This window comes from Streptomyces sp. NPDC006925 (genome assembly GCF_042869575.1).
Taxonomy (GTDB): domain Bacteria; phylum Actinomycetota; class Actinomycetes; order Streptomycetales; family Streptomycetaceae; genus Streptomyces.
The window spans coordinates 118,460-174,934 of the sequence record NZ_JBIAGB010000003.1 but is presented as its reverse complement, the minus strand read 5'-3'; the positions used below and the strand labels follow the sequence as shown (position 1 = coordinate 174,934).

Annotated in this window: 49 protein-coding genes and 1 pseudogene (2 of these 50 only partly in view); 32 read left to right on the top strand and 18 right to left on the bottom strand. The window is 73.4% G+C overall.

Going from position 1 to position 56,475, the window contains the following annotated elements; all coding sequences use genetic code 11:
* Positions 1-213: the 3' end of a lytic polysaccharide monooxygenase auxiliary activity family 9 protein gene (locus ACFYNS_RS05930; RefSeq protein WP_388601061.1), read on the top strand. It extends 303 nt beyond the left edge of the window; the window shows 213 of its 516 coding nt (coding positions 304-516); the start codon falls outside the window, past its left edge; the stop codon is at positions 211-213.
* A gap of 135 nt (positions 214-348) precedes the next feature.
* Here the strand turns inward: ACFYNS_RS05930 and ACFYNS_RS05925 are convergent, their stop codons facing one another.
* Together ACFYNS_RS05925 and ACFYNS_RS05920 are read right to left on the bottom strand one after the other, a co-directional pair.
* The gene (locus ACFYNS_RS05925) at positions 349-1,533 is read right to left on the bottom strand and encodes an amidohydrolase family protein (RefSeq protein WP_360298551.1); all 1,185 of its coding nucleotides are present in this window, start codon (positions 1,531-1,533) and stop codon (positions 349-351) included.
* Entirely contained in the window at positions 1,534-2,847 is a 1,314-nt protein-coding gene (locus tag ACFYNS_RS05920) for a glutamine synthetase family protein (RefSeq protein ID WP_360298576.1), read from the bottom strand.
* 434 nt (positions 2,848-3,281) lie between these two features.
* Here ACFYNS_RS05920 and ACFYNS_RS05915 point away from each other — a divergent pair, with 434 nt between their 5' ends.
* Positions 3,282-4,253: a helix-turn-helix transcriptional regulator gene (locus ACFYNS_RS05915; RefSeq protein WP_360298554.1), complete on the top strand. Its 972-nt coding sequence runs from the start codon at positions 3,282-3,284 to the stop codon at positions 4,251-4,253.
* 96 nt (positions 4,254-4,349) lie between these two features.
* On the opposite strand, the gene ACFYNS_RS05910 is transcribed toward ACFYNS_RS05915, so the two are convergent.
* On the bottom strand, positions 4,350-5,582 hold the full coding sequence (locus ACFYNS_RS05910) for an acetyl-CoA C-acetyltransferase (protein ID WP_360298557.1): 1,233 nt from the start codon (positions 5,580-5,582) through the stop codon (positions 4,350-4,352).
* 76 nt (positions 5,583-5,658) lie between these two features.
* Entirely contained in the window at positions 5,659-6,576 is a 918-nt protein-coding gene (locus ACFYNS_RS05905; protein ID WP_360298560.1) for a LysR family transcriptional regulator, read from the bottom strand.
* 195 nt (positions 6,577-6,771) lie between these two features.
* Between ACFYNS_RS05905 and ACFYNS_RS05900 the strand changes: the two genes are divergently transcribed.
* Complete coding sequence (locus tag ACFYNS_RS05900; protein WP_360298563.1) at positions 6,772-8,256, top strand: 3-hydroxyacyl-CoA dehydrogenase; 1,485 nt, start codon at positions 6,772-6,774, stop codon at positions 8,254-8,256.
* A 97-nt stretch (positions 8,257-8,353) separates the two neighbouring features.
* The gene (locus tag ACFYNS_RS05895; protein WP_360298566.1) at positions 8,354-9,541 is read left to right on the top strand and encodes an acyl-CoA dehydrogenase family protein; all 1,188 of its coding nucleotides are present in this window, start codon (positions 8,354-8,356) and stop codon (positions 9,539-9,541) included.
* Between the two features lie 123 nt (positions 9,542-9,664).
* On the opposite strand, the gene ACFYNS_RS05890 is transcribed toward ACFYNS_RS05895, so the two are convergent.
* The gene (locus ACFYNS_RS05890) at positions 9,665-11,611 is read right to left on the bottom strand and encodes an AMP-binding protein (protein WP_360298569.1); all 1,947 of its coding nucleotides are present in this window, start codon (positions 11,609-11,611) and stop codon (positions 9,665-9,667) included.
* Positions 11,612-12,067: 456 nt separating this feature from the next.
* Between ACFYNS_RS05890 and ACFYNS_RS05885 the strand changes: the two genes are divergently transcribed.
* Positions 12,068-12,742, top strand: coding sequence for a hypothetical protein (locus ACFYNS_RS05885; RefSeq protein ID WP_360298571.1), 675 nt, complete (start codon positions 12,068-12,070; stop codon positions 12,740-12,742).
* A gap of 45 nt (positions 12,743-12,787) precedes the next feature.
* Here ACFYNS_RS05885 and ACFYNS_RS05880 read toward each other — a convergent pair whose 3' ends face one another.
* A complete protein-coding gene (locus ACFYNS_RS05880) occupies positions 12,788-14,143 on the bottom strand; it encodes a PucR family transcriptional regulator (RefSeq protein WP_388601055.1) in 1,356 nt (451 codons plus the stop codon).
* 584 nt (positions 14,144-14,727) lie between these two features.
* Between ACFYNS_RS05880 and ACFYNS_RS05875 the strand changes: the two genes are divergently transcribed.
* From ACFYNS_RS05875 to ACFYNS_RS05800, 16 genes are all read left to right on the top strand, one after another.
* Positions 14,728-15,345, top strand: a complete 618-nt coding sequence (locus tag ACFYNS_RS05875; RefSeq protein ID WP_388601053.1) for a hypothetical protein — start codon at positions 14,728-14,730, stop codon at positions 15,343-15,345.
* Positions 15,346-15,408: 63 nt separating this feature from the next.
* On the top strand, positions 15,409-16,950 hold the full coding sequence (locus ACFYNS_RS05870; RefSeq protein ID WP_360301292.1) for a DUF6801 domain-containing protein: 1,542 nt from the start codon (positions 15,409-15,411) through the stop codon (positions 16,948-16,950).
* Positions 16,951-16,987: 37 nt separating this feature from the next.
* Positions 16,988-18,085: an ATP-binding cassette domain-containing protein gene (locus ACFYNS_RS05865; RefSeq protein WP_360301289.1), complete on the top strand. Its 1,098-nt coding sequence runs from the start codon at positions 16,988-16,990 to the stop codon at positions 18,083-18,085.
* Positions 18,082-18,936 (top strand): MlaE family ABC transporter permease, encoded by an 855-nt coding sequence (locus ACFYNS_RS05860; protein WP_388601050.1) that lies wholly within the window; start codon positions 18,082-18,084, stop codon positions 18,934-18,936. Before ACFYNS_RS05865 ends, ACFYNS_RS05860 begins: the two co-directional genes overlap by 4 nt.
* A gap of 3 nt (positions 18,937-18,939) precedes the next feature.
* A complete protein-coding gene (locus ACFYNS_RS05855; protein ID WP_360301283.1) occupies positions 18,940-19,761 on the top strand; it encodes an ABC transporter permease in 822 nt (273 codons plus the stop codon).
* Positions 19,758-21,026, top strand: coding sequence for an MCE family protein (locus ACFYNS_RS05850; RefSeq protein WP_360301280.1), 1,269 nt, complete (start codon positions 19,758-19,760; stop codon positions 21,024-21,026). Before ACFYNS_RS05855 ends, ACFYNS_RS05850 begins: the two co-directional genes overlap by 4 nt.
* Complete coding sequence (locus ACFYNS_RS05845) at positions 21,023-22,054, top strand: MCE family protein (RefSeq protein WP_360301277.1); 1,032 nt, start codon at positions 21,023-21,025, stop codon at positions 22,052-22,054. The genes ACFYNS_RS05850 and ACFYNS_RS05845 overlap by 4 nt, the downstream gene beginning before the upstream one ends.
* A complete protein-coding gene (locus ACFYNS_RS05840) occupies positions 22,051-23,097 on the top strand; it encodes an MCE family protein (RefSeq protein WP_360301275.1) in 1,047 nt (348 codons plus the stop codon). The genes ACFYNS_RS05845 and ACFYNS_RS05840 overlap by 4 nt, the downstream gene beginning before the upstream one ends.
* Entirely contained in the window at positions 23,097-24,263 is a 1,167-nt protein-coding gene (locus tag ACFYNS_RS05835) for an MCE family protein (RefSeq protein WP_388601047.1), read from the top strand. The genes ACFYNS_RS05840 and ACFYNS_RS05835 overlap by 1 nt, the downstream gene beginning before the upstream one ends.
* Complete coding sequence (locus ACFYNS_RS05830; protein WP_388601044.1) at positions 24,260-25,447, top strand: MCE family protein; 1,188 nt, start codon at positions 24,260-24,262, stop codon at positions 25,445-25,447. Before ACFYNS_RS05835 ends, ACFYNS_RS05830 begins: the two co-directional genes overlap by 4 nt.
* On the top strand, positions 25,447-26,679 hold the full coding sequence (locus ACFYNS_RS05825; RefSeq protein WP_388601041.1) for an MCE family protein: 1,233 nt from the start codon (positions 25,447-25,449) through the stop codon (positions 26,677-26,679). Before ACFYNS_RS05830 ends, ACFYNS_RS05825 begins: the two co-directional genes overlap by 1 nt.
* The gene (locus ACFYNS_RS05820) at positions 26,676-27,494 is read left to right on the top strand and encodes a hypothetical protein (protein ID WP_388601040.1); all 819 of its coding nucleotides are present in this window, start codon (positions 26,676-26,678) and stop codon (positions 27,492-27,494) included. The genes ACFYNS_RS05825 and ACFYNS_RS05820 overlap by 4 nt, the downstream gene beginning before the upstream one ends.
* A gap of 1 nt (position 27,495) precedes the next feature.
* Positions 27,496-28,086, top strand: a complete 591-nt coding sequence (locus ACFYNS_RS05815; protein ID WP_388601037.1) for a hypothetical protein — start codon at positions 27,496-27,498, stop codon at positions 28,084-28,086.
* A gap of 66 nt (positions 28,087-28,152) precedes the next feature.
* On the top strand, positions 28,153-28,737 hold the full coding sequence (locus ACFYNS_RS05810) for a hypothetical protein (RefSeq protein WP_360303699.1): 585 nt from the start codon (positions 28,153-28,155) through the stop codon (positions 28,735-28,737).
* A 21-nt stretch (positions 28,738-28,758) separates the two neighbouring features.
* Positions 28,759-29,982: a hypothetical protein gene (locus ACFYNS_RS05805; protein WP_388601033.1), complete on the top strand. Its 1,224-nt coding sequence runs from the start codon at positions 28,759-28,761 to the stop codon at positions 29,980-29,982.
* A gap of 72 nt (positions 29,983-30,054) precedes the next feature.
* Positions 30,055-31,317 carry a lytic transglycosylase domain-containing protein gene (locus ACFYNS_RS05800; RefSeq protein ID WP_388601031.1) on the top strand — a complete coding sequence of 421 codons (1,263 nt, stop codon included), beginning with the start codon at positions 30,055-30,057 and terminating at the stop codon, positions 31,315-31,317.
* A gap of 290 nt (positions 31,318-31,607) precedes the next feature.
* Here ACFYNS_RS05800 and ACFYNS_RS05795 read toward each other — a convergent pair whose 3' ends face one another.
* Positions 31,608-32,669 (bottom strand): cation diffusion facilitator family transporter, encoded by a 1,062-nt coding sequence (locus ACFYNS_RS05795; RefSeq protein ID WP_388601028.1) that lies wholly within the window; start codon positions 32,667-32,669, stop codon positions 31,608-31,610.
* A gap of 344 nt (positions 32,670-33,013) precedes the next feature.
* Between ACFYNS_RS05795 and ACFYNS_RS05790 the strand changes: the two genes are divergently transcribed.
* Positions 33,014-35,614, top strand: a complete 2,601-nt coding sequence (locus tag ACFYNS_RS05790) for a glycoside hydrolase family 3 C-terminal domain-containing protein (RefSeq protein ID WP_360303332.1) — start codon at positions 33,014-33,016, stop codon at positions 35,612-35,614.
* Positions 35,615-35,617: 3 nt separating this feature from the next.
* Here ACFYNS_RS05790 and ACFYNS_RS05785 read toward each other — a convergent pair whose 3' ends face one another.
* Positions 35,618-36,523, bottom strand: coding sequence for a helix-turn-helix domain-containing protein (locus ACFYNS_RS05785; RefSeq protein WP_388601026.1), 906 nt, complete (start codon positions 36,521-36,523; stop codon positions 35,618-35,620).
* A 156-nt stretch (positions 36,524-36,679) separates the two neighbouring features.
* Between ACFYNS_RS05785 and ACFYNS_RS05780 the strand changes: the two genes are divergently transcribed.
* Positions 36,680-37,330, top strand: a complete 651-nt coding sequence (locus ACFYNS_RS05780) for an NAD(P)H-binding protein (RefSeq protein ID WP_360303128.1) — start codon at positions 36,680-36,682, stop codon at positions 37,328-37,330.
* A 352-nt stretch (positions 37,331-37,682) separates the two neighbouring features.
* Here ACFYNS_RS05780 and ACFYNS_RS05775 read toward each other — a convergent pair.
* Positions 37,683-37,925: pseudogene (locus tag ACFYNS_RS05775) on the bottom strand (type B 50S ribosomal protein L31); the annotation flags it as partial.
* A 210-nt stretch (positions 37,926-38,135) separates the two neighbouring features.
* On the opposite strand from ACFYNS_RS05775, the gene ACFYNS_RS05770 reads away from it, so the two are divergent.
* Positions 38,136-39,269, top strand: coding sequence for a hypothetical protein (locus tag ACFYNS_RS05770; protein WP_360303126.1), 1,134 nt, complete (start codon positions 38,136-38,138; stop codon positions 39,267-39,269).
* 148 nt (positions 39,270-39,417) lie between these two features.
* Positions 39,418-40,548, top strand: a complete 1,131-nt coding sequence (locus tag ACFYNS_RS05765) for an MFS transporter (RefSeq protein WP_388601428.1) — start codon at positions 39,418-39,420, stop codon at positions 40,546-40,548.
* A 69-nt stretch (positions 40,549-40,617) separates the two neighbouring features.
* On the opposite strand, the gene ACFYNS_RS05760 is transcribed toward ACFYNS_RS05765, so the two are convergent.
* Positions 40,618-41,370, bottom strand: a complete 753-nt coding sequence (locus ACFYNS_RS05760) for an SDR family NAD(P)-dependent oxidoreductase (RefSeq protein ID WP_360303132.1) — start codon at positions 41,368-41,370, stop codon at positions 40,618-40,620.
* Between the two features lie 234 nt (positions 41,371-41,604).
* Between ACFYNS_RS05760 and ACFYNS_RS05755 the strand changes: the two genes are divergently transcribed.
* Positions 41,605-42,153 carry a DoxX family membrane protein gene (locus tag ACFYNS_RS05755; RefSeq protein WP_388601022.1) on the top strand — a complete coding sequence of 183 codons (549 nt, stop codon included), beginning with the start codon at positions 41,605-41,607 and terminating at the stop codon, positions 42,151-42,153.
* Positions 42,154-42,202: 49 nt separating this feature from the next.
* Here the strand turns inward: ACFYNS_RS05755 and ACFYNS_RS05750 are convergent, their stop codons facing one another.
* The 3 genes from ACFYNS_RS05750 to ACFYNS_RS05740 all read right to left on the bottom strand — a co-directional run bounded on the left by ACFYNS_RS05750 (position 42,203) and on the right by ACFYNS_RS05740 (position 45,001).
* Complete coding sequence (locus ACFYNS_RS05750; protein WP_388601019.1) at positions 42,203-42,610, bottom strand: hypothetical protein; 408 nt, start codon at positions 42,608-42,610, stop codon at positions 42,203-42,205.
* Between the two features lie 241 nt (positions 42,611-42,851).
* Entirely contained in the window at positions 42,852-44,243 is a 1,392-nt protein-coding gene (locus ACFYNS_RS05745; protein ID WP_388601018.1) for a 6-phospho-beta-glucosidase, read from the bottom strand.
* A gap of 5 nt (positions 44,244-44,248) precedes the next feature.
* Positions 44,249-45,001, bottom strand: coding sequence for a DeoR/GlpR family DNA-binding transcription regulator (locus ACFYNS_RS05740; protein ID WP_360294765.1), 753 nt, complete (start codon positions 44,999-45,001; stop codon positions 44,249-44,251).
* A 141-nt stretch (positions 45,002-45,142) separates the two neighbouring features.
* Between ACFYNS_RS05740 and ACFYNS_RS05735 the strand changes: the two genes are divergently transcribed.
* From ACFYNS_RS05735 to ACFYNS_RS05715, 5 genes are all read left to right on the top strand, one after another.
* Positions 45,143-46,249, top strand: a complete 1,107-nt coding sequence (locus ACFYNS_RS05735) for a PfkB family carbohydrate kinase (RefSeq protein ID WP_388601016.1) — start codon at positions 45,143-45,145, stop codon at positions 46,247-46,249.
* A gap of 62 nt (positions 46,250-46,311) precedes the next feature.
* The gene (locus ACFYNS_RS05730) at positions 46,312-47,760 is read left to right on the top strand and encodes an ABC transporter substrate-binding protein (RefSeq protein ID WP_388601014.1); all 1,449 of its coding nucleotides are present in this window, start codon (positions 46,312-46,314) and stop codon (positions 47,758-47,760) included.
* Positions 47,757-48,710, top strand: coding sequence for a carbohydrate ABC transporter permease (locus tag ACFYNS_RS05725; RefSeq protein ID WP_388601011.1), 954 nt, complete (start codon positions 47,757-47,759; stop codon positions 48,708-48,710). The genes ACFYNS_RS05730 and ACFYNS_RS05725 overlap by 4 nt, the downstream gene beginning before the upstream one ends.
* The gene (locus tag ACFYNS_RS05720) at positions 48,707-49,531 is read left to right on the top strand and encodes a carbohydrate ABC transporter permease (RefSeq protein WP_360294777.1); all 825 of its coding nucleotides are present in this window, start codon (positions 48,707-48,709) and stop codon (positions 49,529-49,531) included. The genes ACFYNS_RS05725 and ACFYNS_RS05720 overlap by 4 nt, the downstream gene beginning before the upstream one ends.
* 304 nt (positions 49,532-49,835) lie before the next feature.
* Complete coding sequence (locus tag ACFYNS_RS05715) at positions 49,836-50,441, top strand: hypothetical protein (RefSeq protein ID WP_360294780.1); 606 nt, start codon at positions 49,836-49,838, stop codon at positions 50,439-50,441.
* A 198-nt stretch (positions 50,442-50,639) separates the two neighbouring features.
* On the opposite strand, the gene ACFYNS_RS05710 is transcribed toward ACFYNS_RS05715, so the two are convergent.
* From ACFYNS_RS05710 to ACFYNS_RS05690, 5 genes are read right to left on the bottom strand one after another with little or no spacing between them, the layout of a single operon-like run.
* Positions 50,640-52,199: a sodium:solute symporter family protein gene (locus tag ACFYNS_RS05710; RefSeq protein ID WP_360294783.1), complete on the bottom strand. Its 1,560-nt coding sequence runs from the start codon at positions 52,197-52,199 to the stop codon at positions 50,640-50,642.
* Complete coding sequence (locus ACFYNS_RS05705) at positions 52,196-52,498, bottom strand: DUF3311 domain-containing protein (protein WP_360294786.1); 303 nt, start codon at positions 52,496-52,498, stop codon at positions 52,196-52,198. The genes ACFYNS_RS05710 and ACFYNS_RS05705 overlap by 4 nt, the downstream gene beginning before the upstream one ends.
* Before the next feature lie 42 nt (positions 52,499-52,540).
* Positions 52,541-53,356, bottom strand: coding sequence for an SDR family oxidoreductase (locus ACFYNS_RS05700; protein WP_360294789.1), 816 nt, complete (start codon positions 53,354-53,356; stop codon positions 52,541-52,543).
* On the bottom strand, positions 53,353-54,804 hold the full coding sequence (locus ACFYNS_RS05695; protein WP_360294792.1) for an aldehyde dehydrogenase family protein: 1,452 nt from the start codon (positions 54,802-54,804) through the stop codon (positions 53,353-53,355). Before ACFYNS_RS05695 ends, ACFYNS_RS05700 begins: the two co-directional genes overlap by 4 nt.
* Complete coding sequence (locus ACFYNS_RS05690; RefSeq protein ID WP_388601007.1) at positions 54,801-56,051, bottom strand: M20 family metallopeptidase; 1,251 nt, start codon at positions 56,049-56,051, stop codon at positions 54,801-54,803. The genes ACFYNS_RS05695 and ACFYNS_RS05690 overlap by 4 nt, the downstream gene beginning before the upstream one ends.
* Before the next feature lie 209 nt (positions 56,052-56,260).
* Between ACFYNS_RS05690 and ACFYNS_RS05685 the strand changes: the two genes are divergently transcribed.
* Positions 56,261-56,475 carry the 5' portion of a FadR/GntR family transcriptional regulator gene (locus ACFYNS_RS05685; protein ID WP_360294798.1) on the top strand. Its footprint extends 586 nt past the window's final position, so only the first 215 of its 801 coding nucleotides appear in the window; its start codon is at positions 56,261-56,263; its stop codon lies beyond the right edge, outside the window.

Here is a 56,475-nt window from a genome sequence, read left to right as displayed (position 1 = left end):
CTGACCGCGGCGCACCGCACGACCACCTGGCAGTACTTCATCGAGGGCCGGCAGATCGCCGAGTTCGACCAGGGCGGGGAGCAGCCACCCTCCCGGCTCTCGCACGACGTCGACTTCGGCGGGTTCTCCGGCAGGCAGACCGTGCTGGCGGTCTGGAACGTCGCCGACACCGCCAACGCGTTCTACGCCTGCGTCGACGTGAACATCGGCTGAGCAGTGTCCACCGGGAGCCTCCCGCCGCCGCTCCGCGGCCGTGGGAGGCTCCTCGGCTCTTCCCCGGTCCCGTACCGGCCGGTGCGCCCGCGGCCCTTCCCGGCGGGGCGCGAAGGGCCGCGCCGCGCCGGCCGCTCACAGGCCGTAGAGCCGCCGGGCGGTACCACCGGCGACCATGAGGGTCACCCGTTCCGCGTCGGAAGGCGACCACGCGCCCCGGCGCACCCACTCCCGCGTCAGCTCCGTCATCGCCTCGCGGAAGAGCCGGGCGCCGACCAGGAAGAGCTCCGGGACGCCGTAGGCGTCGGTGGAGAAGAGGAGCTTGCCGAACGGGGTGAGTTCCAGCAGCTGGGCCAGCACCTCGCGGGCACGGGTCCCGGTATGGCTCAACGCGAGCCCGAAGTCGGCGTACACATGCGGGAAGACGGCCGCCAGATAGCCGGCGCCGCGCTGGTAGGGGTAGCAGTGCAACAGGACCAGCGGGGCGCCGTAGGGGGCCACCGCGCGGATGAAGTCGGTCAACAGCAGCGGGTCGCAGCGGTCCAGGCGCAGGTCCGGATCGCCGAAGCCGGTGTGCAGTTGCAGTGGCAGCCCCGTTCGCACGGCGGACCACAGCAGGTGCCGCTCCAGGACGGGGTCGGAGAGCCGGCCGCCGGGCACCCGGGAGGCCAGCCACCGGTCGGCCGCCGCGTAGATCTCCGAGGTGCCGGGTGGAGCGGGCGCCAGCTCCAGCCCGCAGCGGTAGGCGACCACGGACTTGAAGCCCCGGGCCGTGCGGGAGGATTCGCGGACCGCGTCGGAGACCTCCGCCAGGAAGCTGTGGGTGTCGCGCGCGGCGTCGGCGGCCCGCTCGGCCAGCCGCTCGAGCCGGACGATCTCATGGGCCTCGGCGGCCGCGGACTCGGCCAGCTCGCCCGGCGTCAGCAGATGGCCGGGCAGCCCGGTGTCGACGAGGAAGGCGGCGATCCCGCTGGCCCGCAGCATGCGGCCGGTCACCTCCGCGGTGCCCAGCTCGGCGCGCCGCGCGAGATACCTCTCGGGCGGGCAGTGCGGCTCGAGGCCGAGCACGGGAGCGCACCAGCGCCGTACCGCGAAGCCGAGCTGGGTGTCGAAGTAGCTGAACGGGATGCCGGCCTCCTGCGGGGAAGAGCCGGGCCGGGGCGTGCCGCGGGGTGCGGGATGGGCCTCCGTCAGCCAGTCCTCGAACGCTTCCGGTTCGGGTCCGCTTCGCAGCACTCCGTGGCAGTGCTGGTCGACCAGCGCCGGGAACGCCGGGAGGATCCCGGGTTCGGGTTCCGGGGACGCCGAAGGGACGGCCATTCAGTACCTCCCCCGGGTCGCGGCGGCGATCTCCCGCTCGCTCGCCCCCTCGAACAGCGCGATCTCACCCGCCCGTACCGCGCGGACGGCGTCGAAGAGCGGCTCGCCCAGGGCTTCGCGCAGCACCTCGGACCGCTGGAACTGCTCCAGTGCGGCGGTCAGCGAGCCCGGCAGTCCGGGCTGGTCGCCGCGCAGCGCCGGGTCCCCGGAGACGGGCGCGGGCAGCCGGGTGCTCCGGCCGCCGTCCGCCAGGTCGGCCAGGCCCGCCAGCCCCGCCGCCAGGACGCCGCCCACCAGCAGATACGGGTTGGCCGCCGCGTCCACGCACTTGAGCTCCGCGTTGGCGCCGTCCGGCGCGGCGGCCCGGCCCGCGACGAACCGGAGCGCCGCCTCCCGGTTCTCCAGGCCCCAACACCGGAAGGCACCCGCCCAGCGGGACGGGCGCAGCCGCAGATAGCTGGCGGGGGAGGGGGCGCCGAGCGCGAGCAGCGCGGGCAGCTCGCGCAGCACCCCGGCCAGGAACGCCTCGCACTCCCGCGTCATGCCGAACGGCCCCTCGCCGCCCGCGCACAGGTTGCGCCCGTCCCGCCAGAGGCTCAGATGCAGATGCCCGCCGTTGCCCACCCCGGCCGGATCCACGACAGGGGCGAACGAGGCCGTCAGCCCGTGCCGCAGCGAGACCGCCCGCACCGTCTCCCGGACCAGCACCGCCAGATCGGCAGCGCCCACCGGGTCCGACGGCGCGACCGAGACCTCGAACTGGCCCGCCGCGTACTCGGGATGGATCTGCAGCACCTCCACGCCCTGCGCGGACAGCGCCGCCAGGACGTCGCGCAGATAGTCCGCGTTCTCCACCAGCCGTGCCATGCCGTAGGCGGGACCGGTCGTCGGGTACGCGGGCTCGCTCTCCGCGTCCGGCAGCGGGCCGCGCACCGCCACCCACTCGGTCTCGAACCCCATCCGCAGCTCGATGCCGTGCTCGGCCCGGGCACGCGCGGCCATCCGGCGGGCGAAGCCGCGCTGGCAGGCCGCGTAGGGCGCCCCGTCCTGCTCGTGGCGGTCGACCGGGGCCCACGCCCAGCCGGGCTGGGCGAAGAGCACCGTGAGCCGGTCCAGGTCCGGCACCAGGCGCAGATCCCCGTCGGGGCCGCCGATGTACTCGCTCGAGGTCATCGAGTCGTCGACGAGGTAGACGTCGAAGCACGGGGACATGCCGACGCCGGTACCGGTCGCCTGCGCCAGCTTGTCCGCGGGTACGGCCTTGACCCGGGTGAGGCCCGCGTTGTCCACCCAGGTGAGCGCGGTGCCGTGCACTCCGGCGTGGGCGAGTCGGGCGGCTGCGGCGCGGGCCCGCTCCTGCCTTGGGTCGGGTTCCTGCCGCCGGCCCGCGGGCCGCGCCGCGTCCGCTGTCGTCCCCGCTGCCGCCTCGGATACCGGCGTCCGCCGTGTCGTTCCCATGCCCGCAGCGTTTACTCTCCCTCGGCGATCAGAGCAAGGCGCCGTGCGCCGGGCCACCGGATCGGCCGCCGCTCGTTCGGGGCCGCACCGGACCCCGCCCGCTTCCGCTTCGGTTCCGCTTCGAAACGGGGCGGGCGGCGCCGCGGGATGTGCCAAGGGCAAGAAGCCTTGACACGGTGTGCCTGACTGCGCGGCTAGTTGGGCAGGTACCCCCATGAGGCCACATCGGAGCGGGGAGGGAAACTTGGAAGGTGGCGAGACCCATGCGGCTACGGTACGGGAGCAGCGGTATGCGCATCACTGACGTCACTGGCGGTGAAGCGGCCGCCAGAGACGCCGTGTCGGACGAGGCGACGGAAGGAGGCGGAGCGTCCCCGGCAGTGCCCCGGCTGGTGCTGGGCACCAGGCTGCGGAGGCTGCGGGAGGCGCAGTACATATCCCGGCGGGAGGCCGCGGAGGCGATCCGGGTCACCCATCAGCGGATCCGCGACCTGGAGCAGGGCCGCACCGGCTGCGCGCTGCGCGACATCGCGGACCTGCTGACGATCTACGGCGTCTGCGACGAGAGCGAGCGCGCGGTACTGACCGCGCTCGCCGAGCAGGCCAACACCCCCGGCTGGTGGCAGTCCTTCCAGGGCGTCGTCCCGCACTGGCTGCACACCTACCTGGGGCTGGAGCAGGCGGCCAGCGTGATCCGTACCTACGAGGTGCAGTTCGTGCCCGGTCTCCTCCAGACCAGCCGCTACGCACGCGCCGTCGTCGAACTGATCCACGACGAGGAGCCCGAGGCGGGCATCCAGCGTCGGGTGGACCTGCGGATGCGCCGCCAGCAGATCCTCTACGGCCCGCGGGCCCCGCACGTGTGGGCCGTCATCGACGAGGCCGCGCTGCGCCGCCCGGTCGGTGGAGCGGCCACGATGCGCGCCCAACTGCGGCACCTGTGCGCGATGAGCGAACTGCCGCACGTCACGGTGCAGATCATGCCCTTCAGCGCGGGCGGGCACGCGGCGGCCGGCGGCCCGGTCACGCTGCTGCGACTGCCCGAGAGCGAGCTGCCCGACATCGTGTACCTGGAGCAGCTGCACAGCGCCCGCTATCTCGAGGACGACGTCGACATCGAGGCGTACCGCCGCGTCACCGACCGCCTGGTGACCTGCTCGATGCCGCCGTCCGAGACCCGCGACATGCTCCGGCGGATCGCCGACGAACTGCCCGACGAGGAGCCCGCCGAGCCGCTCACGGAGCGCTTCTCCCGCGGCTAGGCCGTCTCTTCACGGGGCGGCTGCCCGTCGTCCCCCGGCATCTGGCACGCGCACCCGCCGTCGCCGTCCGGGAGCGGGCCGCCTCCGCGAGGCCGCTCAGCCCGCGTCCGGTACGCGTTCGAAGACCGCGGCGAGCCCCTGGCCGCCGCCGATGCACATCGTCTCCAGGCCGTAGCGGGCGCCGCCGCGCCGCATCTCGTGCGCCAGGGTCGTCAGGACGCGTGCGCCCGTGGCACCCACCGGGTGGCCCAGCGAGATGCCCGAGCCGTTCACGTTGATCCGCCCTTCGTGGTCGCGCTCGGTCAGGCCGAGTGCGCGGGTGCAGGCCAGAACCTGCGCCGCGAACGCCTCGTTCAGCTCGATCAGATCGATGGCGGCCAGATCGAGCCGGGCCTTGGCGAGCGCCTCCCGGGTGGCTCCGACGGGCCCCAGGCCCATCGTCTCGGCCGGCACCCCGGCGCGGGCGAAGGAGACCAGCCGGACCAGGGGCCGCAGCCCCAGCCGTTCGGCGGTCTCCGCGGCGGTGACCAGGCAGGCCGCCGCCGCGTCGTTCTGCCCGCTGGCGTTGCCCGCCGTCACCGTCGCCGCCGGATCCTCCGCGAGCCGCACCGGCCGCAGCGCGGCGAGTTGGTCGGCGGTGGTCTCGGGACGGGGGTGCTCGTCGGTGCCGACCACGGTCTCGCCCTTGCGGGTGCGCACGGTCACCGGCACCGTCTCATCCGCGAACCTGCCCTGGGCCAGGGCCGCTGCGGCGCGCTGCTGGGAGCGGAGCGCCAGCGCGTCCTGGTCCGCCCGGCTGACGTCGAACTCGCGGCGCAGGTTCTCGGCCGTCTCGATCATGCCGCCGGGCACCGGGTGGTGCGCACCGCCCGCCGTGACCCGGCCGCGGGCCAGGGAGTCGTGCAGGGTCAGGCCCGGCCCTTTGATCCCCCAACGGCCCTCGTGGGTGTAGTGGGGCGCGGCGCTCATCACCTCGGCGCCGCCCGCGATCACGACCTGGCTGAACCCGGCCCGGATCTGCATCGCGGCGTCCAGCACCGCCTGCAGGCCCGAGCCGCAGCGCCGGTCGATCTGGGTGCCGGTCACCGAGGCGGGCAGCCCCGCGTCGAGCGCGGCGACCCGTCCCAGCGCCGGCGCCTCCGAACTGGGGTAGGCCTGCCCGAGGATCACCTCGTCGATCCGCTCCGGGGCGATACCGGTACGCGAGACGATCTCCGAGATCAGCAGCGCGGCCAGCGACTGGGGCCGCTGCCCGGCCAGTGCCCCGCCGAACCGGCCGATCGGGGTGCGCAGGGGTTCGCAGATGACGATGTCGGTGCGCTCGGACATGCGGTGGCCTTTCCAGGAGCGGTCCGGTCGAAGGGCGGGCGGGTGCCGGCTCGGGCGCCGGCGTCGGTCACGGCGGTCACCCAGGTCCCGCTGCGGGATCCCGCGGTGGGGCGGGCAGCACCTCGCGGGCCACCTCCAGCACGCTGCGCAGGGCCGGGGAGGGGTTGTCCGCACGCCAGGCGAGCGCCGAGCGGAGCACCACCGGCGGTCCGTCGAGCGGGCGGTAGACCAGTCCCGTCTGCTGGATGTGGGTGCAGGAGGTGAGCGTGAGGGTGACCCCGACGCCCATCGCCACCAGCGCGAGGAGCGTCCAGGAGTCCGGGGCCTCCTGGACGACGCGGGGTATGTGGCCCGCTCGCTCACAGGTCCGGAACGTCGCGTCGCGGAGGCTGGAGCCGGTGTCGGCGGGGAAGCTGACGAACGGTTCCCCGGCCAGCTCCGCGACGTCGACCCGCTCCCGGCGGGCCAGGGGGTGGTCCGAGGCGAGGGCGCACACCAGTTCCTCCTCGGCGATCACCCGGGTCTCCACGCCGGGCCGGTCCACGGGCAGCCGTACGAAGCCGAGGTCGAGGGAGCCCTCGGCGACCCGGGCGAGGGCCCGGTTCGCGTAGTTCTGCCCCTGCATCACCAGCTCGATACCGGGGTGCGCGGTGCGGACGCCGCGGGTGAGCAGGGGCAGTGCCGTGTGGCTGGACGCGCCCGCGAACCCCACGCTCACCCGGCCGTGTTCACCGCGTCCGGCGGCCCGGGCGGCCCGGGTGGCGGCTTCCAGCTCGGCCAGTACCCCGCGGACCGGGTCCAGGAAGGACTCGCCCGCGCCGGTCAGCCGCACCGACCGGGTGCTGCGCTCGAACAGCTGCACTCCGAGTTCCCGCTCCAACTGGCGGATCTGCTGGCTCAGCGGCGGCTGGGCCATGTGCAGCCGCTTGGCGGCCCGGCCGAAGTGCAGTTCCTCGGCCACGGCCACGAACGCGGCGAGGTACCGCAGTTCCACGGCGGGCTCACCTCCGGGAGTGCCTGCGGGAGTTCCGGGATGCGGCGCCGGAGAGCCCGCCGGGCGGGGTCGGGCCGACCCCGGGAAGGGGTCACTGATCTGTTGCTCGTCTTAAAAAGACTCTAATTTGGTATTGGACTCAGATCAATGGTCGCTGACAGCGTAGGCCCCACGGGGTGCGCAGAGGGAGCGTTCATGCGGATCAGGATTGTGGGAGCCGGCACCATGGGGCGCGGCATCGCCCAGTGGGCCGTCACGGCCGGCCACACCGTCGAACTGGCCGACGCGCGGCCCGAGGCGGTGCCGGAGGCGGTGTCCTTCGTCCGCGCCATGCTGGAGCGAGCCGCCGAGAAGGGGCGGATGGGCCGCGCGGACGCCGACCGCGCCGCAGCCGCCATGGTCGGACTGGAGTCGCCGTACGCCGCGGGCAGCGCCGAGGCTCCGGGGCTGGTGATCGAGGCGGTGCTGGAGGACCTCGACACCAAGGCCGAGCTGTTCACCGGCCTGGAGCGGGCGCTGCCCGCCTCGACGGTCTTCGCGACCAACACCTCCTCGCTCTCCGTCACCCGGATCGGTGCGCGGCTCGGCGACCCGGGCCGGCTGGCCGGGCTGCACTTCTTCAACCCGGTCCCGCTGATGCGGCTCGTCGAGGTGGTGCCCGGGGCCGCCACCCGGGAGGACGTGCCGGAGTTCCTCGCGGCACTGGTCGCCGAGTCCGGGCACCACCCGGTGACCGTGGCCGACACCCCGGGCTTCCTGGTCAACCATGCCGGGCGCGGGCTGGTGACCGAGGCGTTCGCGCTGCTGGAGGAGTCCGTCGCGGGCCATCCGGCGATCGACCGCATCGCCCGCGACGTGCTCGGGCTGCGGATGGGCCCGTTCGAACTCATGGACCTGACGGGGCTGGACGTCACCGCCTCGGTGATGGACACCGTCTGGGACGGCTTCCGGCACGCCGACCGGCTGCGGCCCTCCTACCTGCCGGCCAACCGGGTCGCGGCCGGGCTCCACGGGCGCAAGTCCGCGCGGGGCTTCTACTCCTACGGGGAGGGCGAGCCGGGGCCCGGGCTGCCCGAGCCCCGGCTCGAGGGCGGCGACCCCGCGCGGGCCGTACGGCTGGTCGGGGACGGGCTCGCCGGGTTGGGCACGCCGCGGGAGCCCGCCGCCGACGCCCTGGTGCTGGTGCCGACCTGGGGCACCTCGGTGTCGGCCGCGGTCGCCGCCGACGGACTGCCCGCCGAGCGGACCCTGGGCGTCGACCCGCTCTCGCTGGGCACTTCCCGCCGGGTGCTGGCCGTGACGCCCGCGACCGACAGCGAGGCGGTACGGGACGCGGTGGCCGTACTGGCCCGGGACGGGCACGCGGTGAGCGTCGTACGGGACACCGCCGGCTCGGTCGCGCAGCGGCTGCTCGCCTCGATCGTGAACGTCGCCACCGGGATCGCCGAGCGCGGCATCGCCGCCCCCGACGACATCGACACCGCCGTCACTCTCGGACTCGGCTATCCGCACGGACCGTTGACCTGGGCCGACACCGTGGGCTCAGCGCGGATCCTGTCCCTGCTCCGAGCGCTCGCGCAGGAGACCGGCGACCCCCGCTACCGCCCCACCCCCTGGCTCACCCACCGGGCGAACCTGGGACTGCCGCTGCGCACCTCCATGCCGGGTCTGCCGGAATGACCGGCCCCCGGCGGGCGCGGCCGCGGGCGGGCCGGGCGCTTCGCGGAAACGGTTCGCAGCAGGGTTCGCAGCAGAGTTCGCAGCAGAGAGGCAGAGCATGGACCAGCGGGACTTCGGACTGAGCGAGGAGCAGCGGGATTTCCGCGCGCTGGCACGGGACTTCGTCGACCGGGAGGTCGTACCGCACGCGCGGGAGTGGGACCGGGCGGAAGCGGTGGACCCCGGCATACCGCGGCGGCTGGGCGAACTCGGGTTCCTCGGCCTCACCCTGCCCGAGGCGTACGGCGGGGTGCCGGCCGACATGCTGTCCTACACGGCGGTGACCGAGGAGCTGGGCCGCGGTGACTCCTCGGTCCGCGGCATCGTCTCCGTCTCGCTCGGTCTCGTCGCCAAGACGATCGCCGCCCACGGCAGCGAGGAGCAGAAGCAGGAGTGGCTGCCGCGGCTGGCCGCCGGGACGGCCCTGGGCTGCTTCGGACTCACCGAGCCGGAGACCGGCTCGGACGCCGGGTCGCTGCGCACCCGCGCCCGGCGGGCCCCCGGCGGCCAGGAGGGGACCGGGCCGGGCGGCGACTGGATCATCGACGGGGCCAAGATGTTCATCACCAACGGCACCGTCGCCGATGTGGCCCTCACCTTCGCGCGGACCGCCGAGGACGGCATCACCGCGTTCCTCGTCCCCACCGACGCGCCGGGCTTCACCGCGACCGCGGTGCACGGCAAGCTCGGCCTGCGGGGCCAGGCCACGGCCGAACTCTCCTACGAGGGGGTGCGGGTGCCGGACTCCGCGCGGCTGGGCGGGGTCGGCAGGGGGCTCGGTATCGCGCTCGGCGCGCTCTCCCGGGGGCGGATCTCGGTGGCGGCCGGTGCGGTCGGCCTGGCGCAGGGCGCGCTGGACGCGGCCGTCGGCTACGCCACCGAGCGGGAGCAGTTCGGCAGGCCGATCGCCGCCTTCCAACTGGTGCAGGAGCTGCTGGCCGAGTCGGAGGTGGCGATCCGGGCCGCCCGGTTGCTCACCCGGCAGGTGGCGCAGATGGCGGACGCGGGTGCCACGCCCAAGCAGTACTCGACCGAGGCGTCGGTGGCCAAGTACCACGCCTCCGAGACGGCCGTGCAGGTCAGCGGCGACTGCCTGCAGACCTTCGGTGGTTACGGCTTCATCGACGAGTACCCGGCGGGCAGGTATCTGCGGGACGCCCGGGTGCTCACGCTGTACGAGGGCACCAGCCAGGTGCAGAAGCTGCTCATCGGCCGCGCGTTGACCGGGATCGACGCCATGGCGTGACCCGCGCGGGGAAGTTCGCGGGCCCCGCGCGCGGTCGGGGGCCGACCTGGGCCGTGCCGCCGGTGTCCGGCACCCCCGGCGGCCGGTCCGGCCGCCGGGGGTGCTGACGTCAGCGGGCCGACGTCAGCGGCCCGGCCCGTCCTGCGCGTAGAGGGCGTCGATGTCGGCGGCGTACGCCTCGGCCACGGCCGCGCGCTTGACCTTCAACGACGGGGTCAGCAGGCCGTTCTCCTCGGTGAACTCGCCCTCGACGATCCGGAACCGGCGGATGGACTCGGCCGTCGAGACGGCTTCGTTCGCGTGGTCGACGGCCCGCTGCACGGCGGCGACCAGTTCGGGGTCCTCGCGCAGTGCGGCGAGCGGAGTGCCGGACGGCCGCTTGCGCACCCGGAGCCAGTGGGCGACCGCTTCCGGGTCGAGCGTGACCAGTGCCCCCACGTAGCGGCGGCCGTCGCCGACGACCATGCACTGCGCGACCGGTGGCCGGCTGCGCAGCCGGTCCTCCAGCGGTGCGGGGGAGACGTTCTTGCCTCCGCTGGTGATGAGGATGTCCTTCTTGCGGCCGACGATGGTCAGATGGCCGTCCTCGTCCAGGGTCCCCAGGTCGCCGGTGGCGAACCAGCCGTCGTCGAGCACCTCGGCGGTCTCCCGGGGGCGGTTGCGGTACCCGCCGAAGACGATGCCGCCCTTGACGAGGATCTCTCCGTCGTCCGCGATGCGCACCGTGGTGCCGGGGACCGGGCGGCCGACGGTCCCGGGACGCGGGGCGAGCGGCGGGGTGATGGTGGCGGCCGCCGAGGTCTCCGTGAGTCCGTACCCTTCGTAGACGGTGATGCCGGCGGCCCGGAAGAACAGATTCAGCCGGCGGTCCAGGGGCGAACCGCCGCTGATGGCGTGCCGGAGCCTGCCGCCCAGCTCCTTGCGGATTCGCCGGTAGACCAGCAGGTCGTACACGCCCCGGGCCAGCCGCAGGCCCGGCCCCGGACCCTTGCCGGTGCCCAGGAAGCGAGCCAGGTCCGCCTCGCCGAAGCGCACCGCGATCCGGTCCGCGCGCTCGAAGGAGGCCCCGCGGCCCAGCCGCTCGGCCGTCTCCCGCCCGGTGTCGTGGATCTTCTCGAAGAGGTAGGGCACGCCGACGATGAACGTCGGGCGGAAGGAGCGCATCTCGGGGCGCAGCTCCGTGGGCTTGATGCTGGGCCAGTGCCCGAACTCGATCCGCGCGGTCAGGCACGCGATCTGCAGGGTCCGGCCGAGGATGTGGGCGAGGGGCAGGAAGAGCAGGGTGGCCGCGGTCTGCCCGGTGACCTCCTTGAAGATCGGGTGCAGCAGTTCGACGGTGTTGGCCGCCTCGGCGTGCAGGTTGCCGTGGCTGAGCATGCAGCCCTTGGGCCTGCCGGTGGTGCCCGAGGTGTAGCAGAGGGTCGCGACGGTGTCCGGGCCGAGCGCGGCGCGGCGGCGGGCGAGTTCCCCGTCGGGGACCTCCCGGCCCAGCTCGGTGAGTTGCTCCAGCGCCGGGCGGCCGTCCGCCGCCGGGTCGATCCGCCACAGCCGGGGCCGGGGCTCCTGTGCCGCGAGCGCGGGCCCGACCGTGGCCGCGTGTTCGGTCGTCTCGACGAACAGGTGGGCTGCGCCCGAGTCGCGCAGGATCCACGCGACCTGCTCGGCGGAGGAGGTGGGGTAGACGGGGACGGTCTGGCCGCCGGCGGCCCAGACGGCGAAGTCCAGGACGCACCACTCGTAGCGGGTGCGGCACATCACGCCCACCCGGGCCCCGGGCTCCAGCCCCGCCGCGACCAGCCCCCTGGCCGTCTCGGTGACCTCGCGGGCGAAGGCGGCGGCGGAGACGGGCAGCCACCCGTCGGCGGTCCTGCGGCGTATGACGATCGCGTCGGGCGCCTCGGCGGCGTTGGTGAAGGGCAGGTCGGCGAGGCTGCCGGTGGCCGGCGGCGGGGCCAGCGCCTCGGCTCGGGCCGCCCGGATCCGGCCGTTCTCCTCGGTCACCTCCACCGGGCCGCGGGTTGCCAGATCGCTGCGGCGTTTCGCGGTCCTGAGGTTCTTCCGGACGCCCATCTGTTCGGCTCCTGTTCGCGGGGGCGGGGTGGTGCCTGGGCCGGTGCGCGCTTGGTGACAGGACTGTCAACTTACTCATGCGTAAGGAGAATGCAATGCCCCGGACACACCGGGCCCCGTCCGGTCCGCGGCGCCCGGCTGCCAGGGTGCCGCGGACCGGACACCGGGCCGCCCCGCTGCTCAGTCACCGATGAAGACCGTCGTCAGCATTGCGTCGGCACAGACAAGAAACATCCCTTGTCGCCAGGCTTCGAAAGAAATCAAGGAACGGCTGTTGCATGCTCAGTTACCCGCTCGTAACGTTCAATTCCACCGGGGCGCCGCCATTCCGTCGGCGCCATGGCTCGCGAGTCATATTCGGCCGCATTCCGCGGCCCGGACCCCGTGGTCCGTCCCGAGTCGGCCACGGGGTCCACCCATGCGCGTAAGTGCGTTCCTCGACCTTCAGGAGCTGATATGAGACGCACGCTGTCCGGATCTCCCCGCCGCCCGGCCACGCGCCGCGCGACCGTGGCCGTCGCGGCCGTTCTCGGCTGTGTCGCCCCGGCCCTGGCCGCCGGTGCCGCGCACGCGGAGTCCGGAGCCGCCGCAGCACCCGTCCGCCTCGACTACCCGATCACCGGCACCACCCATCTCGCCGGCACCGACAGCGACCTGGCCCTGGGCCCCGGCACCCTGAAGACCTCGACGAACATGACCACCGGCGTGCTCACCGCGCAGACCCGGCTCCCGGACGCACCCGGCTCCTTCAAGGCGCTGGGCATCCCGGTCACCGTCACCACGGAGTTCATCGAGGAGGAGCCCACCACCGGAACGCTGGACGTGCGGACCGGCGAGGTCAGCACCACCTCGCACCTCACCCTGCGGCTGAAGCACCTCAAGATCGGCGGCATCCCCACCCCGGTCGGGCCGTACTGCAAGACGAAGACCCCCGCGGTCATCGACCTGGACTCCGAGCCCGGATTCAACGTCTTCAAGGGCGGCAAGCTGAGCGGGACCTACACCATCCCCAAGTTCGAGCACTGCCTGCTGGCCACTCCGGTCATCAACAGCATGGTGCCGGGCGACGGCAACACCCTCACGCTCACCCTGGACCAGGCGTCCGCGCCCAGCGACCCCGCCACCTCCTGACCCCACGCGTCGCACAGGATCCGCGTCCGCCGCTGCCCCGGGGCGTCAGCCGCCCTCGTGTCCCCGGGGCAGCTCCGGCTCCCGGTCCTGCGCGTGCACGGCGCCCGGGTGCCGCGTGCCCGCCCTGCGCCGCAGATGCTGGGCACGCAGCGCCATTTCGGTCGCGAAGCGCTGGTCGGGGTCGCCGAGCTGGGCGCCCAGGACGCGCTTGAGCGCCCGCATCCGGTAGCGCACCGTCTGCGGGTGCAGATGCAGGATGTCCGCCATCTGGGCCGCCGTCCCCCGCGTGGTCAGCCAGGTGCGCAGCGTGTCGACCAGCCGCTCCCGCTGCCCCGGGGTCAGCCCGGAGAGCGGAGCCAACTGCCGTACGGCCAGCCGCTCGGCCAGCGCGGGGTCGCCCATCAGCCACAGCGTCACCAGATGGTCCTCGCAGCGGGTGAGCCCCGCTTGGGGAAGGACGCCCGACTCCACGAGGGAGAGTGCCTGCCGCGCCCAGCGCAGCGAGTCGGCCGCGCCGCCCAGCTCCACCGTCACCCCGAGCACCGCGCGGCGGCCCTCCAGTGCGGCCTCCAGCATGGCCGCGCGCGGCCCGTCGATCGCGCCGGGCACCAGCAGGTGCGGGCGCTGGTCGCCCAGTTCGGCCAGTACGTCCTCGTCCAGCCGGCCCGGCAGCCGTAACCTGTTGCGTCCGGCATCCGGACTCAGCGCCACCAGGGTCACCCGCTCCGGGATGCGCCAGCCGACCCGGCGGGCCAGTTCGGCCAGCGGGGAGGGCGGCGCGGGGCCCGAATCGGCCGGGGCGCGCTGCCCGTCGGCCGGGTCGGAGCCGCGGCGGGTGCCGACGGCATCGGCCATCCCGGCCAGGATCAGCCGCAGCAGCCGCCCCCGCTGCGACTCCCACGCATCCTCCCCGCCGCCCTTCGCGGCCACATAGCCCTCGCGGCACAGCGACTCGATCACGTCCGTGTAGGCGAACACCGCGTCGGCGAAGGCGACGATCAGGGACGCCGGCAGGTTGTAGCGGGTGCCCACGGTCGTCGCGCGGCGCAGCCCCACCCGGGCCCCGATCCGCAGCGCCGACTGGAGACAGTGCAGCCCCCGGCCCTCATGTGCCTCGAACTGGCCTAATCTGCGGCAGAGTTGATCCCGCTCTGCGGTGGAGGCCGACGGGTCGGCGACCAGCTCGACGAAGCTGGTGAGGTTCTGGCGCACGCAGTGCAGCAGCACCGTCCGGTACGACCCCTCCAGCAGGGGCCGGTACTCGGGCACGGCGCGGCCGATCTCCTGCATCATCTCCTCGGCCACGACGGGGAGTTCGGGCCACATCACGGAGGCCAGTTCCTGGGGGAGCGCTCCCGGCGCCTGCGTGCGTGCCCGAGAGGCTGCTGCTGACTGCACCATGGACGTACCTTCCACTGTCGGCCTCGGAGCGGGACGAAAGCCAACCGGCCAAGGTGGGGCGAGTCCGGGTGTGCACACGGCCGGTGCGGCCGGCGGGCGCTCCGACGGGATGCGTACCGCCTTCCGGAGCCGCGCGGGCCGTGACCCGAGCCGGTGGGGGGTACGGCATCGGCGCTCGCGCACCGCAGACCATAGACCAGCCGACGCGTGGGCGCAGCCCCCTCGCAACGCGGAAGATCGCGGGGTGCACGCGGGAGTCACCACGCTGCCACCGGGTGGGGTGCGCGTCACCGGGCGGGGCCGACAACGCGCACCTGTTGATGAACCCCGGGCGGTCGGAACGGCCCGAACGCTCTGTTGTTGACAAGAAAACCAGCGACCGGGAATCGCCCCGCCGCATCTTGGACCGAACTATTGCACCGCCGCGTTACCAGTGCGTAACGTCCTGTTCTGCCACCGCCCAGCAGGGCATACGGAAATGGCGGGCGCAGCGCTACGTGCGATGAGTAATTGCTGTGCTGAGAATGTCGCCCCGGTGCGGAGTACAGCTCTTCAGGATCCCTATCCAACGAAGGGAATGTCACGTGCGCAAATTCACCAGACGAGTAGCGGTCGCGGCCGTCGCCGCAACCGCCGCCCTCGGATTCTCCGCCGCTTCCGCCGCCGCCACGTCCGCGGCGACCTGGACGGTGACACCGGGCGGGTCGTTCTCGGCGAACGCCGCCAACCCCACCCTGTCCGTACCCAACGCCGACCTCTACTGCGACTCGTCCGACGCGTCGGGCAGCCTGAAGACCGGATCCGGCAACGCCGGCGCCGGACTCGGCAGCATCAACTCGCTGACCTTCTCCGGCTGCTCGCTGGCCGGGATCAGCTTCGACGTGACCGTCTCCAGCCCGCTGAGCATCAACGCGGAATCGGTCGACTCCGCCGACCCGGACCGGGTGGTCGGCTCGATCTCGGGCGTCACCGCCTCCATCTCGGACCCGGACGGGCTGTGCACCGCCTCCTTCGCGGGCCCGGGCGGCGCCGAGGCCACCGTGACCGGCTACTTCGACAACTCCACCCACCAGCTCGTGATCAACGGCGGCAACCTCGAGGCCACCAGCGCCAACTGCCTCGGGCTGATCAACACCGGCGACTCCGCCACCTTCAACGCCGCCTACGACACCGACCCGGCGCAGACGATCACCGCCGACTGACCGCTCGCCGTCCGCCGCACCCGCCCCGGCAAGGGGCGGGTGCTGCCCTCTCCGAGGAGTCCCGTGAAGCCCAGCGCGACATCCCGCCGCCGCACCGTGCGGGCCTCAGCCGTGGGGGCCCTCGCGCTGGTCGCCGGGGTGCTGCCCGGCGCCGGGTCACAGGCGCAGGAACAGCGGACGCGGCTCACGGCCGGCTACGAGTGCGCGTTTCCCTCCGGCACCCGGCAGATCGAGGTCGAGCTCTCCGGGCGGTTCCCCGAGGCGGCCACCGCCGGGCAGCCCGTCCGGATCGGTGAGTTCCACGCCGACGTCGCCCTTCCGCAGCAGGCGTTGGAGAAGCTGCTGCCGACCGGGACCGAGTCGGTGACCTCGGAGGCCGAGCTGACCGTACAGGTGGCGCAGGGCGGCAGTTCGGCCGACGCGCGATGGGGCGGGCTGCACGCCGACGCCACCCCCGTCCCCGCCGCGCAGGACCTCTCCCTCGCCCACCGCGGCACCGTGCCGCCGGTGACGGCGGCCCGCGGGGGAGAACTCGGCTTCACCGCCGGAGCGCTCGCGCTCGACCTCACGCCCGCCGCGGGAAAGCCCGCCGGCGAGCAGCCCACCGGAGAGCAGCCCGGGGAGAAACCCGCCACCACGCCGCCGGCCACCGCACCGGTGCGGATCGGCTGCCGACCCGCCGAAGGGCGGGAACTGCTGCTGGCCACGGTGCGGATCGGCGGTCCGACCGACGGAGCCGACACCCCGGGTTCGCCCACCCCGTCCGGGTCGCCCGACCCGTCCGCCTCGCACGAGCGGCCCGAGGACGAACAGGACGCCGCGCGCCGCAAAAACGGCCTCGATGTCGGCACGGCGCAGCTCCCGCCCGCCAAACCCTGCGAACAGGAGCGGCCCACGGGCGAGCTGGACCGCTCCAAGCTGCCGGAGCCTCCCCCCGGCATCCCCGTACGGGAGAGTCCGATCGGAGGAATCCATTGGTGTGCCGTTCCGGTGGCCGTGTCCAACGTGTACAAACTCCGGGGCGCCATGGTGATCAACGATCCGCGGGACGGCGCCACCACGGCCAACCTGCTCATCCAGAAGGAGTGGGCGGTCGGTCCGGGCTACAACCAGCTGCGCCACCTGGGCGAACTCGATCTGCCGGACGCCAGGGCGACCTTCCTGGACTTCGACTTCATGCCGGTCTCCGCCGAGATCGAGTTCACCAGCTCGCCGATGACCATCGTCACGGTGCAGCGCGGCTCCTCCTCGCCGAACTACGCCACCATCTACCTGAGCCAGACCCTGCGGATGCACGATGTGAAGGTCAACGGGGTGCCGTTGGACGTGGGGCCGCGCTGCCGCACCGCCCGGCCCATCGAGCTGGAACTCAAGGGCAAGCAGCCCGAGTACGAGGTGCTCAAGGGCGGCATCCTGCGGGCGAAGTTCGAGATCCCGCCCTTCACCGGGTGCGGAACCGGCGGCGAGGACCTCGATCCGCTCTTCACCGCCTCCCTCTCCGGCGGCGGCAACTACCTCAAGCTGGTCCAGGGACCTCCCTGCCTGATGCGGCCCGGCGGCCTGGGCTGTGTCGCCCCGCCCAAGGTGCCGGAGCTGCCGAAGTGACGCCGCGGAGAACACCGCACCGGGAGGGGGTACGGGGATGGGCATCGAAGTAGCCGTCCGGGGGCTGACCAAGTCCTACGGCACCAAGAACATCTGGCAGGACATCACGCTCACCCTGCCCGCCGGGGAGGTCAGCGTCATGCTGGGGCCCTCCGGCACGGGCAAGACCGTCTTCCTCAAGTCGCTGATCGGACTCGTGGAACCCGAGCAGGGCAGCGTGCTGGTCGACGGCGTCGACATGGTGCGCAGCCGGGAGCGCGACGTGTACGAGGCGCGCAAGACGTTCGGGCTGATGTTCCAGGACGGGGCGCTGTTCGGCTCGATGAACCTGTTCGACAACATCGCCTTTCCGCTGCGCGAGCACACCAGGAAGAAGGAGTCCGAGATCCGCCGCATCGTCATGGAGCGGCTGGAGATGGTGGGGCTGATCGGCGACGAGGGCAAGCTGCCCGGCGAGATCTCCGGCGGGATGCGCAAGCGCGCCGGCCTCGCCCGGGCCCTGGTGCTCGACCCGCAGATCATCCTCTGCGACGAGCCCGACTCCGGGCTCGACCCCGTCCGCACCGCCTTCACCTCGCAGCTGCTGATCGACCTCAACGCGCAGATCGACGCGACGATGCTGATCGTCACCCACAACCTCGACATCGCCGCGACCGTCCCCGACAACATGGGGATGCTCTTCCGCCGCCGCCTGGTCACCTTCGGGCCCCGGGAGACGCTGCTGACCAGCGAGGAACCGGTCGTCGCACAGTTCCTCAGCGGCAGCCGGAGCGGCCCCATCGGGATGTCCGAGGAGAAGGACGCGGCCGCCCTCGCCCGGGAGGCCGACGCGCCGGGGCCCGGACCGCTGAACGCCGTACCGCGGAAGCTCGTCCCGCAGCTCGAACCCACCCCCGGGCTGCCCGAGCGGCAGGCCGTGCGGCGGCGCCGGGAGCGGGTGCGGGGCCTGCTCGACGAACTGCCGCCGGCCGCGCGCCGCGCGATCGAGGCCGACCTGGCGCAGGACCTGGCGCCGCTGCCGCGGCGCACCAGCACCGTACGCCGGGACTCCGCCGCCGATCCGCACGCGCCGACCCTCTCGGCCGACCTCGCGCACCCTGCGGGGGCCGAGCAGGATCCGAAGGAGCGGTCATGACGGCGCCCGAGCACACTCCGCAGCCCGCCGGTGAGAGACCCGGGGAGCCGCCGCCGGCGGCTCCGCCCGCCGCCAGGACACCCGTGCCGGGCCTCGGTTTCCTGCGGGAGCCGGGCAAGCTGTTCGCGCTGTCGCTCACGGTCCTCCGCGCGGTCTTCCGGCGGCCTTTCCAGTTCCGCGAGTTCGTCGAGCAGTTCTGGTTCATCGCGAGCGTCACCATTCTGCCCGCCGCACTGGTCTCGATCCCGTTCGGCGCCGTCATCGCCCTCCAGGTCGGTTCGCTGACCAGCCAGATCAGCGCCCAGTCCTTCACCGGCGCGGCCAGTGTGCTCGTCAACATCCAGCAGGCCAGCCCGCTGATCGTCGCCCTGCTGATCTCCGGCGCGGCCGGCTCGGCGATCTGCGCCGACCTCGGCTCCCGCACCATCCGCGAGGAGCTGGACGCGATGGAGGTCATGGGCGTCTCGCCCATCCAGCGGCTGGTGGTGCCCCGCGTCCTGGCCACCGTCTGTGTGGCGGTGCTGCTCAACGGCATGGTCTCGGTGGTCGGCACCCTCGGCGGCTACTTCTTCAACGTCGTCCTCCAGGACGGCACCCCGGGCGCCTACCTCGCCAGCTTCTCCGCGCTCGCGCAGTTGCCGGACCTCTACATCAGCGAGATCAAGGCCCTGGTCTTCGGGTTCATCGCCGGGATCGTCGCCTCCTACCGAGGGCTCAACCCGCGCGGCGGCCCCAAGGGCGTGGGTGACGCCGTCAACCAGTCCGTCGTCATCACCTTCCTCCTCCTGTTCTTCGTCAACATGATCCTCACCGGCATCTACCTCCAGCTCGTCCCGCCGAAGGGGGTGTGAGCCATGGCCCGCCCCGCCACCGGACGCCTCTTCGGCTGGCTCGACGAACCCGGCGACCAACTGCTCTTCTACCTCCGCGCGCTGCTGTGGGTCCCCAAGACCCTCCTGCGATACCTGCGCGAGGTCCAGCGCCTGCTCGCCCAGGTGGCGTTCGGCAGCGGGGGACTGGGCGTGATCGGCGGCACCGTCGGTGTGATGATCGCGATGACCCTCTTCACCGGCACCGTGGTCGGCCTGCAGGGCTACGCGGCACTCAACCAGATCGGCACCGAAGCCTTCACCGGCTTCATCTCCGCTTACTTCAACACCCGGGAGATAGCGCCCCTGGTCGCGGGCCTGGCGCTGTCGGCCACCCTGGGAGCCGGGTTCACCGCGCAACTGGGCGCCATGCGGATCAACGAGGAGATCGACGCACTCGACAGCATGGGCATCCGCTCCATGCCCTACCTCGTCACCACCCGCATCATCGCCGGAGTCGTCGGCATCATCCCGCTCTACGGCATCGGCCTGCTCAGCTCCTACCTCTCCTCCCGGTTCATCACCGTCTTCCACAACGGTCAGTCGGCGGGCACCTACGACCACTACTTCGGGCTGTTCCTCTCCCCGACCGACGTGCTGCTCTCGTTCCTGAAGGTCTTCGTCTTCAGCGTCATGGTGATCCTCACCCACTGCTACTACGGCTACCGCGCCACCGGCGGTCCCGCGGGTGTCGGCATCGCGGTGGGCCGCTCGGTACGCAACGCGATCGTGCTGATCAGCGTCACCGACTTCTTCCTCAGCCTCGCCCTGTGGGGCGCCACCACCACCGTGAAGGTGGCCGGATGAGCGCCGCAGCGCCGCGCCGCAGACTGGCAGGGGTGGCCCTGCTGCTCGTCCCCGCGCTGCTGATCTGGCTCTCGGTGGCCGTCTACGACAAGCAGTTCACGGACGCGGCCGAGATCACCGTGGAGACCTCGCACGCGGGCCACGAGATGCACGTCAACACCGATGTGAAGCTGCGCGGCGTAGTGGTCGGGCAGGTGCGGGAGATCACCTCGGACGGCAGGGGCGCCCGGCTGCGGGTCGCGCTGCAGCCGGGCAAGCTCGCGCACATCCCCGCCGACGTACGCGCCCAGATGCTGCCCACCACCGTCTTCGGGCAGCGCTACGTGGCCCTCGTCCCGCCGCGGAACCCGGCACCCCGGCCGATCGAAGCAGGGGCCACCGTCCCGCAGGACCGCAGCCGCAACGCCATCGAACTGGAGCAGGTCCTGGACCACCTGCTGCCCACCCTCACTGCCGTGCAGCCGCAGAAGCTCGCGGCCACCCTCACCGCCGTCTCCCAGGCCCTGGAGGGCCGCGGCACCGAGCTCGGGGACAACCTCGTCGCGCTGGACCGCTATCTGAAGAAGCTCAACCCCCACCTCCCGGCCCTCAACCAGGACGTCAAGGAACTGGTGAAGGTCAGCCACCTGTACGCCGACACCGCGCCCGGGATTCTCGACGCGCTCTCCGACTTCGCCACCACCAGCAGCACCCTGGTGGAGAAGGCCGACGACCTGGCCACCGCCTACGGCACCACCACCGGCACCGCCCGCGAACTGACCGGGTTCCTGCGGGCGAACCGGGAGAACATCATCCGGCTGGCCGGAGCGAGCCGCCCCACGCTGCGGATCCTGGCCGCCCGGTCCCCGTCCTTCCCCTGCACGCTGCGCACCCTCGCCAACTTCGTGCCCGTGATGGACCAGGCGCTGGGCAAGGGCAGCGACCGCCCGGGGCTGCACGTCGACCTGGAGGTCACCCGCTCCCGCGGTGCCTACCGGCCCGGCGAGGACGCCCCCGCCTACGGCAGCGAGGCCGGCCAGGGCCCCCGCTGCTACTCGGCCCCCTACCTCGGTCCGGCGGACGGCACCGCCGCCGGGAAGAAGCGCACCGAACCGGCCGGTGAAGGCGCCACCATCGCCGACGCGCGGGGCGGTACCGGGATGCCCAACTCGCCACAGGAGAACCAGCTCATCAACGAGGTGCTGGCGCCGTCGAAGAACCTGCCGGACTGGAGCAGCGTCCTGGTCGGGCCGACCCTGCGCGGCACGGAGGTGAGACTCAAGTGAAACGCGCCTCCCTCGCCGGGCCGCTCGTCAAATCGCTCGTCTTCATCCTGGTGACCTCGCTGGCCACCGCTGTGCTCGCACTCAGCATCTCCAACACGGGGGTGGGCGAGACCGACTCCTACCGTGCCCGGTTCACCGACGTGACCGGTCTGGTGGAGGGCGACAGCGTACGGATCGCCGGGGTGCGGGTCGGCAAGGTCGAGGAGATCGGCGTCGTCGACCACCGGATCGCCGAAGTGCGGTTCTCCGTGGAGAAGGGCCGCGCCCTGCCCGCCTCGGCACACGCCTCCGTGAAGTACCTCAACATGGTCGGGCAACGGTATGTGGACCTGAAGCGCGGCAGCGGACCCGTCGGCCGCACCCTGGCCGCGGGCGGCACCATTCCGCTCAGCCGCACCACACCGGCGCTCGACCTCACCCAGCTCTTCAACGGGTTCAAGCCGCTCTTCCAGGGGCTCTCGCCCGAGGACACCAACCAGCTCGCCGGAGAGATCATCAGCGTCCTCCAGGGCGAGGGCGGCACCGTCACCTCGCTGGTCGGCCACATCAGCTCGCTGACCACCACGCTCGCCCGGCGCGACAAGGTCATCGGCTCGCTGATCAAGAACCTGAACTCGGTGCTCAAGACGGTCAACACCAGGGAGAAGGGCTTCAACGAGCTCATCACCAGCCTGCGCGACCTGGTGTCGGGCTTCGCCGAGGACCGCGAGCCGCTGGGCGACGCGGTCACCGCGATGGGCGGGCTTGCCACCACCACGGCCGGACTCCTGAAGGAGGGCCGGGCGCCGCTGAAGAAGGACATCCGCCAGTTGGGCCGGCTCTCCGAACAACTCGACAAGGGCACACCCCAGTTCGAGACGTTCCTGCGCACGTCGCCGGAGAAGATGAGGACGCTCGCGCGGCTCGCGTCCTACGGCTCCTGGTTCAACACCTACCTGTGCGAAGCGAGGACGAGCGGACTGACCATGGCCGACGGCAGCGAACCACCCACCGGCATCGCCGTCACCCAGCCGAGGTGCCGGTCATGAGCGGCCGCACGGGACGCCGGGTGCCCCACCTCAAGCCGATGTCGCAGCGCAACCCGATCGCCGTCTGCCTGGTCGGTTTCCTCCTCCTCGCCCTGCTGGGCACCGCCGTCTACCGCGTCGACGACCTGCCGCTCATCGGCGGCGGCACCACCTACACCGCGGAGTTCACCGAGGCCGCCGGGCTGCGCGCCGGCAACGAGGTACGGGTCGCGGGAGTGAAGGTCGGCGAAGTCTCCGCCGTCGCGCTCGACGGCGCCAAGGTCGCCGTCGACTTCGAGGTCGAGGACACCTGGGTGGGCAACGCCAGCCGCGCCGCCATCAGTATCCGCACCCTGCTCGGGGAGAAGTTCCTGGCCCTCGATCCGCTCGGCAGCGGGCGCCAGGACCCCGACCGGCGCATCCCCACCAGCCGCACCACCTCTCCCTACGACGTCACCCAGGCGTTCACCGGGCTCGGCCGCACCTTCGAGGAGCTCGACTCCGAGAAGCTGGCCAAGAGCTTCCAGGCCGTCTCCGACACCTTCGAGAACACCCCCGAGGACGTACGCGGAGCCGCCGAGGGACTCTCGGCGCTCTCCCGCACCATCTCCTCGCGGGACACGGAACTGGCCCAGCTGCTGCGCGGCAGCAAGAAGCTGACCCGCACCCTCAAGGAGCGGCGCGCGGACTTCAGCACGCTGCTGCGGGACGGCAACCAGCTGCTGGCCGAGGTCCGCGCCCGCCGCGCCGCCATCCACCGGCTCTTCACCGGAACCCGCGACCTGGGAACCGAACTGACCGGACTGGTCGACGACAACAACAAGCAGCTGGGCCCCACCCTGCGCGCCCTGGACCGGGTCACCGACGTCCTGCACAAGAACCGCAACCGGCTGGACGCGGCGCTGAAGGTCGCGGGCCCCTACTACCGCCTCATCGGCAACACCCTCGGCAACGGCCGCTGGTTCGACAGCTATCTGTGCGGCCTCGTCCCCGCACGGTACCTGCCTCCCGGGACCCCGCCCGAGAACGACTGCCGGCCGCCGAAACCGGGAGGCAAGAGCTGATGCGCGCGTCCACCACCACCGGCGGCCGCAGCCCGCTGCGGGCCCGCACACTCGTACTGGGAACCGTCCTCACCCTGCTGATCGGCGCCGCAGCCGGCGGAGCAACCGTGCTCGGCGGTTCGCACGGCATGCGCGTCACCGCCTGGTTCGACCGGGCCGTGGGCGTCTACGAGGGGTCCGACCTGCGGGTGCTGGGCGTACGCGTCGGACAGGTCGAGGCGGTCGAACCGCACGGAAAGCGGGTCGAGGTCACCCTCCTGGTGGACGAGGGCGTGCGGGTGCCCGCCGACGCGCGCGCCGTCGTCATCGCCCCCAGCCTGGTCTCCGACCGCTACGTGCAGCTCACCCCCGCCTACACGAAGGGACCCCGGCTCGCGGACGCCGCGGTCCTGCCCTCGGGCCGCAACTCCGTACCGCTGGAGGTCGACGAGCTGTATGCGAGCATCACCGAACTCAGCGACGCGCTCGGGCCCGAGGGCGCCAACTCCGACGGCGCCCTCTCCGATCTCCTCACGGTGGGCGCGGAGAACCTGGACGGCAACGGGAAGGCGCTCGGCAAGTCCGTGGAGGAGTTCGGCAAGGCCGCCAAGACCCTCAACGGGAACAGCGGCGACCTCTTCAGCACCGTCAGCTACCTGAAGTCCTTCACCTCCATGCTCAAGCACAACGACAAGCGGGTGCGCGAGGCGGAACGCCAGTTGGGCGACGTCACCACCTTCCTCGCCGAGGACAAGGAGAACCTCGCCCAGGCGCTGGCCCAACTCGGCACGGCACTGGGCAAGGTGAAGAAGTTCATCAAGGACAACCGCGGCGACCTGAAGAAGAACGTCAAGAAGCTCGCCCCGATCACCCGCACCCTCGTCGAGCAGCGCGCCTCCCTCGCCGAGGCCCTCGACACCGCCCCGCTGGCCGCGGACAACTTCCTGCGGGCCTACAACCCCCGCCGGGGCACCCTCGACAACCGCGCCGACATCAACGAGATCAGCACCGGCGGCCCGCTCGCCCCGGCCGGCGGCGCGGCCTCCGGCGGCACCGCCGGGCTGGTGCCCGTCACACCCGAGGAGCGCAAGGCGCTGCCCGCCGTGCCACTGCCGCCGACCGGCACCGTCTACGGCACCCCGGACGGCGAACGGCGGGACGCCGCCGGTGAGGAGGCCGACGAATGAGCCCGCTCCGTGGCAGGCCCGGCTCCCGGGCCGCCCGCGTCGGCACCGGCGTCACCGCGGCCGCCGTCGCCGCAGCCCTCGGCCTCACGCTGCTGGGCGGCGGGATCGACCTGCCGCGCTTCACCGGGATCGAGGACCTGCCGCTGCCCGGCGGCGCCGACCTGGGCGACCACCCCTACGAGGTGACCGCCGAGTTCGGCGACGTGCTCAGCCTGGTCCCGCAGTCCGCGGTGAAAGTCAACGACGTCACGGTCGGGAAGGTCACCGACATCTCCCTCTCCAGGAAAGGCTGGACCGCCGAGGTCACCATGCGGGTCAACGGCGACGTCCGGCTCCCCCGCAAGCCCTACGCGCGCATCGAGCAGTCCAGCCTGCTGGGCGAGAAATACGTACAGCTCCTCGCCCCGCCCGAGGAGAAGGGCACCGCGTCCCCCTCGGCGGCCCGCCCGGCCGCGGCGCACGGCTCCGGCCGGGACACCCGCATCCCGCTCTCCCGCACCAACCGCAACCCCGAGGTCGAAGAGGTCCTCGGCGCGCTGTCGATGCTGCTCAACGGCGGCGGCGTCAACCAGCTCAAGACCATCACCACCGAGCTGAACAAGGCCTTGGACGGCAACGAGGAGGAGGTCAGATCCGTGCTCGGCCGCGTCGACAAGCTGGTGGGGAACCTCGACCGGCACAAGGGCGACATCACCCGGGCCCTGGACGGCGTCAACCGGCTCTCCGCGACCCTCGCCGCCCGCAAGAAGAGCATCGGCACCGTACTGACCGACGTCAGCCCGGGGCTCACGACGCTGGAGGACCAGCGGGGCCAGCTCATGACGATGCTCCGCTCCCTCGACACCCTCTCCGAGGTCGCCGTGGACACCGTCGACCGCAGCAAGGACGACATCGTCGCCGACCTCAAGGCCCTCGCGCCCACGCTGCGCCGCCTCGCCGACTCCGGCCAGGACCTGCCCGACTCCCTCCAGGTGCTGTTCACCTACCCGTTCACCGACGAGGTGCTGCGCGGCGTCAAGGGCGACTACCTCAACCTGTACCTCGACGTGGCGGCGCCGCCCGGCACCACGCTGACCCCGCCGCTGAAGGAGGAGCCGATCCCGCAGGACCCGGGCGCCTCCGGAGGCGGCGGAGCGGCGCCGCTCCCGCTCCCCGCCGTCGCCGCCACCGGAGGTGAGGGCTGATGCTGACCCGCGCCACCGTCCTGAAGAACATCGCCTTCCTGGCGCTCGCCGCGCTCGTCCTCGGCGTCATCGGAGTGCGCTACGCGGACGTGGGCCGCTACGTGGGCCTCCGTGACTACTTCACCGTCCGTGTCGAACTGGCCCGCACCGGCGGCCTCTACGAACACGCCGACGTCACCTACCGCGGGGTCTCCGTCGGCCGGGTGGGCGACCTCGACCTGACCGACAGCGGGGTCTCCGCCGAACTGAAGATCAGGAAGTCGGCTCCGCGGATCCCCGCCGGACTCACGGCGCACGTCGCCAACCTCTCCGCGGTCGGGGAGCAGTACCTCGACCTGCGGCCCGACACGGGCGAGGGCCCGTTCCTGCACGAGGGATCCGTCATCCGCCGGCCCGACACGACCGTGCCCGCACCTCCCACCAAGGTGCTGGCCAGCGTGGACAACCTGGTCGCCAGTCTGCCGCGCAGCTCCCTGCGCACTGTCGTCGACGAACTGGGCGAGACCTTCGAGGGGCGGGGCGACGACCTGGAGGTCCTGCTCGACACCGGCAGCGAGTTCCTGGACGCCGCCGACGCCGCGGCGCCCGAGACCACCGGACTCATCGTCGACTCAGCGACCGTGCTGCGCACCCAGCGCGAGGAGGGCCGCGCCCTGCGCGACTTCGCCGACGGCGCCGAGGAACTGCTCGGCCGGCTCAAGAAGTCCGACCCCGACCTGCGCCGCCTCATCACCGCGACGCCGGGGGCCGCGACTCAGGTGACCGGCCTGCTGCGGGACCTCGACCCCAGCCTCAGCGTGCTGCTCGCCAACCTCACCACCACCGCCGAACTGACCGTCACCCGGGCGCGCGGCCTGGAGGAACTCCTCGTCAAGCTGCCCCGGGTGGCGGCCGCCGGCTCCACGGCCGTCACCCGCGACGGCGCGTCCTTCAGCATGGCCCTGGCCTTCTTCGACCCGCTGCCGTGCACGGCGGGTTACGACGACACCCCCTACCGGAGCGGCCTGGAGACGGGGAAGGCGCCGCCCCTCAACGACCGTGCCCACTGCGCCTCCCCGCCCTCCAGCGGCAAGAACGTCCGCGGCTCGGCCAACGCACCCACCGGGGGGCCGCTGCCCGCACCGGCCCGTCCGGGCGCCTACGCCGCCGGCGCCGCCACCGCTCCCGTCGGCGAGGGCGACGCGGGACCCCGTGACGTGGCCGGACTGCTCGGGCTGAAGGAGGAGCGATGACGATCGAGGTGAGCGGAGGAGAGCCCGCCTCCCGGACGGAGCCGGACCAGCGGGAGGAGCCCGGCGGCGGGCCCACCGCAGGGGCCCGGACCGCGATCGGGGAGCAGCCCGCCGCCGAAGGGGCGTGCGGCCCCGAGGAGGAGTCCGCCGCCGGAGAGGAGCCCACCCGCGGCGCGGACGCGGCTTCGGACGCGGCCCCGGACGCGGCCCCGGACGAGGCTGAGGACGCGGCCCGGGATGAGGCTGAGGACGTGGCCCCGGACGAGGCTGAGGACGCGGCCGGGGAAGCGGCCCGCCCGGTCGGCCCCACCAGGCAGGGGCCGGTCTGGCTGGCCGCGCTGCTGGTCGCGGCGCTGCTCTTCTGCGCGTTCTCCGGGTGGATCTACTGGCGGGCGCACACCGACGACGACCTCGCCTACTCCCGCGCCCGCGATCGGGCCCTGGCAGCCGGCCGCGCCCATCTGGCCACCCTCAACTCGGTCGATGCCGCGCACATCGAGGCCGATCTGCGCGAGTGGCGCCGGGCCGCCACCGGCCCCCTGCGCGACGAGCTGCGCCGTTCGGAGAAGAAGAGCGCCAAGACCCTGCGGGAGCGCGGCAGCACGGCCCGGGCCGACGTCACCGACGCGGCTGTGACCGGTCTGGACGAGACGGCAGGTACCGCGACGCTCATCGCGACCCTGCGGATCCGCACCGCCACCCGCTCCGGCGCCCCCGCGACGGACCGCAAACGGATGCAGGCGGGGCTCGAACGGACCGAACAGGGCTGGAAGCTCACCTCGGTGACGCCGGTCGCAGTGGAGAAGGAGAGCTGAGGTGCGCTGGAGACGTGGTGAGGCGGAGACCGCCGAGACAGGACGCCGGACCTCCGCGCTCCGGGCCGCCGCCTGGCTGCCGGCCCTGCTGACCCGGCGCCGGGCCGGCTGGTGCGCGGTGGTGGTGCTCGTGGCGGCACTCGCGGCCGGGACCGGATTCCTGGTGCGGGCAGCCGAGCTGACGGGCGGTCCGGCAGCACGGAACACGGCCCTCACCGACCGGGCGGCGACCAGCAGGGTCTCCGGAGAGGTCCAGGACGCGCTCGCACGGGTCTTCTCCTACACCCCCGAGGGCCTGTCGGGAACGGAGAAGGCGGCCGACAAGGTGCTGGCGGGGAAGGCGGCGCAGCAGTACGAGTCGCTGTTCGGCCAGGTCAGGAAGCGCGCGGGAAAGCAGAAGCTGACCCTCGCCACCCGGGTGGTGAGCATGGGGGTGACCCGGCTGCACGGTGACAGCGCCCACCTTCTCGTCTTCCTCGACCAGACCACGCACCGCGCGGGCCGCGACCCCGCGCACGCCGGCGCCCAGCTCTCCGTCTCGGCCCGGCGGCAGCACGGCGACTGGCGGATCGTCGGCATCACGGCGCGCTGAGACCGGACCGCGGGATCGCGGAGCACCCGGCAGCAGGGAAACGGGAAGAGGGAAGAGAGGCGAGACGTGGCAGAGGCGACACGGGCGGAGGGGGAGGGGCGGCGCACCCGGTGGTCCCCGGCGGGTGGGCCGGTGCGGGTGGCGGCCGTGGCCCTGATGGTGGGGGCGCTGGTCTGCGCGGCCTGGACGGGCTTCTCCTGGTACGGCGCCGCGCACGACGACACGCTCGACTACGCCGCCACGCGCGAGGAGGTACGCGCGGCGGGCGAGCAGGCGGTGCAGAACCTCAACACGCTCGATCACCGCAAGCTGGAGAGCGGGCTGGACTCCTGGGAGCAGTCGACCACCGGCGAGCTGCGCGGCCAGCTCAAGAAGGGCCGCGAGGAGTTCGAGAAGCAGATCCGCGAGGCCAGGACCGTCACCTCGGCCCGCATCCTCTCCAGTGCCGTGGCGGAGTTGGACGAGCGCGCGGGACGGGCCGGAATGCTCATCGCCGTCCGCACCACGGTCAAGGCACCCGACGAGAAGCCCGCCACCAAGCAGACCCGGATGCGGGGCGAGCTCACCCGCACCGGCGAGGGGTGGAAGCTCAGCGCCCTCGAACAGGTGCCGGTCGGCTACACCGCCGCCGAGCCGGACGAGCGCGACTGACCGGAGAGCCGGAGGAAACCCATGTCGACCACCCGCCACCTCGTCAACCGCAGACGCCGCCTCGAGGCCCGGCCGCGCACCGAGGCGGAGCGCTCCGCCTCCGCGGCAGCCGGGCGCGCCGGCACGACGGACGCCCCGGCCCGCGGCACCGGCGGCTCGCAGCCCGGCCCCGGGCCCGCCGGGACGAAGGAGCAGCAGCCGGTCCCGGAGGGGGGTCCCGGGACGGGCTCGGAAGCCGGCTCCGGCACCGACCCGAAGACGGCCCGGAAGTCCGTCCCGAAGGAGGGCGCGCGGACGGGCGCGGCGGCGGATCGCGCGACCCGCCCGAAGTCCGGCCCGAGGACGGCCCTGAAGTCCGGCTCCGGGGCCGCGCGGACCGACGCGGGGAACGGTGCCAGGACCGCCCCCGGGGCCGGCGCCAAGTCCCGGGTCCGGACCGGTGCGAGGCCGGGCCGGAAGCCGGCCGGTGCGCCGGCCGCCGGCAGCTCCGCCGCCCGCGCCTCCGTCCGGCCGGGGCGCAGGCCGCGGACCGAGCCGTCCGGTGCCGCGGCCGCCGCCGACGGCGCGGAGGGGAAGCACACACCGCGTGGCCGGATCCCCGGTGCGGTGCTCTCACGGCTCGCGAGGGCTCCCCGTGGGCTTCCGGTCGTCTGCGCGGTGCTCACGCTCGCCTTCGGCGGCTTCGCCGGCTGGGCGGCGACCGAGGCCCGCGAACTGCGGAACACCGCCTCGGCCCACAACTCCGCACTCGCCGACGCGGCCCGCACCAGCGAGGTCAAGGGCGAGGTCACCAGCGCGGTCAACGCGCTCTTCTCCTACGACCACGCGCATCCGGAGAAGAACGAGCGTGCGGCCGACCGGCTGCTGACCGGGCGCGCCGTCGAACAGCACCGTGCGCTCCTGGCCCGCGTCCGGGCGCAGGACCGGGCGCAGAAGCTGGTCCTGACGACGACGGTCACCGACAGCGCCGTCACCGAGCTGGAGGGGGACCGCGCCCGGGTGCTCCTCTTCGCCGACCAGCACAGCGCCCGCACTGCGGGGAAGGCCGGCAAGCAGTCAGACTCCGGGAAGTCCGGCTCCGGGGACGGATCCGAGGGCGAGCCCGAGGACGAGTCCAAAGGCACAGCCAAGGACAAGGACAAGGCGGAGAACGGAAACGCCACCTACGCGGGCGCCATGCTCGCCGTCAACGCCGTGCGGAAGGACGGCGCGTGGCGGATCACCGCGATCGACACCCTCGACTGACGGGCTCGGGCTCCGGGCCCGCACCGGACCCGCCCGGCATCGGTCGGCACGCACCGGGAGGAGAGCGAGCAGATGACGCAGCAGGAGGGAACCCGCGCCCGCCGGGGCGGCAGCCACACCGCCGCCGGCGTCCGGAGCGCTCCGGCCCGCCCCGGCGGCGGCAGGCGCGTCCGGCTGCGCCGACGCGCGGCGGGCACCGCGCTCGCCGCGCTGGCGGTCGCCGCGTTGACGGCCTCCCAGGCACCCGGCGCGGTCGGCCCCCCGGAGGCCCGGGAACCCTGGAAGCCGGTGCGCACGGGCACCCCGTATCCGGAGGGCGCCGCCGACGACGGCTCGTACCACGTCGAACTCCCGCCCCTGGCGGACCCCGACGGCATCCGGTCCGCCCGCACCCCCGGCCTGCGGGACAGGGCCGAGGCCGAATCCGGCATACCGGCGACGGTGCTGCGCGCCTACCGGAACGCCGAGCGGCGGCTGCGGGCCCAGGACCCCGGATGCGGGCTGCGCTGGGAACTGCTGGCGGCGCTGGGGAAGGTGGAGTCCGGGCAGGCGCGGGGCGGCGATCTGCGGTCCGACGGCACCACCCGGAGGCCGATCCTGGGCCCGGTCCTGGACGGCGGCGGGTTCGCGCGCATCACGGACACCGACGGTGGAGCCTGGGACGGCGACACGCGGTTCGACCGGGCGGTCGGCCCCATGCAGTTCATCCCCGGCACCTGGCGCAGCTGGGGCGCGGACGGCAACGGCGACGGCAGGAAGGACCCGCACAACATCCACGACGCGGCGCTGGCCGCCGGCCGCTACCTGTGCGCCGGGGACCGGGACCTGACCCGCCCCGCCCAACTGCGCGCGGCGGTCCTGAGCTACAACCACTCGGGTGCCTATCTGCGCACCGTACTCGCCTGGTTCGGCTTCTACCGCGAGGGCACCCACGCCGTGCCGGACGGTGAGGGCGTGCTGCCGACCAGTCCGGGCGCGGGCGGCGCGGACAAGACGAGGGACGGGAGCGGCAAGAAGGACAGGAGCAGCAAGAAAGAGGAGAAGGGCAAGGGCGGGGGCGCCACCCCGGGCGGCGGGACCTCCGGATCCGGGAGTCCCGGCGGCGGTGGCGGCGCGGAACCCGGCGGCGGACCGAGTCCCCGCCCCACCGGTTCCGTTTCCGGCTCCCCCGACCCGGACGACTCCGGGACTCCGGGGGGTGGTTCCGGCGAGTCGCCGGGCTGCCCGCAGGACTCCGGATCGCCGACGCCCGGCCCGACGAAGTCGCCGTCACCGTCCCCCACGCCGACTCCCACCGGCAGCGGCGCTCCCTGCGGGAGCGGAGCGGCCGGCTGACCGGGGGACTTCCACGGGAGAGCGGGGAACCTGCCGCCCGCGGCGCTTCCCCGCGGAGCTGTGCTTTCGCGCGGCCCCGTGCGTGCGCGCCGCCCCGCGAGGCCGGCGCGCACGCACGGGGCTCCGGCACGCTGATGCCGCCCGCGGGCCCCCCACAGGCCGCGGGCGGCTGCCCAGTGGTGGTATGGCCCGGGCGTCAGACGGGGCGACGCCCGGGACTTCCTCCAGAGTGCCCTGCCCCCGCGCTGCCCGGCAGGGCCGAACGGCCCTTCCCGGTCCGGCGGGTGCCCTCAGCCGAGGTGCACCGGGCCGTGCGGGGTCTCGCAGTGGCCCGCCGCTGACCCCGCCGGGGTGCGGCCGCCGTCGGCGGACCGGTCCGCGTGGTCGATCTGCAGCGTGGTGTGGGTCAGTCCGTGCCGCTCGGCCAGCATCCGGTCCAGGGCACGGCGGACGCGGTGGCAGTCGCCGCCGGGCTCCACCAGGACGTGGGCCGACAGCGCGGGTTCGCCCGAGGTGATCGTCCAGATGTGCAGGTCGTGCACCTCGGTGACCGCGTCGGTGGCGGCCAGTTCGGCACCGACCTCGTCCGGGTCGAGCCCGACCGGCGCGGCTTCGAGGAAGATGCGGCCGGAGTCGCGCAGCAGTCCCCAGCCCGCCTTCAGCATCAGGCCGGTGACCAGCAGCGTGGCAAGGGCGTCGGCTCGCGCGAACCCGGTGGTCAGGACGATCAGACCGGCCACGGCCGTGCCGATGAAGGCGAACAGGTCGTTGAGGATGTGCTGGTAGGCGCCCTCGATGTTGAGCGAGGAGCGGTTCGCCCGGGACAGGCACCAGGTGGCCAGCAGATTGACCGCGATGCCCACCAGAGCCGTGCTCAGCACCATCCAGCCCGTCACCTCGGGCGGGTCGATCAGCCGGCGTACGGCCTCGTAGCCCAGCCAGAGGGCGGCCAGTATCAGCGTCAGCCCGTTCGCGTGGGCCGAGAGGATCTCCGCGCGCTTGAGTCCGAAGGTGAAGCCACCGTGCGCGGGCCGCGCCGACAGCCGCATCGCCACCAGCGCCAGCACGATCGAGAACGCGTCGGTCAGCATGTGCGCCGCGTCCGACAGCAGGGCCAGCGAGCCCGCCAGTACCGCGATGGCCGTCTCGACGACGATGAAGACGATGATCAGCGCCAGCGCCGCCGACAGCCAGCGCCGGTCGGCTCCGGCCGAGACGCCGTGCGTGTGCCCCGCGTGCCCGTGCTCCGGTCCGTGCCCCCGCTCGGGCTCCTGACCCGGTTCCCCCTCGTGCCCGTGGCCGGGCTTCCGGTGTCCGTGCTCGTCCCTCGCACCCACGTCGGTCCTCCCCATCGTTGCCCCTCGGCGACCCGCGGCCGTGCTGCCTGCACCGTGGGCCGGCGCCCCTGCGCTCCCGGGTCCACAGGCAGTGAAACCCACCGCGTCGCGTGGCTGCAAAGACTGCACCGGTGACCGTTGTCAATACCGATAACACCGCTGTGACCTGCGACTTCTTCATGAATTCCGTTGTCGCTCCGACCCGGGACCGCGCGCATGCCACGGGCTGCGGGCGCTCGCGGCCCGTCCTGCATCGTGATGACTTCACCCGGATTCCCGCGTCCGCGGGCCGCCGGATCTGAGAAGCTGGCCGCAAACCGGCGATCGACAAAGAGCGATATGGGCGGTGTGAGTCGTAGATGGACGACAGCTCCCGGGACGGCGCTGACCGCGGACCCGCCGCGCACCCCGGCGAGGGGGGACGTCCGGAGTCGGGGGAGCGGGAGCGGGCAGCCCGGGTCGAGGCCGTGCTGGCCGGACTGGACCTGCCGGGCAAGGTGGCCCTCCTCGCGGGGACGGACATGTGGTCGGTCGGCCCGTACGGCGGCCCCTCGGCGGCCGGGTTCGGCCGACTCGTCCTCTCGGACGGCCCCGCGGGGGTGCGGGGGGAGAGCTGGACGCCCGAGGACCCCAGTGTCGCCCTGCCGTGCCCCACCGCGATCGGCGCCTCCTGGGACACCGCGGCGGCCCGCACCGCCGGGCTGCTGCTGGCCCAGGAGGCCCGCCGCAAGGGCGCGCACGCCGTGCTGGCGCCGACCGTCAACCTGCACCGCACCCCCTACAGCGGGCGGCACTTCGAGGCGTACGCGGAGGACCCCCGGCTGACGGGCGCTCTGGGCGCTGCGCTCGTCGCCGGGCTGCAGGAGGGCGGTGTCGCCGCCACGCCCAAGCACTACGTGGCCAACGACGCGGAGACCGACCGCTACACCGTCGATGTCCGCGCCGACGCACGCACGCTGCGCGAGCTCTACCTCGAACCCTTCGAGTACATCGTGCGCACCGCCGGTCCCTGGCTGCTGATGGCGGCGTACAACAGCGTCAACGGCGTGACGATGAGCGAGCATGACGAGCTCAACAACCACGTGCTGCGCGGCGAATGGGGCTTCGACGGGGCCCTGGTCTCGGACTGGACCGGCGCCCGCTCCACCCTCGGTTGTGTACGCGGCGGCCTCGATCTGGCCATGCCGGGCCCCGACACCGTCTACGGCGAACACCTGGTCGCCGCCGTCCGGCGGGGCCGGGTACCGGAGGAAGCGGTGGACGCGCTCGCCCGCCGGGTCCTGCTGCTCGCCGCCCGTGTCGGAGTCCTGGACGGCGCCCCGCCGGCCGTGCCGCCCGCCGCGCTGCCGGCGGCGCTCGACGGCCCGGCCGTCGCCCGGGACCTCGCCGTGCGCTCCTGCGTCCTGCTGCGCAACGAGCCCGCGGGACCGGGCGGGGAAGCCGGGGCCGGGGCTGCCGCGCTGCCGCTGGACCCCGCGGGGCGCACCGGCGGCAGCGTGCGCCGGATCGCCGTCAGCGGGCTGCACGCCCGGGCGCCCCGGTTCGGTGGCGGCGGCAGCTCCCAGGTCTTCCCCGAGCGCGTCAGCAGCCCGCTGGAGGCGCTGCGCGCCTTGGTCCCCTCCGGGACCGAGGTGTCCTACGAGCCGGGACCCGACCCGCGCTCCCGGCTGGCCCCCGCGACCGCGGGTGACGGCTTCCGGCTGACCGCCGTCCTGCACGGGCTGGACGACGCCGAGCTGGCCCGCGTGGAGCAGCGGGACGGCAGCGTGCGGTGGATGGGAAGCCTGCCCGGCGGGGTCCCGTTCGCCGACCTGGGCCGGGTCGAGCTGGTCGGCACCTTCACCCCGACCGGCAGCGGCACCCATCGGCTCGCGGTGCGCGGCGTGGGGCACTTCCGCCTGGAGGCCGGGGAGCGGGTGCTCTACGACTCCGAGCTGCAGGCCGAGAGCGAGGACCCGGCCGCCGCGTTCCTCAACCCGCCGCAGCGCACCTTCCTGCTGGACGCCGAGGCCGGGACGCCGCTGCCGGTACGCCTTCTGCACACGGTGCCCGCCTACGGGGTCGGCGGGCTCTTCGGCCTGATCTCCTTCGAACTCGGCTACGGCTCGCCCGCCGTCTCCGAGCAGGCGCTGATCGAGCGGGCGGCCCGCGCGGCGGCCGGGGCGGACTGCGCGGTGGTCTGCGTCGGCACCACGGACGAGTCCGAGACCGAGGGCGTCGACCGGGACACCCTCGCCCTGCCGGGCCGCCAGGACGACCTGGTCAGAAGCGTCGCCGCGGCCAATCCGCGCACCGTCGCGGTGGTCAACGCCGGTGCCCCGGTGCTGATGCCGTGGCGGGAGGAGGTCGCCGCCGTGCTGCTGTGCTGGTTCCCCGGCGAGGCGGGCGGCGAGGCGCTCGCCGAGGTGCTGCTGGGCGCTGCCGAACCGGGCGGGCGGCTGCCGACCACCTGGCCGGACGCGGCCGACGACCTGCCGGTACGCCAGGTGGCACCCGACGGCGACGGCCGGCTGCCGTACGCCGAGGGTCCGCGCATCGGCTACCGCGCCTGGCGTGCGGCCGGTGCCGAGCCCGCCTACTGGTTCGGACACGGGCTCGGCTACACCCGGTGGGAGTACGAGTCGATGAACATCACCGTCCAGGAACCCGGCGCCGACGCCCCCTACGCGCCGGTCGCCCGGGTCACGGTGCGGGTGCGCAACAGCGGGGACCGGCCGGGCCGCGAGGTCGTCCAGCTCTATCTTGGGCCCGAGGGCGCGGACCGCTCGCTGGCCGCCTTCGCCGTCGTGGAGGCCGCGGCGGGCGACTCGGCGCAGGCGCAGCTGGAGGTGCCGCAGCGCGCCGTGCGGACCTGGGACGACGCGCTTCCGGGCTGGCGGTCGAGCTGCGGCCCGCACCGCTTCGCCGCGGGCCGCAGCGCGGCCGACATCCGCCTGGTGGCCGACCTGGAGTTGCCGTAGCCGTCAACCGCGCACCGAGGCGCGGAAGGCGCCCGGGGTACCGCCGGTGCGCTGGTGGAAGAATTTGGCGAAGTTGGTGGCGTCGGCGAAGCCGAGTGCGGTCCCGATCCGGGCGGCGGAGCGGTCGGTGTGCGCCAGGAGGCGCTTGGCCTCCAGCACGACGCGGCGGTCCACGAACTCCTTGGCCCCCAGCCCGACCGCCGCACGGGTGGCGCGGGAGAGGGTGCGGGGGGAGTAGCCGAGGGCGCGGGCGTAGTCGGCGACGCGGCGGGTGCGGGCGAAGTCGGCCTCCACGGCGGCCCGGAAGTGACGGAAGGCGTCCGGCGGCGGGGCCGCGTCCGTGCCGTTCGCGCCGGGTGCGCTGACGAGCCGCAGCAGCAGCACCGCCAGCAGGTGCCGCAGCACGTCCTCGTGCGTACCCCGTGCGGGTGGCTGCCACTCGGCGGCGAACTCGAAACGCAGGTGGTCGAGAGCGAACCGGACCGCGCGGGCGTTCCCGTCGCGGGGCTGCCGCGCGACCGCTTCCGATGCCTCGTCCAGACCCACGGCCGCCGCCGTCGCCGGATCGGGGAAGGCGGGCCGGAAGAGGACCAGCGCGCCCTCGGCGCCGTGCGGGTCGGTGTACTGCTGCACCTGCCCCGGCCGCACCCACAGCCAACAGCCGGGCCCTGTGGCGTGCTCGGTGAAGTCGACGGACTGCCGCAGTGTCCCCGACTCCACGGCGAAGAGCTGGTGGAAGTCGGGCCGCTGCGGATCGGCGAGTCGTCGGCCCCCGCGGGCGGCGCGGGCGCGCAGTTCGGACAGCGTCAGCACTTCGAGGCCCGCGGCCGCGACGCCCGGCGGCGGGGCGTAGGGCAGCTCGGGGATCGCGGCGGACGCGGATGCGGCCGTGTGTCCGGTTCTCACCATGGCTGGTCGTGACCTTACCTCGCGGGGCGGCCGCTGCCCGGTTAGCTTCGAGGTGTCGTCCTCCCTCGGCGGGGGACCCGGCGGGAACGGTGGCCGCAGGCGCCACGCGTTCGGCGCCTCCATCCCTCATCCGCTCAGCGCTACAGGAGTACCACCATGGCGAGAATCGCCGTCTTCGGGGCGAACGGCAACATCGGCAGCAGGGTCGTGCGCGAGGCGCTCGACCGCGGCCACCAGGTCCTCGCGGTCGTGCGGAACCCCGGCGCGTTCGTCGCCTCCGGTGAGGCGGTCACGGTCGTCACCGGCGACGTGCTCTCCGCCGAGTCCGTCGCGGCGGTCGCCGGGAACGCGGACGTCGTCGTCAGCGCGGTCGGCGGCAAGGACGGCCCGGGCCACCTGGCCACCATCGAACCGGCCGCCGAGTCGCTGGTCGCCGGAGTGCGCGCGCTCGGCGCCGGGGCGCCGCCGCTGGTCTTCGTCGGCGGTGCCGGTTCGCTGCGCACGCCGGACGGCTCCCGGGTCTGGGACGCGGAGGGACTCCCGGAAGCGATCCTGCAGATCATGCACGCGCACGGGGACGCACTCGCCTACCTGCGCGGAGTCCAGGACGTGCGCTGGACCAACATCAGCCCCGCCGCGACGATCGAGCCGGGGGAGCGTTCGGGAACGTACCGCACCGGCAAGGACGACCTGGTCGTGGACGACAACGGGGTCAGCCGCATCTCGATGGAGGACTACGCCGTCGCCGTGCTCGACGAGATCGAGAACCCGCGGCACGTGCGGGAGCGGTTCACCGTCGCCGACTGAGCGCCTCCGCCGGGCCGGGGCGGCCGGCCGCGCCGCCCGGGCACCCACCCGGGGCGGCCATCGGCCTTGCCGGGTGGGTGCCGCGTCGATATGGGCACCCACCCCCCCCGGGGTCGGCCCGCGTCGACACGGCCGCTCCGGCAGCAGCTGCCGGAGCGGCGAGAGGCCCGCACGGGGGGAGAGGCCCGCACGGTCAGGGCAGACGGCGCTCCAGCGCGGCCCGGCCCTCGGCTGCGATGCGCTCGCGGGCCCACTGCAGGTTCTCCTCCGACAGGTCGCGGCCGGAGGCGAGGACCAGGTCCTCGGGCGTGGGGTCGCTCTCGGGGGCGGCGTGCAGGATCTCGTCCGGCGTCGTCCCCTCGTAGCGCTGACGGAATTTGGCGATCTGTCCCTCGGAGTCCACGACACGTGCCTTTCCGGTGTAGAACGGATGGCTCTCGGAGGAGATCTCCACGTCGACGACCGGGTAGGTGCGTCCGTCGTCCCACTCGATCACGGTGTCGCTGGTGGCCGTGGAACGCGTCAGGAACGCGTATCCGGCCGACCGGTCGCGGAAGACCACCTCGCGGTAGTCGGGGTGGGTGTCTGACTTCACAAGCCGCTCCTTCCCCCGCGTACAGGGCGCCCTCTCCAGGCTACGTCCGCGCCCCGGCCCCGGCATCCCGCCCGTGCCGCGCCCGCTCCGGCCGCTGTCCGGCCGCTCGCGCGCACTCGCGGTCCGCGGCCTCCGGCTCCGACGTGCGGAGGCGGAGGCGGCGCGTGATGCTGGAGAGCGGTCGTCCTCCCCTTTCGGAACGAGGTACGGATGCGCACCAACGACCTGACCGACGAGGTCCTCGCCGAACTGCGGAAGCCGCGCCCCTACCCGGCCGTCACCCTGGTGCTGCCCACCCACCGCACCAAGCCGGACAAGCTGCAGGACCCGGTGCGGCTGCGCAACCTCATCGCGGAGGCGGGGCGGCGGCTCTCCGCGGACCCGCAGGTGCCCACGTCGGTGCGGGCCGACGTGCTCAAACAGCTCGAACAGGCCGAGAACGAGCTGGATCTCGTGTACACGCTCGACACGCTGGTCGTCCTCGCGGCCCAGGGCGAGCACCAGTTCTGGCATCTGACCCGGCGTGCCGGGACCGAACGCATCGTCGTCAACCACACCTTCCTCACCCGCAACCTCGTCGCCGCCCGGGCCCAGAACCGGCCCTACTGGGTGCTCACCTTCGACGAGGAGCGGGCCAGGCTGTGGAGCGGCGCGGGCGAGCAGCTCGCCGAGGAGCACCGGTTCGGCTTCCCGGTCGCGCACGAGACCGACCTCTCCGAGCGCGAGCGGGCCTCCCGCACCGGCGACGTCACCTCCGGCTACCGGGACGAGGCCGCCCTCCAGCACCTGCGGGACGTGGACGCCGACCTCGCCAAGGTACTGGCGGTCGAACCCAGGCCGCTGCTGGTGGCCGGACTGCAGCACGGGCTGACCGCGCTGGCCGACGTCGGCACGCATACGGCACGCGGCGCGCTGGCCACCGTGCCCAAGGGCGGGCTCGCCAACGCGCGCGCCTCGGTCGTCCAGGAGGCCATCGCGCCCGCCCGCGCCGAACTGCTGCGTACTCGGGCCGAGGCCGCGCTGCGCCGGCTCGACGACGCCAAGGGCCGCAAGGAGTTCGTCTCGGGGATCGACGAGGTGTGGCGGGCCGCGCAGGAGGGCCGGCTCGCGCTGCTCGTGGTCGAGGAGTCCTACCGGCAGAAGGTCCGGCTGACCGGCGGTCACCTGGCGTCGGTCGCCGACGACGCGGTCGGCGACGCGTCCGGGGAGGTACGCGACGACATCGTGGACGAGACGGTGGAGGCCGCGCTGGACACCGAGGCCGACGTGGTCTTCGTGGCCGAGGACGTGCTGGCCGGGGACGGCAGGATCGCGGGTGCGGTCCGCTACACCTGGGCCGGGTGAGGGCTCCCTGGAGCACCGAGGAGTGCGCTCCCGCAGGTCGGCCGGTGCCGCGCACCCGGCCGCCGGGGACCTCGCCGAGGAGGTCGAGGACGCCGCCGGGCGCGGCCCGCTGCGGTACGCGGCGGCGGCCTACATCTTCGCCGCCGGCATGGCCGGCACCACGCTGCCGACCCCGCTCTACGGCCTCTACCGGCAGGAGTTGGGCTTCGGTGAACTGATGGTGACGGTCGTCTTCGCCGTCTACGCGGTGGGTGTGATCGCCGCGCTGCTGGTGGCCGGTGACTACTCGGACAAACTGGGCCGGCGGCCGGTGCTGCTGGCGGCGCTGCTCCTCTCGGCGGCCAGCGCCGGATGCTTCCTGCTGGAGGGCGGGCTGCCGTTGCTGTTCTGCGGGCGGCTGCTGTCCGGGTTCGCCGCCGGGCTCCTCTCCGGCGCCGCGACCGCGGCCGTCCTCGAACTGGCGCCCGGTGGCAGCCGGGGCTTCGCCGCGACCGCCGCGAACATGGGAGGGCTCGGCTGCGGACCGCTGCTGGCGGGAGTCCTCGCGCAGTACGCGCCGCGCCCGCTGACCCTGCCGTTCGCCGCCCACCTGGTGCTGCTCGCCGCCGCGGGCGCCCTGACGCTGGCGCTGCCGGAGACCGCGCGGCCACCCCGCCCGCGGCCCCGGCTGCGGCCGCGCGGAATGGAGGTGCCGCGCCAGGTGCGGCCCGTGTTCGTCCCGGCGGCACTGGCCTGCTTCACGGGGTTCGCCGTCTTCGGGCTGTTCACCGCCGTCTCGCCGGGCTTCATGAGTGGAACCCTGCACATCGGCAACCTGGCGGTCTCCGGCGCGGTCGTCTTCTCGGTCTTCTGCGCCTCGCTCCTGGGACAGTCGCTGTCCGCTCGGATCGGTGCCCCGGTGGCGCTTCCGCTGGGCTGTCTGGGGCTGGTTCTCGGCATGGTGCAGGTGGGTCTCTCGCTGGTGCTCAGTTCCCTGGTGCTGCTGGTGACCGGTGCGGTGACCGGGGGGATCGGGCAAGGGCTGGCGTTCCGGTCGGCCATGGCGACGGTCAGCGGCCGGGCACCCGAGGAGCACCGCGGGGGCACCATCTCGGCGCTGTTCGTGGTCGCCTATCTGGGTATCTCGCTGCCCGTCGTCGGGGTGGGCGCGCTCAGCACGGGGCTGGGGCTGCGCAACGCGGGGCTGGTCTTCTCCGCCTGCGTCGTGGCGCTCGCCTCCGGGGTCGGTGCCTGGCTGTGGCGGACCCGGAGAGCCGCCGCGCCCGCCCCGGCCGACTGAACTCCGCGAGCGCCCGCCCGTCGCCCCGCCCCTGCGGCTCCGGAGCCGTAGGCGGTGCCGTCGGCGGCGTCACCGGGCCGCGTACCCGCCGTCCACCAGGTGGTAGCTGCCCTGGACGAAGGAGGCGCGGTCGGAGAGCAGGAACGCCGTCAGCTCCGCGACCTCCTCCGCGGTGCCCAGTCGGCCCTGCGGATGCAGCGAGACGAGGCGCTCGCGCATCGGGTTGTCCGTCTCGCGGAGCAGGGGCGTGTCGATGAAGCCGGGCCCGACGGCGTTGATCCGCACGCCCTTGTCGGCGTATTCGAGGGCCGCCGTCTTGGTCAGGCCCACCACGCCGTGCTTGGCGGCCACGTAGGCGGGGCTGCCCGCGAAGCCGTTGGTGCCCAGGATGGAGGCCATGTTGACGACGGCCCCGCGGCCCGCGGCGGCCATGACGGGAAGCTGGTAGCGCAGCCCGTAGAAGACTCCGCTGAGGTCGGTGGCGATGACCCGGTCCCAGGCGGTGATCTCGTACTCGCCGGTGGGCATCGAGGGGCCGCCCACGCCCGCGTTGTTCACCACCAGATCGAGCGCGCCGAAGGTCGTGGTCGTGAACCGCACGGCCTCCCGCGCCGAATCCGGGTCGGTGACATCGACGACCAGCGCCTCGGCGGTCGCCCCCGCCGTCTCCAGTTCGCCTGCCGCGAGCTGCGCGCCGTCCTCGTCGTGGTCCGCGACGACGACCCGGGCGCCCTCCCGTGCGAGCCGGCGGGCCACGGCCAGCCCGATCCCGGAGGCGGCGCCGGTGACCAGCGCGGCCCTGCCGTCGAACTCGCCGCTCATCCGCACGACCTCCTGCTCGGTGCCCGTTCCGGTCACCCTCCGCCCTGCCGCGGTGGACCGCACCGCCTCCGCAGCCGTCCGGGTGAGCAGCGGCGTGCCCGGCACCGCGGGGCCGGCGCGTGCCGTGCACCGGACGGCGGGCTCCGGGTTGCGGCGCGGCCGGGAGGCGCGTGCCATGGCGGTGACGGCACCGCCGCCGCCTGCTCCGGCCGCCCGCAAACCCGAGGACCCCGTATGACGCCACTGCAACTGGTCTCCCGCCCGCTTCTGGGCGTGTTCTTCGTCAACGCGGGAGTGGGGACGCTGAGCCGGCCCGAGCCGCCGGCCGAGCTGGCGGCGCCCTTCCTGGAGCGGCTGCGCGAGAAGGTTCCGCTGCCGGGCGACGATGTGACGCTGGTACGGGTGAACGCCGCGGTCCAGGTGGTGGCGGGCGCGCTGCTGGCCACCGGACGCGTGCCGCGGACTGCGGCGCTGGCGCTGGCCGGCTCGCTGCTGCCCACGACCCTGGCCGGGCACCCGTTCTGGGAGCAGGACGATCCCGGGCAGCGGGCCGCCCACCGGATCCACTTCGGCAAGAACTCCGCCATCGTGGGCGGTCTGCTGGCCGTCGTCAGCGACGCCGACCACCACGCGCGCGCCCGGGCGCTGCGGGCCCGCGCCAAGAAGCACAGGGCCCGGCATTGCCCCGCGCACTCCCGCCACGCGGCGGCCCGGGGGGCCTCGGGTACCGCACGCGCGGCGCGCTGCCACCCGGGTCGCGGCCGGACCGCCCGCTCCGGGTAGCGGTCCACCGGCCGGCGGCCCGGTCATCGGCCGCCGGCCGGCGGTTTCCTCAGGAGCCCTTGAGCGTGTACTTGCAGCCCTGCGAGCTCTCGCCGCCGGCGTTCTTGTCGACGGTCTTGCCGTCGACCTCCAGGACGCAGGCCGGGAAGACGAAACTGCCGTCGGCGCCCTTGACGGCCTGCGGCGTGACATAGAGCTGGACGCCGTTCTTCAACTCGGCTCCCTCGAGCGTGACCTGGTCCTCGTGCTTCCATGGCAGCGTCGCCGTCTCGAAGTGGCTGTCGCCCGCCGCCCAGCCGATCTGCGAGGAGCCCGAGCCCTCCACCCGCAGGGTGACTCGGTGGGTCTTCGGCGGGCCCCACGTCTGTTTCGGTTCCGCCGCGGCGGAGGCGCCGCCGCTGTCCGCCTCCCCGTCGTCCGAGCCCCCGCCGCAGCCCGTCACCAACGCGCACACCATGACTAAGGTCGCTCCCGCGACTGTCCCGCGCACCTTCTGCTCCTCTGTGTCGACGGCTGAACATCCCCCCGAACCCCGAGCCGTGAGCCTAGTGGGCCCGGAGCTGTTCGGTGGGTGGAACAGAAGAGGAGAGACTGCGGAGGACCCGGGGACGAGCCGAACCGGTGATGCCCAGGTGCCGCCCGGTTGTCGGCTCACCCGTCCGCGGGGCAGCTCCGCCCGCCCCGCGGACCGGATCCGCTCACCCCGCGGAGTCTTCCCGGGACCCCAGCGGGAGCGCGGTCTCCAGGACGCGCTCGGCCGCGTGGACCGAGTCGACCAGCGGGTGGAGGGCCAGGGCGCGGAGCGCCGCGCGGTGCGAGCCGCGGGTCGCGGCCTCGACGGTGGCGCGTTCGACGGCCTTGAGCTGGAGCATCAGCCCCAACTGGTCGTCGGCGACCGGTCCGGTGGCCAGCGGGCGGGCACCGCCGGAGTCGACCAGGCACGGCACCTCGACCACGGCGTCGGCGTCGAGGCCGGGCACGGCGCCGCGGTTGCGGACGTTGAGGATCAGCGTGGTGCGCCGGTTGCGCGCGATGGCCCGCATCAGGGCCAGCGCGACCCGGTCGTAGCCGCCGCCGTCCAGGTCGCAGCTCTCGCGCTGCCAACCGCCGGACGCCTCGCGGCTCTCGGCCATGTAGGTCTCCTCGCGTTCGCGGCGCGTCTCCTCCCACGCCCGGAAGGCTCCGTCGTCGCCGCCGGAGAGCTTGGCGTAGAAACCCTCCTGCTGCCGGGCGAGGAACTCCCCCCGGGTGGCGTCCGCAGCGCGGATCGCGGCGAGGGCCTCCCGGTGGTGGTAGTAGTAGTGCAGGTACTCGTTGGGCAGCGCGCCCAGGGCCTGCAGCCACGCGGTGCCGAAGAGCTTGCCCTCCTCGAACGACTCCAGCGCCGGGGCGTTCTCCAGCAGCGCGGGCATCCGGTCGGTGCCGTCGACCACGATGCGGCGCAGCCAGCCGAGGTGGTTGAGGCCCACGTAGTCGAAGTCGGCGCGGTCGGGGTCGGCACCGGCGGCCCGCGCGGCGCGGCGGCAGAGCCCGACGGGGGAGTCGCAGATGCCGATGACGCGGTCGCCCAGCACCCGGCTCATCGCCTCGGTGACCATGCCCGCCGGGTTGGTGAAGTTGATGACCCACGCCTGCGGGGCGAGCGCGGCCACCCGTTCGGCGATGCGGGTGGCCACCGGGATCGTGCGCAGTCCGTAGAGCACCCCGCCCGCGCCGACGGTCTCCTGGCCCAGCAGCCCTTCGGCCAGCGGGTGCTGTTCGTCCCGCACCCGCCCGGCGAGTCCGCCGACGCGGATGGCGCTGAAGACGAAGTCGGCGCCGCTCAGGGCCTCGTCGAGGTCGGTCGTGGTGCGCACGGCGGGTGCCGGTCCCGGATGCCCGGCCGCCTGCTCGGCCAGGACGGCGCCGATGGCGCGCAGCCGGCCGGGGTCGGTGTCGTGGAGGACGAGTTCGGTGCAGCGCCCGGCCGCGTCGGGGTCCTGCGCGTCGTCCAGCAGTGCGCGGTGGACCAGCGGGACCCGGAATCCGCCCCCGCCGAGCACGGTGAGCCGCAGGCCGGCCGCGCCGGTGGGGTCCGGCGCTGCTGTCATTCCCGTCATACCTCTACTACCTCCACTTCGGCCTCGCGGAACGTGGCGAGGGTGGCCGGATCGGACTCCCGGCCGGTGATCAGCATGTCGATGTCGCCGGCCTGGCAGACCCGGGCGCTGCCGGTGCCGGGGAACTTGCGCGGGGTGGCCAGCAGCACGGCCTGGCGAGCCGAGCCCAGCATGGCCCGTTTGACGGGGACCTCGACCTCGGTCGTGTCCAGTACCCGACCGTCGGCCAATACCCCGCTGGTGCCGAGGAAGACCCGGTCGGCGTAGATCTCGCGGAGCGCGGCCCGGGTGATCTGGCCGACCAGCGAGCGGTAGTTGCGCCGCACCTCGCCGCCGAGCAGCACCAGTGTCACCTCCGGGTCGGAGCGCAACTCCTCGTAGACGGCGAGGTTGGAGGTGACGACGGTGACCTTCCGGCCGTGCAGCAGGCGTGCCAGCTGGAGGGTGGTGGTGCCGATGTCGAGCAGCACCGTCTCGCCGTTGCTGATCAGCTCCGCGGCGCCCGCGGCGACGGCTTCCTTGGCGGGGAGGTCGTCCACCTCCTCCTCCGCGAAGGGGCGTTCGACCGGTTCCCGGGCGATGGCGCCGCCGTACACCCGCCGCAGTCGTCCGGAGTCGGAGAGGTCGGACACGTCGCGGCGCGCCGTGGCCTCGCTGACCTGGAGCCGCCGGGCGATCTCGACGACGGGCAGCACCCCCTCCTCGTGGAGGATCCGCAGCAGCTTCTCGTGCCGGGTTTCGCGCAACATGCGCAGCACCCTAGCGCGGCTGAGCGTCTTTGCGCGACTGTGACCGACCTATTGCATTCTGCCGGAGGGGAGTGCATGGTGTCGCTCAAATCAGTCACGTAAACGCTGAGTTCTGGCCATAGCTGAGAGGGGCAAGGGGCCTTGAGTACCACTGGGAGTGCCCAACCGGCACCGACCGGGAGCTGGTTGGACCCGCTGGCCGGCCTCCGCACGGAGGAGGGCCCGCAGACCGATGTGTTCCTCACCGGCACGGTCTTCCTCGACATCGTCCTCACCGGCCTCGACCACGCCCCCGTGCGCGGCACCGAGACCTGGGCCGGCGGCATGGGCTCCAGCCCGGGCGGAGTCGCCAACATGGCGACCGCGCTGCGCAGGCTCGGACTGCGTACCGCACTGGCCGCGGCCTTCGGCGACGACATGTACGGCGACTACTGCTGGGAGGCGCTCTCCGAGAGCGAGGGCATCGACCTGGCCCCCTCGCACCGCGCCAAGGGCTGGCACTCCCCGGTCACCGTCTCCATGGCCTACGAGGGCGAACGCACCATGGTCAGCCACGGCCACGAGGCGCCCAGACCGTGCGTCAGCGTCGCCGCCCGCCCGGCGTCCCGGGCCTGCGTCACCTCGCTGTCGCCGGGCCGGGTGGGGGACTGGGTGCGGCAGGCCCATACCGAGGGCAGCCTGATCTTCGCCGACACCGGCTGGGACGAGACCGGTGCCTGGGACCCGGACACCCTGGCCGACCTGTCGCTGTGCCACGCGTTCCTGCCCAACGCCACCGAGGCCCTGCACTACACCCGCACCGACAGCCCGGAGGCGGCCGTGCGCACGCTGGCCGAGTTGGTGCCCGTCGCGGTGGTCACCAAGGGGCCCGGCGGCGCGGTGGCCGTCGACGGGACCACCGGCGAGTACGCCGACGTGCCCGCGCTGAGCGTCGAGGCGCTCGACCCCACCGGCGCCGGGGACGTGTTCATGGCCGGCTTCACCACCGGGACACTGGCCGGCTGGCCGCTCGCCGACCGGCTGGCGTTCGCCAACCTGACCGCCGCACTCTCCGTCCAGCACTTCGGCGGCTCCCTCTCGGCACCGGGGTGGAGCGAGGTCGCGGCCTGGTGGCAGTACGCGCGGCGGATCGGCGGCCAGACCCAGGAAGTGATGCGGCGCTACGCCTTCCTGGACGACCTGCTCCCCGGCGGCAACGGCGAATGGCCGCTGCTGCGTGCCACCCCCACCATCGGCTTCCGCTCGTGAACCGGAACAGCACGGGCCCGCGCGGCCGGAACCGCGCGCAGCACCAAGGAGGGCGTACGACGATGAACGCGCACCGGCACCACGGACGAGGACGGCTGCGCCGGCCCCGCACCGCCCTCGGGACGCTGGCCGCCCTGCTGCTGGCCGCCGCCTGCGTACCCGGCACCGACGGGTCGGGAGCGGCGGGCACCGGTGGCGCCGCGGTGACCGCGACACCCGACCCGGGCAAGGCCGGAAAGGTCACCCTCACGGTGTGGGACCAGCAGACCCGGGGCGGCACCAACGCCGAGATCGAGCGCCTCAACAAGGAGTTCGAGAAGAAGTACCCCAACGTCACCATCAAGCGCGTGGCCCGCAGCTTCAACGATCTGAAGAAGACCCTCAAACTCGCCCTGAGCGGCGACAACCCGCCCGACGTCGTCCAGGCCAACCAGGGCTACGCGGACATGGTCGCCTTCGCCCGCGCCGGGATGCTCACCCCGCTGGACAGTTACGCGGGCCTCTACAGCTGGAACACCCGCTTCCCGCAGACGCTGCTCAACCTCAACCGGGTGGCCCCCGACGGCAAGCGGTTCGGCACCGGTCAGCTGTACGGGATCTCCCAGGAGGGCGAGTACATCGGCGTCTACTACAACAAGAAGGTGCTGCGGAAGGCGGACCTCGAGCCGCCGAGGACCTGGCAGGACCTCACCGCCGCACTGCCGAAGCTCAAGCAGGCCGGCGAGCTGCCGGTGCAGTTCGGCAACCTCGACAAATACCCCGCCATCCACACCTTCGGCGTCCTCCAGGGGCAGGCGGCCGGGAGCGCCGAGCCGGTGCGCGAGACCGTCTTCGGCCGGGGCGGCGGCTTCGACACCGACGCCACCCGCACCGCCGCCCGCACCCTCGCCGACTGGGCGAAGAAGGGCTACTTCCCCAAGGGCGCCAACGGCAAGGGATACGACGACGCGGCCAAGCAGTTCGCCGACGGCAAGGGCGCCTTCCTGATCACCGGCACCTGGCAACTCGCCGACCTGCGCAAGCCCATGGGCGACGACCTCGGCTTCATGCCACCGCCGCCGGCAGCCGGGACGCAGCCGGTCACCACCGGAGGCGAGGGACTGCCGTGGTCCATCACCTCCAAATCCGACCATCCCCAGGTCGCCGCCGCATACCTCGACTTCCTCACCGACGCACACGCCGCGAAGGTGATGACCGAGGAGGGCGTGCTGCCGGTGGTCCCCGGAAAGGCAGCTGGAAAGCTCGACCCGGACACCCCGAACGGCCAGATGGTCGCCGGCTGGGAGAAGCTGAACGCCGCCGACGGGCTGGTGCCCTACCTCGACTACACCACCCCCACCTTCTACGACACGCTCTCCGCCGACCTCCAGGGCGTCCTCAGCGGCGACCTCGGCCCGGACGAGTTCGCCGAACGGACGCAGAAGGAGTACGCGGAATTCCGCGCCCAGCAGCGCACCGACGGCGCCGACGACGACGGCGAGGACGGCGGGGACGGCGGTGACACCGAATGAGCGCCCTCACCGGCCGGGAGGCCGGCGCCCGGCGGGCCGCCGCGGTGCCGGGCCCGCGCACGGCCCGCTACCGCCGCCGGGCACCCGGCGAGCCGAGGGCCGTGGGCTATCTGTACGTCCTGCCCGCACTCGCCGTGTTCGGGGTGTTCCTGCTCTGGCCGCTCGCCCAGACCGGCTGGCTGTCGCTGCTGCACTGGGACGGGCTGACCCGCGCGAGCTGGGCGGGGCTGGACAACTACCGGGATCTGCTCACCGACCCCGAACTGCGCGCACCCTTCGCACACGCCGCGGTGCTGCTGCTCTTCTACGCGGTGCTCCCGGTGGCCATCGGACTGCTGCTGACCGCGGCGCTGACCCGCTTCCGGATCCGCGGCATGACCTTCTTCCGCACCGTGCTGTTCCTGCCGCAGGTGCTGGCGATGGTCGTCGTCGGCGTCGCCTGGCGTGCCGTGCTGGCACCCGACGGGCTGCTCAACGACACGCTCGGCGCCCTGGGCCTGGACGGTCTGGCCCGGTCCTGGCTCGGCGACGACACCTGGGCACTGCCCGCCGTCGGCACCATCGGCACCTGGGTGGAGACCGGGCTGTGCCTGGTGCTCTTCCTCGCCGGGGCCCAGCGCATACCGCGGGAACTGTACGAGGCCGCCCGGATCGACGGCGCCGGACCGGTACGGGAGTTCCTCACCGTCACCCTGCCCGGGCTGCGCGCCGAGGTGGCCGTCGCACTCACGCTGACCCTGGTGGCGGCGCTGCGCAACTTCGACCTGATCTACATCACCACCAGTGGCGGCCCGGGCAACGCCACCTCCGTGCCCTCCTACGAGGTCTACCGCCGTGCCTTCGAGAGCGGCGAGGTCGGCTCGGCCTCGGCCATGGGCATCACTCTCACCGCCGTGATCTTCGCGTTGACCATGGTGGTCACCAGGTTCGTGGAGGGCCGGAGCCGATGAACACTTCCCGCACCGAACGCGGCGTCACCTACGGCATCCTCGCGCTGTTCGCACTGATCGCGCTGACGCCCGTCGCCGGCATCCTCTCCACGGCGCTGGCCCGGCAGGACTCGCTGAAGACCGGTTTTGCCCTGCCGGACGGCCTCAACTGGCACAACTTCGCCGACGCCTGGACCCGTGGCCACTTCGGCAGCTACCTGTTCAACTCCGTCCTGGTGGCCGTCGCCGTGGTGGCCGCCACCACCGTGCTGGCCACCCTCGCGGCCTACGCCTTCGGCACCATGCGCTTCCCCGGCTCCGACGCGCTGTTCTACCTCTTCGTCGTGGGGCTCACCCTGCCGCAGGAAGCAGTGATCGTGCCGCTCTACTTCGACCTGCGGCACTGGGGCCTGACCGACACCTACTGGGGGCTGATCCTGCCGCAGACCGCGCAGTCCCTCGCCTTCGGCGTCTTCTGGATGCGGACCTACTTCCGCAACACGCCGCGCTCGCTGCTGGAGGCCGCGCGGATCGACGGCGCCACCCACTGGTCGACCCTGACCCGCATCCTGGTCCCCATGGGACGGCCCGCCTTCTCCACGCTGACCGTCATCGTGTTCATGTGGACCTGGAACGAGTTCCTCATGGCCCTGGTGATGGTGAGCGACGAGGCGCACCGCACGGTGCCGCTGGGCCTCGCCTTCTTCCAGGGGCAGCACTCCTCGGACACCGCGCTGCTGGCCGCCGCGGCGACCCTGATCGCGCTGCCCGTCGTCGCCGTCTATCTGTTGCTGCAACGCCGCTTCATCCAGGGGATGCTGACGGGCTCCGCGAAGGAGTAGCGACGGTCGGCCACCGCCGGAAACGGGCAGCGCGCGACCGGGTCGGCACTCCCCGCGATCGAACAATCGCATACGGGTACGATATTCGACCATGACCGCGCCTCCGCCATCCCAGCCGTATCCGCAGCAGCCACAGGCCGGCCCGTACGTGCCGCCCGGGGGTGCTCCCTACGGGCACGCGCCGCAGCCCCAGTCTCCGTACGGCAGCCTTCCCGCCCACCCCGCCTACCCGGGACAGCCGGGCGGTGGAGGCTGGGGCGGGCCACCGCCTCCGCCGCCGAAGAGCCGTGGAGGGTGGAAGGCGGTGGGTGTCGTACTCGCGGTCATCGGCGGGCTGGCCGTCTTCTCGTTGCTCAACGCGGCCCGCCAGAACGGCGGTTCGAACTCCACGGGGGACGCCTCGGGCACCGCGTACCGCGTGTCCCTGCCGCGGTCCGCCGACGGCGGGCGGCTCAGCCTGGAGGAGGATCTCAGCGACAAGCCCGACTACCGCAATCCGGAACTCGGCCCGGGGGGCAGCCAGTACGTGGGCTGGTACGCGTCCGAGTCCGGGGCCGAGCGCTACCTCTTCGTGGGCTACAACTCCACCGCCGCCGAGGACGGCAGCTCCGCGGCCAAGATGCTCGACGGCGCGGTGGAGGCCGCGGACACCGACACCCCGCCGAAGCGGCACCATCTCACCCCGGCCGGTTCCCAAGAGCCGCTGACGTGCCTCGTCCTGCCCCGCGCCGAGGGCGGGGCAGGCGCGGTGACCCCCGTCTGCGCCTGGGACGACAAGGGCTCCGCCGCCACGGTCAGCGACGGCGGGGAGCGCGCGGCCGAGGCCGACCAGCCGGCGGACTACGACGTCGAGGGCTTCGCCGAGAAGGTCGACCGGATCCGCAGGGACCTCCGCAAGCCGGCCGAGTGACGACCAGGGAGGCGGCAGTGAGTACCGTGTCGCCTCGCCGCTGGGACCCACAGGCCCACGGACGTTCCGGCCGGCCCCGGCAGCCGGCCCACCGGGCCGCCGCTGCCCGGACACGGCCCGGGCACCGTGCCCGCGAGCGTGCGTGCGGCCACAGGTGCGGCCTTCGCGGTGGCGATCCAGCCCTGCGCCGGGTCACGTTCATACCGCCTCTCCCCGGGCCGACGGGCTCTGCCCGGGCTGCTGTCGTGGGCCGGGCGACTGCGCGGTTGTGGAAGCCGGCGGCCGGGCGTAGGTGAGGGCGGTGGCCACCAGCAGATTGGCCGCCAGCCCCAGGAGCCCGCCGTTGATCCCGTGCCACGGGTCGTTGTCCGTCCACCACAGCAGCAGCACCACCCCGAGGCCCACCAGGGTGCCCGCGACTCCCGCCGCTGCGGTCAGCCGCCGCCAGAACAGCGAGAGCAGAGCCAGCGGCACCAGCTGAGCCAGCCCCTCGTAGGAGAGGACCGACAACTGCACCAAGGTGTTCGGGAAGAAGAGCGCGCCCAGCAGGGCCACGAGCCCGGCCAGGAAGCACACCAGCTGGGACAGCCGCTTGATCCGTACGTCCTGCGCTCCGCCCGGCGCGGCGCCCGGCCCGCCCGCAGTCCGGTTCCGGTAGGCGCGGCTGCGCGGGTCCGAGCCGTTGCCGCCGCCGAGCAGGGTGCGCCCGCACAGGGTGCCGATCGCCAGCATGAACACGCTCATCGGCACGATGGCCGACAGCGCCCCGGCCACGCCGATCACCGCGACGACCGGCGCCGGAAGCGAGTCGGTCACCAGCCGGAACAGCGCCAGGTCCGGGTTGTCGAGCGTGGGAAGCGCGAACAGCGCGACGGCGCCGACCATCATCGGGATGAACAGCAGCAGCTGGTACCAGGGCAGCAGCAGGGCGTTGCGGCGCAGCGCGTTCGGGCTCCTGGCGCTGAGGTAGCCGGCGACGGTGGTGGGGAAGATGGAGATCGTCACCGCGTTGAGCAGCAGCGTGGTGACGAACCAGGTGCCGTTCAGCCCGCCCGACTCATGTCCCGGGAACGTCAGCCACTCCGGCTTCTCCTGCACCATCCGCGTCAAGAGGTCGCCGTATCCGTCCAGGTAGTGCAGCGGCACCCACACTGCCAGGAAGACCACTGCCACGATGACGAGCACGTCCTTGAGCACGCTCACCCATGCGGAACCGCGCAGCCCCGAGACGAGGATGAACGCCTCCGCGACGACGAAGGAGACCACGGCGGCGACATGCAGATCGACGCTGCCGTAGGTCATGGCGTTCACCACCACGCCCATGCCCTGGATCTGCACCTGCACGTAGGGAACGATGAAGACGGTCGCCGTGACCGCCACCAGTATTCCCACGGGCCGGGAGCGGAAGCGGTGTTCGGCCATGTCGGCTATGGACAGCAGCCGGTGCCGGCTCGCGTACGTCCACAGCGCCGGACCCACGACGTACGCCACGGCGAAGCCGGTGGTCAGATAGGCGACCAGATAGAGGATCGGCACACCGAACGAGTAGGACCAGCCGGCCGTGCCGAGGAAGGAGAAGCTGGTGTAGGTCTCGCCGGCCATCAGCAGCCAGATGAACAGCACGCCCAGGCCGCGGCTGGAGACCGACCACTCGGCCATCCCCTTGTCCCGGCCCCGGGCGCTGAGCACGCCGATCGCCAGGGTCGCGGCCATGGCGAGGCCGAAGAGGGCCGTGGCGATCGCGGCTGATCCGCTCATCGTGGGTGCCCTCCCTCGTCGTCGACCGGAAGGGGCTCGACCGCACCCTCGGCGAAGGCCGGGTCGAGCCGTGAGACCGCCCAGATCACCAGGGGGCTGACCACCGTGGCCGCGACGATCCAGAACAGCAGGAAGGGGAGCCCCGCCACGCGGGGTTCGATGCGGTTCGCCACCAGCGGGGCGGCGCAGTAGAGGACGGCGGGGATCAGCAGCAGCCACAGCGCCGGGCGCCTGGCTCCGGTTCGGGGGAGGCCCGCGAGGGGGTCCTCCTCGTCGGGGACGGGGTGGTGCTCGGACATTGCGGAGTGCTCCTCGGGGGACGGCTGGTAACGGCACGGGGGTCACACTGCGGGGTCGTACCGCCCGTCGACGGCGGTCCACCCGCCGTCCACGGTCAGCACGCTGCCGGTCACGAACGTGGCGGCGTCCGAGAGCAGATAGACCACGGCGCCCGCGATCTCGTCGGCCCGCGCCCAGCGCTGCAGCGCGGAGGCCCGCGCATAGGCGTCGAACCACTCGGCGTCGGCGGCGATCTGGTCGGTCAGCGGGGTGCGCACCACGCCGGGCGCCACCGCGTTGAACCGCACGCCCTGCGGGCCCCACTCCGCGGCCGCCGTCCGCAGCAGTTGGACGAGGCCCGCCTTGGAGGCCGCGTACACCCCCTGGCCGGGCTCCACCTGGAAGGCCCGCATGGAGGCGAGGGAGACGACCGAGCCGGCGCCGCGCTCGGCCATCGCCGGGGCACAGGCCCGCAGCAGCGAGAAGTGCGCCCGCAGATTGAGCGCGACCACCCGCTCGAACTCGGCCACCGTGTAGTCGGCGATCCGCTTGCGGACGTTGACGCCGACCGTCACCACGAGCCCGTCCAGCGGGCCCCATGCGGCCGCGGCCCGGGTCAGCGCCTCCTCGTCCAGTACGTCGAGCGGGTACGGGCGGGTGCCGGAACCGGCCAGCCGCGCGGTCTCCTCGGCTCCGGCCTCGTCCCGGTCGGCCACCACGACCTCGGCACCGTGCGCCACCAGGGCGCGTACCGCCTCCCGGCCGATACCGCTCGCGCCGCCGACCACGGCGACCCGCCGCCCGTCGAGCCGGAACAGCCGCCCGTAGTCCACCTCGTCCGCCTCGGCACCCGGGCCGCTCTCCGGGCCGGCGCTCACGGCCTGATCACCGCCATCTTCGTCACCGTCAGCTCCTCGATCGCGAACCGCGGGCCCTCGCGCCCGATGCCGGAGTCCTTGACGCCGCCGTAGGGCGCCACGTCGCAGCGGTATCCGGGCACCTCGTTGATCACCACGCCGCCGACGTCCAGTTCGTCCAACGCGCGGAAGGCGACATCGAGACGGTGGGTGAAGACCGCGGCGTGCAGCCCGTAGCGGCTCGCGTCGACCGCGGCGAAGGCCGCATCCAGGTCCGGAACCGACCGCAGGCAGACGACAGGACCGAAGATCTCCTCGTCCCAGGCGGGCTGACCGTCCGGCACCTCGGCCAGCAGCGCCGGAGTCAGACAGCGGCCCACCCGCTCGCCTCCCGCGACCAGCCGTGCACCCGCCTCGCGGGCGTCCTCCAACCACGCCAGCACCCGCTCCGTCGCGGCCTCGTCGATCAGCGCGGCCACCCGGGTGCCCTCCGCACGCGGGTCGCCGACCGGTACGGTCGCCAGCCGTGCCGCGATCCGCCGCTCCAGCTCGGCCGCCACCGGGGCTTCGGCGATCACCCGCTGGACGGCGATGCATGCCTGCCCGGAGGCGTAGCAGCCGCCGCGCACCGCCGCGTCGGCCGCCGCGTCGAGATCGGCGTCCGCCGCCACGACCAGCGCGGCATTGGAGCCGAGTTCGAGCACCACCTTGCGGGGCGCCGCGTCCTTCGCGATGCGGTGGCCGACCGCCGCCGAGCCGGTGAAGGAGACCGCGGCGACGGCCTCGTGCGTGGTCAGCGCGCGCCCCACGGCCGCATCGCCGGTGACCAGTTGCACCGTGCCCGCCGGGGCGCCCTCGGCCACCAGCCGCTCGCGCACCAGGTTCATCAGCCACAGCGTGGCCAGCGGGGTCGCCGGTGCCGGTTTGACGATCACCGGGCAGCCGGCCGCCAGTGCGGGCGCGATCTTGTGGGTGGCCAGCATCATCGGGTAGTTGAACCCGGCGATCCCGACGACCACCCCGATCGGCCGCCGCGTCCAGAAGCCGGTCATCCCGTCCCCGGACGGCAGCCCGTCCAGCGGCACCGTCTCGCCGTGGAGGTGCACCACCTCGTCGGCCGCCGCCCGCCAGGTGGCCACCGCCCGGGTCACCTCCGTACGGCAGTCGACCCGCGGCTTGCCGGTCTCCAGGACCAGCAGGTCCTCCATGCCCTGCGCGACCTCCTCGAGTGCGTCGGCCACCCGGCCGAGCACCGCCCGGCGGGTGCGGGTGGGGAGCTTGGCGACCTCGCGGCGCAGCGCGGCGGCGTGCCGGACGGCCTGCCCGGCCTGGGCCACGGATCCGACCGGGGCCTGTGCCACCGGACTTCCGTCGTACGGGAACGTCACGACCTGCTGGTCCGCGGTGGCCACCCAGCTCTCGCCGATCGGCAGCCCCTCGGGGAACGCCTTGGCCTCCCACAGCGTCACGCCGCCGCACCCCCCTCCGGCGCGGGCGCGGTGGGCCGGGTGAGGAAGTGGTGGGCGGCTGCGGCGTAGACACGGGCGTACTCGCCGATCTCCCGCACCTCCACGAACTCGTCCTTCCGGTGCGCGATCCACTTGCCGCCCGGTCCGTAGACCACGGTGGGCAGCCCCGCGTCCCGGGTGAGGATGGTGCCGTCGGTGGTGCCGGGCACCGCGCCGAACGCCGGTGCGCTGCCGTGCACCCGGGTGTGTGCGGCCACCAACCCCTGCACCACGGGATGGTCCTCGGATATCTCGACCGCGGGCCGGTCGTCCACGACGGTCTGCCGCACGGCCACCCCGAAGGGCTCCGCCGCCTGCTCCGCCGTCGTGCGGATCCGCTCGATCAACTCGGTGTGGTCGGTGCCGGGGATCGTCCGCACATCCACACCGACCACACCGTGCGCCGGGATGACGTTGAGCTGATCCGGGTCGCCGCCCAGCAGCACGGTCGGCGTGACGGTCACCGAACCGGCGTGCGGATGGCTGTCGAAGCGTACGGCGGCCCACTCCCGTACCGTGCCGAGCGCCTCCACGATCCGGGCCCCGGCCTCGATCGGGCTGCGGCCCTCCTGCGGCATCGCCCCGTGCGCCATCACGCCCGTCAGGTCCAGCCGCAGCCGGATGCCGCCGCGGGCCGAGGTGCACACCTCGTACCCCACCGGCTCGCAGACGATGACCCCGTCGACCTCGCCGGCCGCCGGGGAGGCCGCGAACGCCTTGGCGCCGAGCATCATGCCCTCCTCGTCGGCCATGACACCCAGCACGATCCGCCCCGGGAAGGGGCCCGCCTGCTGGAGCGCCCGCACGCCGTAGATCATCGCCGCCACACCGGACTTCATGTCTGCCGTACCGCGGCCCCACATCCGGCCGTCGCGGATCTCGGCTCCGTAGGGGTCCATGCTCCAGTCGGCGGGATCGCCCTCGGTCACGACGTCGGTATGCCCCTCGAACATCAGGGTGGGTCCCGGGCCTCCGCCGCCCTCGACGGTCGCGATCACGTTCGGGCGGCCCGGGGCCACCTCCGTGACGGTGTGCTCCCAGCCGAACCGGGTGAACACTTCGGCGACCAGGTCGGCGGCCGGTCTCTCGACGGCCTCGGCGCCCTCGGAGTTGACGGTGCGCAGCCGCACCAGCTCCTGGGTGAAGGCGACGGCCTCCTCGGTGTCGAGCAGGGAATCCCACGGCTGTTCGCCGGGACCGGAATGCATGGAACCTCCAAGTCCCTGTCCCCGCCGCCCGATCCCGTCCGCCGGGAGCCAGGCGACTGGTCAGACCAGTTGATCGTCCGTACTCTGCTCGCGTGTCCCGGCTCCGGTCAAGGGGTCGGCCGGGGCGGCACAGCATCAGCACACGTGGAAACGCAAGCAGCCCGCCACGAGCCCGACAAGAGCTCGCAGGAGCGTGAGAGAGGGTGCCGATGTCGGTCGATCCCCCTGGTCGGACCGGATTCCAGCCGGTGCGCCCGGTGCGCGCCTACCAGCGCGTCGCCGAGCAGATCGAGGAGCGCATCCTCGCCGGGCAGCTGCCGCCCGGCTCCCGGTTGCCCGCGGAGCGCGAACTGGTGCGCCAGTTCGAGGTGGGCCGCTCCACCATCCGCGAGGCGCTGCGGGTCCTCCAGTCCGCGGGCCTGAT

Bases quoted from the DNA above. Each gene is read 5' to 3' on its own strand.
- ACFYNS_RS05785 (WP_388601026.1), bottom strand. From the start codon at position 36,523: ATGGTGAGAACCGGACACACGGCCGCATCCGCGTCCGCCGCGATCCCC.
- ACFYNS_RS05855 (WP_360301283.1), top strand. From the start codon at position 18,940: ATGGCCCGCCCCGCCACCGGACGCCTCTTCGGCTGGCTCGACGAACCC.
- ACFYNS_RS05725 (WP_388601011.1), top strand. From the start codon at position 47,757: ATGAGCGCCCTCACCGGCCGGGAGGCCGGCGCCCGGCGGGCCGCCGCG.
- ACFYNS_RS05710 (WP_360294783.1), bottom strand. From the start codon at position 52,199: ATGAGCGGATCAGCCGCGATCGCCACGGCCCTCTTCGGCCTCGCCATG.
- ACFYNS_RS05800 (WP_388601031.1), top strand. From the start codon at position 30,055: ATGACGCAGCAGGAGGGAACCCGCGCCCGCCGGGGCGGCAGCCACACC.
- ACFYNS_RS05805 (WP_388601033.1), top strand. From the start codon at position 28,759: ATGTCGACCACCCGCCACCTCGTCAACCGCAGACGCCGCCTCGAGGCC.
- ACFYNS_RS05740 (WP_360294765.1), bottom strand. From the start codon at position 45,001: ATGTTGCGCGAAACCCGGCACGAGAAGCTGCTGCGGATCCTCCACGAG.
- ACFYNS_RS05835 (WP_388601047.1), top strand. From the start codon at position 23,097: ATGCGCGCGTCCACCACCACCGGCGGCCGCAGCCCGCTGCGGGCCCGC.
- ACFYNS_RS05730 (WP_388601014.1), top strand. From the start codon at position 46,312: ATGAACGCGCACCGGCACCACGGACGAGGACGGCTGCGCCGGCCCCGC.
- ACFYNS_RS05820 (WP_388601040.1), top strand. From the start codon at position 26,676: ATGACGATCGAGGTGAGCGGAGGAGAGCCCGCCTCCCGGACGGAGCCG.
- ACFYNS_RS05825 (WP_388601041.1), top strand. From the start codon at position 25,447: ATGCTGACCCGCGCCACCGTCCTGAAGAACATCGCCTTCCTGGCGCTC.
- ACFYNS_RS05860 (WP_388601050.1), top strand. From the start codon at position 18,082: ATGACGGCGCCCGAGCACACTCCGCAGCCCGCCGGTGAGAGACCCGGG.
- ACFYNS_RS05720 (WP_360294777.1), top strand. From the start codon at position 48,707: ATGAACACTTCCCGCACCGAACGCGGCGTCACCTACGGCATCCTCGCG.
- ACFYNS_RS05690 (WP_388601007.1), bottom strand. From the start codon at position 56,051: ATGCATTCCGGTCCCGGCGAACAGCCGTGGGATTCCCTGCTCGACACC.
- ACFYNS_RS05885 (WP_360298571.1), top strand. From the start codon at position 12,068: ATGAGACGCACGCTGTCCGGATCTCCCCGCCGCCCGGCCACGCGCCGC.
- ACFYNS_RS05745 (WP_388601018.1), bottom strand. From the start codon at position 44,243: ATGACAGCAGCGCCGGACCCCACCGGCGCGGCCGGCCTGCGGCTCACC.
- ACFYNS_RS05915 (WP_360298554.1), top strand. From the start codon at position 3,282: ATGCGCATCACTGACGTCACTGGCGGTGAAGCGGCCGCCAGAGACGCC.
- ACFYNS_RS05750 (WP_388601019.1), bottom strand. From the start codon at position 42,610: ATGGTGTGCGCGTTGGTGACGGGCTGCGGCGGGGGCTCGGACGACGGG.
- ACFYNS_RS05755 (WP_388601022.1), top strand. From the start codon at position 41,605: ATGACGCCACTGCAACTGGTCTCCCGCCCGCTTCTGGGCGTGTTCTTC.
- ACFYNS_RS05795 (WP_388601028.1), bottom strand. From the start codon at position 32,669: ATGGGGAGGACCGACGTGGGTGCGAGGGACGAGCACGGACACCGGAAG.
- ACFYNS_RS05890 (WP_360298569.1), bottom strand. From the start codon at position 11,611: ATGGGCGTCCGGAAGAACCTCAGGACCGCGAAACGCCGCAGCGATCTG.
- ACFYNS_RS05925 (WP_360298551.1), bottom strand. From the start codon at position 1,533: ATGGCCGTCCCTTCGGCGTCCCCGGAACCCGAACCCGGGATCCTCCCG.
- ACFYNS_RS05880 (WP_388601055.1), bottom strand. From the start codon at position 14,143: ATGGTGCAGTCAGCAGCAGCCTCTCGGGCACGCACGCAGGCGCCGGGA.
- ACFYNS_RS05705 (WP_360294786.1), bottom strand. From the start codon at position 52,498: ATGTCCGAGCACCACCCCGTCCCCGACGAGGAGGACCCCCTCGCGGGC.
- ACFYNS_RS05840 (WP_360301275.1), top strand. From the start codon at position 22,051: ATGAGCGGCCGCACGGGACGCCGGGTGCCCCACCTCAAGCCGATGTCG.
- ACFYNS_RS05900 (WP_360298563.1), top strand. From the start codon at position 6,772: ATGCGGATCAGGATTGTGGGAGCCGGCACCATGGGGCGCGGCATCGCC.
- ACFYNS_RS05765 (WP_388601428.1), top strand. From the start codon at position 39,418: ATGGCCGGCACCACGCTGCCGACCCCGCTCTACGGCCTCTACCGGCAG.
- ACFYNS_RS05895 (WP_360298566.1), top strand. From the start codon at position 8,354: ATGGACCAGCGGGACTTCGGACTGAGCGAGGAGCAGCGGGATTTCCGC.
- ACFYNS_RS05865 (WP_360301289.1), top strand. From the start codon at position 16,988: ATGGGCATCGAAGTAGCCGTCCGGGGGCTGACCAAGTCCTACGGCACC.
- ACFYNS_RS05780 (WP_360303128.1), top strand. From the start codon at position 36,680: ATGGCGAGAATCGCCGTCTTCGGGGCGAACGGCAACATCGGCAGCAGG.
- ACFYNS_RS05910 (WP_360298557.1), bottom strand. From the start codon at position 5,582: ATGTCCGAGCGCACCGACATCGTCATCTGCGAACCCCTGCGCACCCCG.
- ACFYNS_RS05770 (WP_360303126.1), top strand. From the start codon at position 38,136: ATGCGCACCAACGACCTGACCGACGAGGTCCTCGCCGAACTGCGGAAG.
- ACFYNS_RS05760 (WP_360303132.1), bottom strand. From the start codon at position 41,370: ATGAGCGGCGAGTTCGACGGCAGGGCCGCGCTGGTCACCGGCGCCGCC.
- ACFYNS_RS05850 (WP_360301280.1), top strand. From the start codon at position 19,758: ATGAGCGCCGCAGCGCCGCGCCGCAGACTGGCAGGGGTGGCCCTGCTG.
- ACFYNS_RS05790 (WP_360303332.1), top strand. From the start codon at position 33,014: ATGGACGACAGCTCCCGGGACGGCGCTGACCGCGGACCCGCCGCGCAC.
- ACFYNS_RS05830 (WP_388601044.1), top strand. From the start codon at position 24,260: ATGAGCCCGCTCCGTGGCAGGCCCGGCTCCCGGGCCGCCCGCGTCGGC.